At 61.0% G+C, this 55,738-nt stretch carries 59 protein-coding genes (1 of these 59 cut by a window edge); 31 read left to right on the plus strand and 28 right to left on the minus strand.

The features are described 5' to 3' along the window. The 4 genes from BM416_RS30660 to BM416_RS23810 all read left to right on the plus strand — a co-directional run. On the plus strand, positions 1-308 hold a 308-nt coding region (locus BM416_RS30660; RefSeq protein ID WP_218190230.1), incomplete at its 5' end, for a hypothetical protein. 274 nt (positions 309-582) lie between these two features. Next, positions 583-912 carry a hypothetical protein gene (locus BM416_RS23800; RefSeq protein WP_092489666.1) on the plus strand — a complete coding sequence of 110 codons (330 nt, stop codon included), beginning with the start codon at positions 583-585 and terminating at the stop codon, positions 910-912. A 24-nt stretch (positions 913-936) separates the two neighbouring features. Next, a complete protein-coding gene (locus tag BM416_RS23805; RefSeq protein WP_027607590.1) occupies positions 937-1,308 on the plus strand; it encodes a PH domain-containing protein in 372 nt (123 codons plus the stop codon). Positions 1,309-1,796: 488 nt separating this feature from the next. Then, on the plus strand, positions 1,797-2,042 hold the full coding sequence (locus BM416_RS23810; protein ID WP_371856066.1) for a colicin E3-like toxin immunity protein: 246 nt from the start codon (positions 1,797-1,799) through the stop codon (positions 2,040-2,042). A gap of 228 nt (positions 2,043-2,270) precedes the next feature. Here BM416_RS23810 and BM416_RS23815 read toward each other — a convergent pair whose 3' ends face one another. The 3 genes from BM416_RS23815 to BM416_RS23825 all read right to left on the minus strand — a co-directional run bounded on the left by BM416_RS23815 (position 2,271) and on the right by BM416_RS23825 (position 4,923). After that, complete coding sequence (locus BM416_RS23815; RefSeq protein WP_092489667.1) at positions 2,271-2,837, minus strand: hypothetical protein; 567 nt, start codon at positions 2,835-2,837, stop codon at positions 2,271-2,273. Between the two features lie 74 nt (positions 2,838-2,911). Next, positions 2,912-4,264 (minus strand): sensor histidine kinase, encoded by a 1,353-nt coding sequence (locus BM416_RS23820; protein WP_092489668.1) that lies wholly within the window; start codon positions 4,262-4,264, stop codon positions 2,912-2,914. Next, positions 4,261-4,923, minus strand: a complete 663-nt coding sequence (locus BM416_RS23825; protein WP_027607596.1) for a response regulator — start codon at positions 4,921-4,923, stop codon at positions 4,261-4,263. The genes BM416_RS23820 and BM416_RS23825 overlap by 4 nt, the downstream gene beginning before the upstream one ends. A gap of 147 nt (positions 4,924-5,070) precedes the next feature. On the opposite strand from BM416_RS23825, the gene BM416_RS23830 reads away from it, so the two are divergent. The 5 genes from BM416_RS23830 to BM416_RS23850 are packed head-to-tail and all read left to right on the plus strand — an operon-like array spanning position 5,071 to position 9,793. Next, positions 5,071-5,337: a PepSY domain-containing protein gene (locus BM416_RS23830; RefSeq protein ID WP_048722823.1), complete on the plus strand. Its 267-nt coding sequence runs from the start codon at positions 5,071-5,073 to the stop codon at positions 5,335-5,337. Continuing rightward, positions 5,337-5,882: a cytochrome b/b6 domain-containing protein gene (locus tag BM416_RS23835; RefSeq protein WP_092489669.1), complete on the plus strand. Its 546-nt coding sequence runs from the start codon at positions 5,337-5,339 to the stop codon at positions 5,880-5,882. The genes BM416_RS23830 and BM416_RS23835 overlap by 1 nt, the downstream gene beginning before the upstream one ends. 22 nt (positions 5,883-5,904) lie before the next feature. Next, positions 5,905-7,173: a sialidase family protein gene (locus BM416_RS23840; protein WP_092489670.1), complete on the plus strand. Its 1,269-nt coding sequence runs from the start codon at positions 5,905-5,907 to the stop codon at positions 7,171-7,173. Further along, positions 7,173-7,772, plus strand: a complete 600-nt coding sequence (locus tag BM416_RS23845; protein WP_092489671.1) for a hypothetical protein — start codon at positions 7,173-7,175, stop codon at positions 7,770-7,772. The genes BM416_RS23840 and BM416_RS23845 overlap by 1 nt, the downstream gene beginning before the upstream one ends. Further along, positions 7,772-9,793 (plus strand): LTA synthase family protein, encoded by a 2,022-nt coding sequence (locus tag BM416_RS23850; protein ID WP_092489730.1) that lies wholly within the window; start codon positions 7,772-7,774, stop codon positions 9,791-9,793. The genes BM416_RS23845 and BM416_RS23850 overlap by 1 nt, the downstream gene beginning before the upstream one ends. Here BM416_RS23850 and BM416_RS23855 read toward each other — a convergent pair whose 3' ends face one another. Beyond that, positions 9,794-10,168 (minus strand): c-type cytochrome, encoded by a 375-nt coding sequence (locus tag BM416_RS23855; protein ID WP_027607602.1) that lies wholly within the window; start codon positions 10,166-10,168, stop codon positions 9,794-9,796. A 42-nt stretch (positions 10,169-10,210) separates the two neighbouring features. Next, positions 10,211-10,753 (minus strand): 3-demethoxyubiquinol 3-hydroxylase, encoded by a 543-nt coding sequence (locus BM416_RS23860; protein ID WP_256577585.1) that lies wholly within the window; start codon positions 10,751-10,753, stop codon positions 10,211-10,213. Between the two features lie 198 nt (positions 10,754-10,951). On the opposite strand from BM416_RS23860, the gene BM416_RS23865 reads away from it, so the two are divergent. From BM416_RS23865 to BM416_RS23875, 3 genes are all read left to right on the plus strand, one after another. Continuing rightward, the gene (locus BM416_RS23865) at positions 10,952-11,332 is read left to right on the plus strand and encodes a response regulator (protein WP_027607604.1); all 381 of its coding nucleotides are present in this window, start codon (positions 10,952-10,954) and stop codon (positions 11,330-11,332) included. A gap of 195 nt (positions 11,333-11,527) precedes the next feature. After that, complete coding sequence (locus tag BM416_RS23870) at positions 11,528-12,142, plus strand: biliverdin-producing heme oxygenase (RefSeq protein WP_092489672.1); 615 nt, start codon at positions 11,528-11,530, stop codon at positions 12,140-12,142. Beyond that, positions 12,139-14,382, plus strand: a complete 2,244-nt coding sequence (locus tag BM416_RS23875; protein WP_092489673.1) for an ATP-binding protein — start codon at positions 12,139-12,141, stop codon at positions 14,380-14,382. Before BM416_RS23870 ends, BM416_RS23875 begins: the two co-directional genes overlap by 4 nt. Before the next feature lie 22 nt (positions 14,383-14,404). Here BM416_RS23875 and BM416_RS23880 read toward each other — a convergent pair whose 3' ends face one another. Together BM416_RS23880 and BM416_RS23885 are read right to left on the minus strand one after the other, a co-directional pair. Continuing rightward, entirely contained in the window at positions 14,405-15,724 is a 1,320-nt protein-coding gene (locus BM416_RS23880) for an ATP-binding protein (RefSeq protein ID WP_092489674.1), read from the minus strand. After that, on the minus strand, positions 15,721-16,431 hold the full coding sequence (locus tag BM416_RS23885; protein WP_092489675.1) for a response regulator: 711 nt from the start codon (positions 16,429-16,431) through the stop codon (positions 15,721-15,723). The genes BM416_RS23880 and BM416_RS23885 overlap by 4 nt, the downstream gene beginning before the upstream one ends. Positions 16,432-16,595: 164 nt before the next feature. Between BM416_RS23885 and BM416_RS23890 the strand changes: the two genes are divergently transcribed. The 6 genes from BM416_RS23890 to BM416_RS23915 all read left to right on the plus strand — a co-directional run bounded on the left by BM416_RS23890 (position 16,596) and on the right by BM416_RS23915 (position 23,093). Beyond that, entirely contained in the window at positions 16,596-17,384 is a 789-nt protein-coding gene (locus BM416_RS23890) for an MlaA family lipoprotein (protein WP_092489676.1), read from the plus strand. 133 nt (positions 17,385-17,517) lie between these two features. Then, positions 17,518-17,715, plus strand: coding sequence for a hypothetical protein (locus tag BM416_RS23895; RefSeq protein ID WP_092489677.1), 198 nt, complete (start codon positions 17,518-17,520; stop codon positions 17,713-17,715). Between the two features lie 123 nt (positions 17,716-17,838). After that, positions 17,839-19,737: an alkaline phosphatase D family protein gene (locus BM416_RS23900; RefSeq protein ID WP_092489678.1), complete on the plus strand. Its 1,899-nt coding sequence runs from the start codon at positions 17,839-17,841 to the stop codon at positions 19,735-19,737. A gap of 136 nt (positions 19,738-19,873) precedes the next feature. Further along, a complete protein-coding gene (locus BM416_RS23905) occupies positions 19,874-20,875 on the plus strand; it encodes a diguanylate cyclase domain-containing protein (protein WP_092489679.1) in 1,002 nt (333 codons plus the stop codon). Positions 20,876-21,024: 149 nt separating this feature from the next. Next, a complete protein-coding gene (locus tag BM416_RS23910) occupies positions 21,025-22,275 on the plus strand; it encodes a 2-aminoadipate transaminase (protein ID WP_092489680.1) in 1,251 nt (416 codons plus the stop codon). 101 nt (positions 22,276-22,376) lie between these two features. After that, entirely contained in the window at positions 22,377-23,093 is a 717-nt protein-coding gene (locus BM416_RS23915) for a hypothetical protein (RefSeq protein ID WP_092489681.1), read from the plus strand. A gap of 49 nt (positions 23,094-23,142) precedes the next feature. Here BM416_RS23915 and BM416_RS23920 read toward each other — a convergent pair whose 3' ends face one another. From BM416_RS23920 to hmpA, 9 genes are all read right to left on the minus strand, one after another. Continuing rightward, on the minus strand, positions 23,143-24,225 hold the full coding sequence (locus BM416_RS23920) for a pyoverdine biosynthesis transaminase PtaA (protein WP_092489682.1): 1,083 nt from the start codon (positions 24,223-24,225) through the stop codon (positions 23,143-23,145). 161 nt (positions 24,226-24,386) lie between these two features. Further along, positions 24,387-25,085 carry a 7-cyano-7-deazaguanine synthase QueC gene (queC, locus tag BM416_RS23925; protein ID WP_027607619.1) on the minus strand — a complete coding sequence of 233 codons (699 nt, stop codon included), beginning with the start codon at positions 25,083-25,085 and terminating at the stop codon, positions 24,387-24,389. Between the two features lie 105 nt (positions 25,086-25,190). Then, entirely contained in the window at positions 25,191-26,078 is an 888-nt protein-coding gene (cyoE, locus tag BM416_RS23930; RefSeq protein ID WP_027607620.1) for a heme o synthase, read from the minus strand. An 11-nt stretch (positions 26,079-26,089) separates the two neighbouring features. Then, a complete protein-coding gene (gene cyoD, locus BM416_RS23935) occupies positions 26,090-26,431 on the minus strand; it encodes a cytochrome o ubiquinol oxidase subunit IV (RefSeq protein ID WP_065925996.1) in 342 nt (113 codons plus the stop codon). Continuing rightward, entirely contained in the window at positions 26,431-27,057 is a 627-nt protein-coding gene (locus tag BM416_RS23940; RefSeq protein ID WP_010206435.1) for a cytochrome o ubiquinol oxidase subunit III, read from the minus strand. Before BM416_RS23940 ends, cyoD begins: the two co-directional genes overlap by 1 nt. Before the next feature lie 3 nt (positions 27,058-27,060). Further along, positions 27,061-29,079, minus strand: coding sequence for a cytochrome o ubiquinol oxidase subunit I (gene cyoB / locus BM416_RS23945; RefSeq protein ID WP_092489683.1), 2,019 nt, complete (start codon positions 29,077-29,079; stop codon positions 27,061-27,063). A gap of 3 nt (positions 29,080-29,082) precedes the next feature. Then, entirely contained in the window at positions 29,083-30,024 is a 942-nt protein-coding gene (gene cyoA, locus BM416_RS23950) for a ubiquinol oxidase subunit II (RefSeq protein WP_027607622.1), read from the minus strand. A 794-nt stretch (positions 30,025-30,818) separates the two neighbouring features. Then, on the minus strand, positions 30,819-31,325 hold the full coding sequence (locus tag BM416_RS23960; RefSeq protein ID WP_027607623.1) for a disulfide bond formation protein B: 507 nt from the start codon (positions 31,323-31,325) through the stop codon (positions 30,819-30,821). Between the two features lie 150 nt (positions 31,326-31,475). Next, positions 31,476-32,657: an NO-inducible flavohemoprotein gene (gene hmpA, locus BM416_RS23965; RefSeq protein WP_092489684.1), complete on the minus strand. Its 1,182-nt coding sequence runs from the start codon at positions 32,655-32,657 to the stop codon at positions 31,476-31,478. A 147-nt stretch (positions 32,658-32,804) separates the two neighbouring features. Here hmpA and norR point away from each other — a divergent pair, with 147 nt between their 5' ends. Next, entirely contained in the window at positions 32,805-34,349 is a 1,545-nt protein-coding gene (gene norR / locus BM416_RS23970; protein ID WP_092489685.1) for a nitric oxide reductase transcriptional regulator NorR, read from the plus strand. A 65-nt stretch (positions 34,350-34,414) separates the two neighbouring features. Here norR and BM416_RS23975 read toward each other — a convergent pair whose 3' ends face one another. Then, positions 34,415-35,326 carry a DMT family transporter gene (locus tag BM416_RS23975; RefSeq protein WP_092489686.1) on the minus strand — a complete coding sequence of 304 codons (912 nt, stop codon included), beginning with the start codon at positions 35,324-35,326 and terminating at the stop codon, positions 34,415-34,417. Between the two features lie 138 nt (positions 35,327-35,464). Between BM416_RS23975 and BM416_RS23980 the strand changes: the two genes are divergently transcribed. Beyond that, positions 35,465-36,337 (plus strand): helix-turn-helix domain-containing protein, encoded by an 873-nt coding sequence (locus tag BM416_RS23980; protein WP_092489687.1) that lies wholly within the window; start codon positions 35,465-35,467, stop codon positions 36,335-36,337. Here the strand turns inward: BM416_RS23980 and BM416_RS23985 are convergent. The 8 genes from BM416_RS23985 to BM416_RS24020 form a co-directional block, all read right to left on the minus strand. Beyond that, the gene (locus BM416_RS23985) at positions 36,334-38,835 is read right to left on the minus strand and encodes a LuxR C-terminal-related transcriptional regulator (protein ID WP_092489688.1); all 2,502 of its coding nucleotides are present in this window, start codon (positions 38,833-38,835) and stop codon (positions 36,334-36,336) included. The two genes, BM416_RS23980 and BM416_RS23985, sit on opposite strands and share 4 nt — an antisense overlap. A gap of 241 nt (positions 38,836-39,076) precedes the next feature. Next, positions 39,077-40,435: a DUF1329 domain-containing protein gene (locus tag BM416_RS23990; RefSeq protein ID WP_092489689.1), complete on the minus strand. Its 1,359-nt coding sequence runs from the start codon at positions 40,433-40,435 to the stop codon at positions 39,077-39,079. A gap of 29 nt (positions 40,436-40,464) precedes the next feature. Continuing rightward, entirely contained in the window at positions 40,465-42,246 is a 1,782-nt protein-coding gene (locus BM416_RS23995; protein ID WP_092489690.1) for a DUF1302 domain-containing protein, read from the minus strand. A gap of 482 nt (positions 42,247-42,728) precedes the next feature. Beyond that, a complete protein-coding gene (locus BM416_RS24000) occupies positions 42,729-43,640 on the minus strand; it encodes an SDR family oxidoreductase (protein ID WP_074847598.1) in 912 nt (303 codons plus the stop codon). A gap of 146 nt (positions 43,641-43,786) precedes the next feature. Beyond that, a complete protein-coding gene (locus BM416_RS24005; RefSeq protein ID WP_092489691.1) occupies positions 43,787-44,713 on the minus strand; it encodes an alpha/beta fold hydrolase in 927 nt (308 codons plus the stop codon). Further along, positions 44,713-45,495, minus strand: coding sequence for a class II aldolase/adducin family protein (locus BM416_RS24010; RefSeq protein ID WP_092489692.1), 783 nt, complete (start codon positions 45,493-45,495; stop codon positions 44,713-44,715). The genes BM416_RS24005 and BM416_RS24010 overlap by 1 nt, the downstream gene beginning before the upstream one ends. 150 nt (positions 45,496-45,645) lie before the next feature. Continuing rightward, positions 45,646-46,332 carry an LrgB family protein gene (locus BM416_RS24015; protein ID WP_092489693.1) on the minus strand — a complete coding sequence of 229 codons (687 nt, stop codon included), beginning with the start codon at positions 46,330-46,332 and terminating at the stop codon, positions 45,646-45,648. Continuing rightward, positions 46,322-46,708, minus strand: a complete 387-nt coding sequence (locus BM416_RS24020; protein ID WP_092489694.1) for a CidA/LrgA family protein — start codon at positions 46,706-46,708, stop codon at positions 46,322-46,324. The genes BM416_RS24015 and BM416_RS24020 overlap by 11 nt, the downstream gene beginning before the upstream one ends. Positions 46,709-46,806: 98 nt before the next feature. Here BM416_RS24020 and BM416_RS24025 point away from each other — a divergent pair, with 98 nt between their 5' ends. Next, the gene (locus tag BM416_RS24025; RefSeq protein ID WP_092489695.1) at positions 46,807-47,703 is read left to right on the plus strand and encodes a LysR family transcriptional regulator; all 897 of its coding nucleotides are present in this window, start codon (positions 46,807-46,809) and stop codon (positions 47,701-47,703) included. On the opposite strand, the gene BM416_RS24030 is transcribed toward BM416_RS24025, so the two are convergent. After that, entirely contained in the window at positions 47,684-48,139 is a 456-nt protein-coding gene (locus tag BM416_RS24030) for a flavodoxin (RefSeq protein WP_065939015.1), read from the minus strand. The two genes, BM416_RS24025 and BM416_RS24030, sit on opposite strands and share 20 nt — an antisense overlap. Before the next feature lie 129 nt (positions 48,140-48,268). Between BM416_RS24030 and BM416_RS24035 the strand changes: the two genes are divergently transcribed. Continuing rightward, the gene (locus BM416_RS24035; RefSeq protein ID WP_027607638.1) at positions 48,269-48,736 is read left to right on the plus strand and encodes a PAS domain-containing protein; all 468 of its coding nucleotides are present in this window, start codon (positions 48,269-48,271) and stop codon (positions 48,734-48,736) included. Positions 48,737-48,795: 59 nt separating this feature from the next. Next, positions 48,796-49,401, plus strand: coding sequence for a hypothetical protein (locus BM416_RS24040; protein WP_092489696.1), 606 nt, complete (start codon positions 48,796-48,798; stop codon positions 49,399-49,401). Positions 49,402-49,403: 2 nt separating this feature from the next. Here BM416_RS24040 and BM416_RS24045 read toward each other — a convergent pair whose 3' ends face one another. After that, the gene (locus BM416_RS24045; protein WP_092489697.1) at positions 49,404-50,363 is read right to left on the minus strand and encodes a MerR family transcriptional regulator; all 960 of its coding nucleotides are present in this window, start codon (positions 50,361-50,363) and stop codon (positions 49,404-49,406) included. A 214-nt stretch (positions 50,364-50,577) separates the two neighbouring features. Between BM416_RS24045 and BM416_RS24050 the strand changes: the two genes are divergently transcribed. Genes BM416_RS24050 through BM416_RS24075 form a run of 6 tightly spaced genes read left to right on the plus strand, consistent with a single transcriptional unit; the run spans position 50,578 to position 53,515 of the window. Further along, positions 50,578-51,138: an antibiotic biosynthesis monooxygenase gene (locus BM416_RS24050; protein WP_092489698.1), complete on the plus strand. Its 561-nt coding sequence runs from the start codon at positions 50,578-50,580 to the stop codon at positions 51,136-51,138. 57 nt (positions 51,139-51,195) lie between these two features. Further along, entirely contained in the window at positions 51,196-51,906 is a 711-nt protein-coding gene (gene folM, locus BM416_RS24055; protein ID WP_092489699.1) for a dihydromonapterin reductase, read from the plus strand. Between the two features lie 20 nt (positions 51,907-51,926). Continuing rightward, positions 51,927-52,487: a GTP cyclohydrolase I FolE gene (gene folE, locus BM416_RS24060; protein ID WP_027607643.1), complete on the plus strand. Its 561-nt coding sequence runs from the start codon at positions 51,927-51,929 to the stop codon at positions 52,485-52,487. 2 nt (positions 52,488-52,489) lie between these two features. Then, positions 52,490-52,861: a dihydroneopterin triphosphate 2'-epimerase gene (gene folX / locus BM416_RS24065; RefSeq protein WP_003194073.1), complete on the plus strand. Its 372-nt coding sequence runs from the start codon at positions 52,490-52,492 to the stop codon at positions 52,859-52,861. 23 nt (positions 52,862-52,884) lie between these two features. Next, complete coding sequence (locus tag BM416_RS24070; protein WP_139237772.1) at positions 52,885-53,181, plus strand: DUF1244 domain-containing protein; 297 nt, start codon at positions 52,885-52,887, stop codon at positions 53,179-53,181. Next, positions 53,174-53,515 carry a HopJ type III effector protein gene (locus BM416_RS24075; RefSeq protein WP_065925976.1) on the plus strand — a complete coding sequence of 114 codons (342 nt, stop codon included), beginning with the start codon at positions 53,174-53,176 and terminating at the stop codon, positions 53,513-53,515. The genes BM416_RS24070 and BM416_RS24075 overlap by 8 nt, the downstream gene beginning before the upstream one ends. A gap of 102 nt (positions 53,516-53,617) precedes the next feature. On the opposite strand, the gene trxB is transcribed toward BM416_RS24075, so the two are convergent. After that, the gene (gene trxB / locus BM416_RS24080) at positions 53,618-54,580 is read right to left on the minus strand and encodes a thioredoxin-disulfide reductase (RefSeq protein ID WP_025858049.1); all 963 of its coding nucleotides are present in this window, start codon (positions 54,578-54,580) and stop codon (positions 53,618-53,620) included. A gap of 294 nt (positions 54,581-54,874) precedes the next feature. Between trxB and cysZ the strand changes: the two genes are divergently transcribed. Both cysZ and BM416_RS24095 read left to right on the plus strand, forming a co-directional pair. Further along, on the plus strand, positions 54,875-55,639 hold the full coding sequence (cysZ, locus tag BM416_RS24090) for a sulfate transporter CysZ (RefSeq protein WP_027607646.1): 765 nt from the start codon (positions 54,875-54,877) through the stop codon (positions 55,637-55,639). A 54-nt stretch (positions 55,640-55,693) separates the two neighbouring features. Further along, on the plus strand, positions 55,694-55,738 hold the 5' portion of the coding sequence (locus BM416_RS24095; protein ID WP_092489702.1) for a glycosyltransferase family 4 protein. Its footprint extends 1,134 nt past the window's final position; 45 of the gene's 1,179 nt are visible here — the first part of the coding sequence; it begins with the start codon at positions 55,694-55,696; the stop codon falls past the right edge of the window.

Below are 55,738 nucleotides of genomic sequence, written 5' to 3' on the forward strand. Positions count from 1 at the left end.
ACATCTTTGGGTTTTTAAGAAACCCTAAACTTGGCTCAGCAATCGTTGGTTATTCTTTGATTTCTCGCGGAGTAACTTGTGATGCTGATAATCTTGTTGACTATCAGTCTGACTCCACAAGCACCCACACGAATTGCTTGATTCAGTTGTTAAAGAGCGGTTGGTTAAGAGCTTTCGTCTCAACCGAGGCGCGCATTCTACAGCAGCCTCATTTGCTGTCAAGTGATTATTTTCAGAAGCTTTCGAAGATTTCTTCAACAACTTCAACCACTTGCGCTTGCGATCTCTCGTCAGCGGGAGGCGAATAATACAGCATTGAATTACATGGTCAACCCCCGCCCTGAAAAATCTTTTCCTTAGCAAAGAGCCCACACCGCGACGCAACGACGCCTCCCTTAAAAGAAGCGCATCGTTGCGTCTATATAGATAGAAGGTGTACTTGGCCAATAGGGGATGCGACTGCCAACCGTGAAGTCAGGCGACTCTTTAATACCGCAGGAGAGCCCGGTACGCATGGGGTCTTTGTTTTCACGCCCAGAACAGGGATCATCGCCCTCCCCCAACCCCAGAGGAGCCGACACCATGGAATTGACGCTGGAAGCTGTTGCGCTCTTTGCACTCAAGCTCGTGCATGAGGAGGACGGCGGCAGCCCGGTGTTGAGGGACGACCTGGTGATGGATCGGTATGAGCGGGAGGTGTTCGGGTTGCTGGTGCGACAGGGGGATCTGCCGGGAGTTCTGCTGAAGATAGACGAATGTGTGGTGCAGGCACTGGTCGCTTTGGGGGGGGCCGATACGGTATTGGGACGTGAGCTGCAGCGGTTGTCTACCGACGTACAGCAAGCCTCCACGCTGGAGGAACTCAAGCCACTGCTCGCGACACTGAAGGACTACCTTAAAGCCATTCAATAACGGACTCACCACAAGGACCTTCACATGATCGACTTCAATAACAAAGGCTTCTTCAAACTCAAGCAAAACAACGAATACGCCGAGCGCGTCGCGGCCCTGCTGCTGGACGGAGAAGAAGTCATCGACGCCTACAAAGCCATGCGCGACGGCGTGGTCTTCACCACCAAACGTATCATCGCAGTGAACGTACAAGGCATAACAGGCAGCAAGAAAGACTTCACCTCGCTGCCGTACAAGAACATCGTCGCGTACTCGGTGGAAACGTCCGGCACGTTTGATCTGGATTCGGAACTGGAGATTTACTTTTCGTCGTTGGGGAAAGTGAAATTTGAATTCACCGGCAAGACCTCGATTGTTGAAATCTCGCGCTTGATCTCCAAGCACTTGCTGAGCTGATCAGCAGGCGTGCTTCAGAGCATCACCGATAACGCCTATTGATCGTCACCCACTCTGTTGAACCGAGCCCGATCACCTAAAAGTAAACCGACGCTGACTACACGCAACCTCATCAAATAAATGGAGCCCCCAGTCAACAGCTGACGCTTCACCGACCCTGAAGTGAACGTGACAGTAAACCGTGCCAGCGGCCTATGGTCGTTCGATTTCACGCCGATGCAACGTTGAACCATGCGGCGAGCAAATCGCCGCGTGCCTTACCTGGCCACACTCGCCACCACTACCTGCTGCCTGGCTTCTCGTCGACATGGATACGGTGAGTGTCATGCCAGTTGAAAACTCGGCCTTCACCGACAATTCCACATTTGAGTCACTGAACGAAACAAACGAAAATCGAAATAATCGAAGCAGCGCGACTGACTCAAACATCAGCCTACTTTTCCGACACTAGCCAACGAATTAAGCCGATTGGACACATGGGACTAAAAATGAGATTGGAATGGTTCGACAGAACCACAGAGTGGCTACGCGGAACGGAGGACTCAGCGGACCTAGGAAACGACTACTCCGTGATTTCTAAACTTGGACTGTCGATAGACGAGGACGTCAATAACGGTATGTTTGAACTGCGGCGGGAATGGCTATCACTGATACAGACACACTTCTCTCATGAAATTGCTCTTTCAGAAAGCGACTACTTCATCGCGTTTGATTACGAAGGTGCAAACGAATAACACAGACTTAGAGAATTCATCTTCATGCGCAGACTGTCGTTCAGGCAGGCCTCCACGAAGTTGGCTTTCACTTCATCCACGAGGACGAAAAAGGAAACGTTTTCGAATCAGAGCATTGGTACTTCGGCGAAGTCAGCACGACCGATGAAGACCCTGGCGGAGAGCGCTGGAAGTATCAAACCTTCAGGTCCCTCCAGGCGCAGCATCCGCATTTGTTCGACCGTCCACCTAACCCTCTTTCGCCTCACTCCCCTCCCCCCCAATCAGAACCCGTTTCCCCGGATCCGTAATATCAAACACCTGCTGCGCACACGCCGAGGGTTTGAACTGGAACTCCACCAGATACACCTTGCCCTTTTCAGGCTGGAAGCTACTTAACAGAGGCCCGCAAATGGCGTAGATGCCAGGGCGTGAGTCGGTGGACGAACTGGCAACGGTCAGCTTCTTGCCAGGATCTGCCTGGATCTCCAACTGCGGGAAGCGCTTGAACCCAGCGCTGGCCACCGTCTGGTTGAGCTTTGCAATCCAGTTGAAGACGCGGCCTTCACCTGTATCCATCACCGTGCCCAGGGTTTCCATGCGTTCATCGGGGTCGCCTTCGCGGCGTATCGAGAACTCGACGGGAGCGGTGCCGCCGTAGGCTTTCATGATGACTTTGGCGTGCTCAGCATCGACGGCCACGGCTTTCTGGCGCAGCTGGATGCCGTCCTTGAACAGGCTGGGCGATGAGTCGCGTTGGTTGGATTGGCAGGCACATAGCGCCAGGGCCAGGGAGAGCAGTGCGATTCGCTTCACGGGAGGATGTCCTTATCAGGGTGAACGATGATGACTGGACCTGTAATTAAACAGAATGTTCCGCCATGATCGCCTCAGGTCTCGTTAAACACCAACCGCGCGCACAACCCGCCCTGTTCACGGTTATGCAACGCCAACCGGCTGCCGATCTTGCCCACGATCATCTGCACAATCGCCAGCCCCAGCCCTGCGCCATTGGCATTGCCACGGCTGTAGAACCGCTCGAACAAACGCCCCATTTCCGCCTCATCAATGCCCGGACCCTGGTCCTCCACGCTCAGGCAATGGGCGCCAATCACCACTTTCACTTCGCTGCCCGGCGGGGAGAAGTTGAGGGCGTTGGTCACCAGGTTTTGCAGGGCGATGGCCAGCGCCACCGGTTCGGTTTCGATCCAGCAGTCTTCATCCCCTTCCAGCACCAACTCCACGCCTTTCTCCATCGCCAGCGGTGTCAGTTCGGCGAGTTCTTCACGCACCAGCTCGGTGAGTTGTACGCGGCTGCGCTTGGGGTTGTTCAACTGCGGTTCGATACGCGCCATGGTCAGCAGTTGGCTGCCAATACGGGTGGCGCGATCGACGCCGTTGACCAGGAAGTCCAAGGCTTCGCGCCGCTGGGCCTCGGTACCGGCGCTTTGGGCGTTCTGCGCGTGAATGCGCAGGATCGCCAGGGGGGTGCGCAGTTCGTGGGCGGCGTCGGCGATAAAACGGCGTTCGCGTTCCAATAGATCATCCACCTGGACCAGTAGCCGGTTGAGCGCGGTTTGCATCGGCTCCAGGTCGCTGGGCAGCGGCTTGAGGTGCAGCGGTTGCAGGGTCTCGGCGGTTCGCCCGCGAATCTTGCGGGCCATGGCGCGCAAGGGCTTGAGGCCCCAGCCGATCACCAGCCAGATCAACACCGTGAGCAGCGGCACGCCGATCAAGGTGGGCCAGAGGGTGTGGCGCATGATGCGCTGGATCACGTCCTGACGAATGTCGTCGCGCTCGCCCACCCAGATCAGCAGGCCCTGTTGCGGATCGGCGAGGAGAAAGGCGCACCAGTCGTTGCCGTTGTCCATGATGTCGTGGGAGCCGAGGGTAGCCGGCGGTGCGGGCAACACCGGCGCTTCGGCGGAGCGTACGAGCAATTGGCCGTCGCTGCGCCACACCTGGAAGGTCAACCGGGTTTCATAAGGGTGAGCGACGCCGCCTTCGCCGACACGGCTCATGGCCTGGTCGAAGGCCTGGTACAGCCGGTCCCAATCAGCCTCGCCGGGGTCGCGTTGGCGCAGCACGCCTTGCAACAGGCGCGCGCTTTGGGCGAGCTGGGCGTCGTAGACTTCTTCGATTTCGTGGTGGCTATCGCGCAGCACCAGCCAGCTGATCAGGGCGTCGCCCAACAGGATCAGCACCAGGACGGGGATGAGGATGCGAGCACGCACGGAGGTCATGGTTTGAGCGCCAATACATAGCCAACGCCGCGCACGGTGCGGATCAGCTCGGTGGATAACTTTTTACGCAGGTTGTGGATCAACACTTCCAAGGTGTTGCTCTCGACGCGGTCCTGCCAGCCATACAACGCGCGGGAGAGGCGCTCGCGGGTCACCACTTTGCCGGGGCGTACCATCAGTTGGTGCAGCAGTTGGTACTCCATCGGCGTCACGATGATGTCCGCGTCCAGGTACCGCACCTGCTGGGTGGCCGGGTCGAGGCTGACGCCGGCATGTTCCAGCATCGGTTGCGCGCGGCCCTGGCTGCGGCGCAGCAGGGCACGCACGCGGGCCTTGAGTTCTTCCACATCGAAGGGCTTGACCAGGTAATCATCGGCACCGGCATCCAGGCCGGCGATGCGCTCGGCGGTGCCGTCGCGGGCGGTGAGGATCAGCACCGGCAGGTCGTGCTGCTCGGCACGCAGTTGCTGCAGCAGGTCCAGACCATCAAGGCGCGGCAGGCCGAGGTCGAGCAGCAACAGATCGAAGCTTTCCGTGCGCAGGGCATGCAGGGCCGCGACGCCATCCTGCAACCAATCCAGGGTGTAGCCCTCAACGCCCAATGCCACGCGAATCCCTTGGCCAAGGGCACGATCATCTTCGACAAGGAGTAGGCGCATAGCAAAGTCTCTGTAGGAATCGGCGGCATCATGCCGGGTTCTGACCAGGGCTATTCCGGCAAAGATGTTACGGCGCGTTGCCAACTAAGGTTGCCCTAAGGTTGGTTTTGCACTGTTAAATCTCCCACATCTGCTGAGAGCTTTTCCATGCGCAAAATTCTCCTGCTGTCCCTGATTATCGCCAGCCCCCTGGCCGTTGCCGGGCCGCAATGCACCACCGCCGAACGCTCGCAATGGCAAGACGAAAAAGCCTTCCAGGACAAGCTCAAGGCCGAAGGCTACGAGATCAGCAAGTTCAAAGTCACCGACGGCAACTGCTACGAGATCTACGGTTTCGACAAGGACAAGCGCAAGGTCGAGATCTACCACGATCCGGTCACCGGCAAGGCCGTGAAGACTGAGATCAAAGGCTGATGCCAGGCGAATCCCTGCGCCTGTGGGACCCATTGGTAAGACTGTTTCATCTGTCGATCGCCGGGGTCTTTATCGCCAATTACTTCTTTAACGAAGCGGGCGATGACTGGCATGTCTGGCTGGGCTATTACGCCATGGCCTGGCTGCTGGTACGAACGGTGTGGGGGTTCATCGGACCGCGCAGTGCACGCTGGGCGGACTTCTGGCCGACCCCGAAACGCTTGAACACCCATCTGCGCTCGCTGCTCAACCGCCGCCCGCAGCATCGCCTGGGCCATTCGCCCCTCGGTGCGCTGGTGATGCTGTCGATGTTGCTGGCATTGCTGACCCTCGGCATCAGCGGCTTTTTGATGCAGGAAGTGGATGCCCTGTGGGGCGCCGATTGGCCCCTGCAAATCCATGAGACCGCCGCCAATGTGCTGTTGGGCCTGGTGTGCATCCATGTGCTGGCCGCGGTGTTTGAAAGTATCCAGGTGCGGGACAACCTGCCGTTATCCATGCTCACCGGTCGCAGGAAGCGCCTGCCGGATGAGCCTGCGCAGTAATCCTTTTCTCGACAGGTTCTCTATGCGCTCCGCCTTACTGATCTGCAGCCTGCTCGGCGTGTTCGTGGCCGCATGGCTAAGCCATCCGCCCCATGTGCTGGCACCCTTTGCCCAAGTGGCGCCGAACACCTCAAAGGTGGCGGCGGCCCCGCAATACACCAGCCGTTTTGTGTCCTCGCAGCTCACTGACTTTGTCCACGCGTCCTCGGTCACCGCCCTGCCCGGTGGCGACTTGATCGCCGTGTGGTTTGCCGGTTCCCGTGAAGGCGCCGCCGATGTACAGGTGCGCACCGCACGCTTCGATGCGCGCAGCGGCGAATGGGGTGCCGAGCAGGTGCTGGCCACGCGGGAAAGCACACGCGACGGCACCCAGCGTTATATCCGCAAGCTCGGCAATCCGGTGATCGCCCTGGGGCCGGATAAACGCCTGTGGATGTTTTATGTGTCGGTGTCGGTCGGTGGCTGGGCCACCAGTGCGATCAACCTGATGGTGTCCGACGACCTCGGCGCCAACTGGTCCGCGCCCCGACAGTTGGTGACCTCACCGTTTTTCAACATCAGTACCCTGGTACGCGCCGCGCCGGTGTTCCACGCCGACGGCTCCATCGGCCTGCCGGTGTACCACGAGTTCATGGGCAAGTTTGCCGAGTACCTGTACTTGAGTGCAGACGGCGCGGTAATCGACAAATTCCGCATCAGCCGCGGCAAGAACTCCCTGCAACCGACCATCGTGCCGCTGGATGGCAAGCGCGCGGTGGCGATGTTGCGCTACGCCGGCGACACCCACCACCGCGTGCTGGCCAGCCGCACCGAAGATGCGGGGCAAACCTGGAGCGAGCCGTACCCACTGGAACCGGCAAATCCCAATTCATCGTTGGCGGCGGTGGGTACCGAGGATGACGGGCTGCTCGTGGCCCTCAACGACCTGCAGGACGGCCGCTTCAAGCTCAGCCTCTACGGCACCGACGCCCAGCTCAGCCAATGGCGCACCGTGGTGCAACTGGATGAGTCACCCGACCCGCTCGGCCAACCGTTCTCCCCCGAGGCCTATAAAGCAATCATCGGCGAAGGCTTCCGCGCCTCCAGCGGCGCCAAACGCCTGCCGCTGGAACAGCGCTTTCTCAGCAACCTCGATTACCGCGTATGCAAACCCCAAGGCTGCGATTTCGAATACGAGTACCCGTACTTCAGCCGCAGCCCGGACGGCATGTACCACGTGGTGTACTCGTGGAATAACACCTTTATCAAACATGTCAGCTTCAACGAAGCCTGGCTGGCGGAGCGTCTGTGATGGTTTCTGTGTGGCAGGCCCATTTGAGTTTTGTGCTGCTGGGGTTTGTGCTGTTGAGCGCGCTCAGGTTTACCGCTCCCTGGCGGCCATGGCTGCTGCCGGTGCTCGTGGCGGTCAGTTTTATCCCAGTCAACGAGCTGCCGCTGGCGGCGTATGTGCGCAGTTTTACCGATGACCTGGCGATCAGCACATTGGTGCTGTTGGCGTGGGTCGTGCTCAGCCGCCTGGGCTTAGTGCAACCGCTCGCTCGTCGGCATCAGGTGCAGAGTTTGCTGCTGTTTGGCCTGCTGAGCCTGGTGCTGTACCCGGCCACGTTGGGCCTGACTTACTTCGACCCGTACCGCTGGGGCTTCAACCCGCGGCCTATGATCGTGCTGGCGGCGGCGGCCGCACTGTTGATGCTGTGGCTGCGTAATACGCTGGCGGTGTGGATGCTGGCGATAGGCACGTTGGCTTTTGCGTTACGGCTCAAGGCGTCGGAAAACTATTGGGACTATCTGGTCGACCCGTTGCTGACCGGTTACTGCCTGATCGCCGGCGCGGGGCTGCTGATCAGCACCGCCTGGCGCCCTCTTTTGAAATGGCACCGGGGTCAATGATGAGTGCGTTGCAATCACGCCGCCTGCGCTACGGCCTGGGCGCGATCGGGTTGGTATTTGTGTTGCTGGCTGCGTTGCGGCTGGTGTTTGTGCTGGGTTTTTCCGGCCTGGACTTGAACACCCCGGCGCTGCTGGAAACCCTGGGAATCGGCCTGCGTTTCGACCTGCGCCTGGCGGTATTACTCCTGCTGCCGCTGGCCGTGCTGGCGTGGTTGCCGCGCTGGAACCTCACCACCCTGCCGGCCCTGCGCTGGCTGGCGCGCGTTTATCTGGTCATCGCACTGGCCGTGGTGGGGCTGGTGTACATCATCGACTTCGGCCACTACGCCTACCTCGGCGTGCGTATCAATGCGACGGTGCTACGTTACCTGCAGGATGCGCAGATTTCCCAGCAGATGGTGTGGGAAACCTACCCGGTACTGTGGATAACCGCCTGCTGGCTCGCGGCGGTGGCGCTTTGGGTCTGGGCGTTGGTCTGCCTGGAGCGGTTGACCCTGGATCAAGCGCCCGCCGTTATCGGCAAACCGGCACTGGCAGTGGTGAGTGTGATGGGCGTCGTCGCGGTGCTGCTGGCCCTGCTCGGCCGTGTCGCCCATCTCAACCTGGAAAACCCGGTGCCCCTGCGCTGGAGCGATGCCTTCTTTGCCGGCAACAGCCAACTGGCCGCCGTGGGCCTGAACCCGGTGCTGTTTTTGTATGACACGCTCAAGGTCGGCCAATCGCAGTTCGATGAGGCCCAGGTCCGCCAGTATTACCCGCAAGTCGCCGAGTACCTGGGCGTGACCCAGCCCGATGCCCAGTCCCTGGACTTCATCCGCGAACAAGGCGTGCAGCCCTATCGACTGGCCGGCGAGCGCCCGCCCAACGTGATTTTCGTGATGCTCGAATCCCTCGGCACCAGCGCCGTGGGCGCCTATGGCAACCCGCTCAACCCCACGCCGAACCTGGACAAACTGGCGACGCAAAGCTGGTTCTTCAAACACTTCTATGTGCCTGTCACCGGCACCGCGAAAACCGTGTGGGCCAGCATCACCGGCGTGCCCGACGTCACCCGCCAGGAGACCGCCACGCGCAACCCGCTGATCACGCGGCAACACACATTGATCAATGCATTCGTGGGCTACCAGAAGTTCTACATGATCGGCGGCAACGCCGGCTGGGCGAATATCAATGCACTGATCCGCCAGAGCATCGACGATGTGCAACTGTTCGAGGAGAGCGACTGGCAGTCGCCACGGGTAGACGTGTGGGGGATTTCCGACTTGGACCTGTTCAAGGAAGCTGACGATCTGCTGAGCACGCTTCCCAAGGACCAACCGTTCTTTGCCTACCTGCAAACCTCCGGCAACCATCGCCCCTTCACCATCCCCAAGCACAACGATGGCTTCCAGCTCAGCCACGTGACGCTGGAACAGGCCCAGGCCGCGGGGTCCCGCAGCGTCGAGCAGTACAACGCCGTGCGTCTGCTGGACTACAACATCGGCCGGCTGATGGACATCGCCAAGGCCGGCGGCTACTACGACAACAGCATCTTTGTGTTCTTCGGCGACCACAACACCCGCATCAGCCAGATCCCGCACATGGCGCCGGCCTTCGAACAGCTGGGCCTGGAAAGTAACAACGTGCCGCTGCTGATCCACGCTCCCGGCCTTGCGCCGCGGGTGATCGAAGAAGCGGTGGGGCTGGCCGACCTGCTGCCCACCGTGGCCGGCATGGCAGGCGTGCCGTTCCGCAACGGTGCGATGGGCCGGGACATCCAGCAACCGGCGCCCGAGGGCGAGCGCGTGGTGCCGCTGGTATTGCGCGAAGGCACCTTCCCGATCATCGGCGGCGTGACCCGGCACTTTTTGCTGCAGATGCAGCACGACGGCAGCTCACCCACCTTGCATGACCTGGCATCACTCACCCCGCGTGACGATGTGGCCGCGCAGCACCCCGAGGAATTCCAGCGCCTGCAGGCACTGACCCGTGGGCTGCACGAGAGTGCGCGGTTGATGCTGTTCAGGAATGTGCGTGAGTGATTACTTGGGTTGGAATGTCTCGAGGTACGCCAGGATATTGTCGATTTTTTCCGGGTCGCTGATGCCCCAGAAAATCATGCGCGTACCACTCACCACCTTTTTGGGCGCTTCGATGTAGGCCGCGAGCTTGTCGCGGGTCCAGACCACACCGGAGTTTTTCATCGCGTCCGAATATTGATAGTCGGTGGTGGTACCGGCAGGTCGGCCGATGATGCCGTTGAGCTCCGGGCCAAAGCCACCGCGTGCGCCTTCGCCGACGCTGTGGCAGCCGCCGCAGGTCTTGGTGAAGAGCTTGCCGCCGGCCTCGGCATCGCCGGCGGCATTGGCGGCGCCGGTGTTAAGGATCAGCGCAAGGGTCAGCAGGACGTACTTCATGGGTGACTCCACATCGGTGTTGGCGGCGATTATGCCTGTTTGTCAGGAGCGCATACCCATCCAGATCACCGCTTCGGTCCACGCCGTAACCACCGGCGTCAGCGCACGAAACCAGGGATCCTGCACATCGATCTGCGCAGCCGAGTGGTCATGGTGGTGTTGCTCTTCTTCAACGATGGAAGCAATGGCCGTCACGGCCAGTGGGTCGATTTCGCGTAACACATGAAGCTGATGAGCCAGGTGCTTGAGCACCACGCTTTCCACCGCGACGGTGGTGGCAACAATAGCCTTGCGCCCGCACACCCCGGTGAGCAGGCCCAGCACCAGCCCGCCAAGGCCGCACAGCCAGTAGCTGCGGCAGCGTCGGTAACCCCGTCGTTGCAACTCGGCCTGGAACACCGCGCGATGGCGGCGCTCGTGGGACAGGAATGCCTCGAGCTCACCCACCATGCCGGGTACAAACAACCGCGCCATAAACAGCTGGCCGCTGTAGATACAGATCGCGCCATGCTCGCCGGCGTGGTCGACTTTGATCATGCGATTGCCCAGGTCCGGGTCGATCAAGGGGGCAGCGGAAGCGTTCACGGTTGACGACCTTGTGCGAGGGCCCACGGGATTCGGGCCGATCCTGATTGCAGAGCGCCGGTATCCTGCCGTACCTCCGCGCAAATGCGCAACCTAGACCCTCGAAACTGACCACCCATCGCCCCATACGCATCCAATCGAACCTATCCGACCCCGTTCCACTCCACCTTACTGAACCCTGATGGTGGAGTAAGGATCATGGCTCAGCCATCGATTTTGGTATTGGAAGACGACGAGATCATTCGGTCGTTGATGGTGGATGTACTGGAGGATTTCGGCGCGGTTGTGACGTCTTTTCCTTCAGCCGATGAAGGAATGATTTACCTGGAGCGCGGCGATGATCCGGTGGACTTGATTGTCAGCGATGTGCAGATGCCGGGGTTGCTCAACGGCTATGACTTGAGCCGGGTAGTGGCTCATCGCTGGCCGTCGGTGCCGGTACTGCTCACCTCCGGCAATGCCAAACTCGCACAGCAATTGGGCGGCTCCGTGCGGTTTCTGCCCAAGCCGTGGAGCACCGAACATTTACTTGAGTGTGTGCAAACGGCGCTGACCCAGCAGGGCTCATCCATGCATTGATAGCTTCGCGACATCACTTTTGCCGAACTTCACCGCCTGCCTTGTGGTCACCTGTATCAGTAGGGAGCGACTTTTCTGATCCGCTGGTCAGCCTTTTCGTCTGTGCGTTCAGCTGATGCTCACCTGTTGTGTAGAATTGTCGCCTTTTACAACGCGTCATTCATGGCCGAAAGGCCCACAGTTCGAGCTCATTGCATGCATTCACAGGCCCATGATGGTGGTGCGCCCTCATTGCTGGACGCGTTGCGCGCAGGCACCGGCCTATTGCACGTAGCCTTGGAAGAACGCCTGCCGTTTTTTTCCGAGGAGCTGGATGCCGACTGGTATCGGCGCCTGATCCAGGCGTATTACGGGTTTTACCGGCCGATTGAAGCAGCGCTGTACGGCTGTGAGTTTATCCCTGAAGGCTTCGACCCGGCGTTGCGTATGAAAACGCCGACGCTAATCGACGATCTTCACGCCCTTGGCCTGGACGCCTGCGCGATCAACGCCTTGCCGCACTGTGGGCAATTACCCGCTTTCGACACCCCCGCCGCCTGCCTCGGTGCCTTGTATGTGCTTGAAGGCGCAACCCTGGGCGGCCAGGTACTGCGTCGGGAAATGGCTCGACGCCTGGCGCTGGACGCCGACAACGGAGGGGCGTTCCTCGATGTGTACGGTGCCGAAACCGGTCGGCGCTGGAAAGATTTTCTCGACTACCTGGGCCGCCTGCCGCTGGACACGCCAGCCAAACAGCGCGCGGTGCACGCGGCCCGCTCGACATTCAGCTGCTTTGAGCAATGGCTCGACAGCCAGGAGGTACTGCTATGAAACCCGAAGACTTTGAAGAGCTGCTTGCCAACTGTGCCGACGAGCCCATCCGCTTTCCGGGGGCGATCCAACCCCACGGTGTGCTGCTGACGTTGTCGGAGCCCGACCTGAACATCATTCAAGTCAGCACTAACGTCGCCAGCCTGTTCAACCGCGCCCCCGAGTCGTTGCTGGGCCAGCCACTGCACACGCTGATCGGTGCCGAGCATGCCCAGGCCGTGCAGGCCATGGCCGAACACAACAGCTTCCTTGATGCGCCGCCTTTGCACGTCACCCTCAACGGCGCCGAGTTCGAAGGCCTGTTGCACCGCCATCAGGACGTGCTGGTGCTGGAATTCGAACCGCGGCTCAAGGACTTCCGGCCGCGGGCCCTGAAAGGCCGCAGCAGTGACTTGGGCAAGATGCTGCAACGTTTGCAATCAGCGAAAACCCTGCAAGCGCTGTACGAAATCAGCGTGACTGAAATCCAGGCCATGACCGGTTACGACCGGGTGTTGATCTACCGCTTCGAAGAAGAAGGCCATGGCCAGGTGATCGCGGAAGCGTCGGCACCGTCCATGGAGCTGTTCAACGGGCTATTCTTCCCCGCGTCCGATATCCCGGAGCAGGCCCGCGAGCTGTATCGCACCAACTGGCTGCGCATCATCCCGAATGCGGCCTACGAGCCGGTGCCATTGCTGCCCAAGCTGCGCCCGGATACCGGTGAGCCGCTGGATTTGAGCTTTGCCACCCTGCGCAGCGTGTCGCCGATTCACTGCCAGTACATGCAAAACATGGGCGTGCTGTCGTCCATGAGCATTTCGCTGATGAAGGGCGACAAGCTCTGGGGCCTGATCAGTTGCGGCAACCGTGAACCGCTGCTAGTACCCAATGATTTGCGCATCACCTGCCAGACCATCGGCCAGGTGCTGTCATTGCAGATCAGCGCCATGGAAGCCCTGGACCTGAACCGTCAGCGGGAAGAAAAAGTCGAGGCCCTGGCGTTGCTGGATAAAGCCATGAAGGCCTCCGAAGAAAACGTGTTCGACGGCCTGGCCCAGCGCGGCCAGGTGCTGATGGACCTGACCTTGTCCGGCGGCGTGGCGATCATCGAAGACAAGCAACTGCACCGCTACGGCAACTGCCCGGAACCGGCGCAGATCCGGGCCTTGCACAAGTGGCTGCAGGACAGCGGCGAGCCGGTGTTCTCCAGCCATAACCTGGTGTCGATCTACCCGCCAGGCGCCGAGTTCCAACAGGTGGCCAGCGGTGTCCTGGCCATGAGCCTGCCAAAGCCTGTGGATAACGGTGTGCTGTGGTTCCGCCCGGAAGTGAAAGAAAACATTAACTGGAGTGGTGACCCGAAAAAGCCGCTCGACCTGGAAAACTCCGACGCCGGCCTGCGCCTTCGCCCGCGTACCTCGTTTGAAATCTGGAAGGTGGAGATGGCCGGTATTTCCACCAAGTGGAGCCATGGCGACCTGTTCGCCGCCAACGACCTGCGCCGCTCGGCCCTGGAAAACGACCTGGCCCGCCAGGTGCTGCGCGAGCAACAGGCCGTGCGCGCCCGCGATGACCTGGTGGCGGTGGTGTCCCACGACCTGCGCAACCCGATGACGGTGATCTCCATGCTCTGCGGCATGATGCAAAAGGCCTTCAGCTCCGACGGCCCGCATACCTCGCGACGCATTTCCTCGGCCATCGACACCATGCAACAGGCTGCCGGACGCATGAACGTCTTGCTGGAAGACTTGCTCGACACCTCGAAAATCGAGGCCGGGCGCTACGTGGTCAAACCCGTGGCCCTGGACGTCAGCCAAATGTTCGAAGAGGCCTACTCCCTGCTCGCGCCGTTGGCGCTGGAAAAAGGCATCGACCTGTCGTTCAACGCAGAGCCTGGCCTGCAGATCAACGGCGACCCGGAGCGGCTGTTCCAGGTGCTGTCGAACCTGATCGGCAATGCCATCAAGTTCACTCCGCGCCAGGGCAATATCGGCATCAGTGCGATGACCAATGGTGAAGAGATCGTGTTTTCGGTGCGTGACTCAGGCGAAGGGATTGCGCCTGATCAACTGCCCCACGTGTTTGATCGCTACTGGACCCAGTCGGAAAACAATCCCACCGGCACCGGCCTGGGGCTGTATATCACCCAGGGGATTGTCCAGGCCCATGGCGGCAAGATCATGGCTGAAAGTGAAGTGGGCCGTGGCAGTGAGTTCCGGTTTACGGTGCCGAAGGTGATTGAGGACTCCCATACCTGACCGCCCCTGTGGCGAGCGCCGGTTACACCGGCAACACCACCACCGCCTCCAACCCACCACCCTGGCGCTCCGACAGGGTGAGTGTGCCGCCGTGTTCCAGCACAATCGCGCGGGCGGTAGACAGCCCAAGTCCGACGCCGCCGGTGCTTTTGTTGCGTGAATTTTCGAGGCGGTAGAACGGCAGGAACACCTGTTCGCGATACTGCGCCGCAATCCCCGGGCCGCGATCCAGCACGCGGATCACCACTTCGGCCGGCCCTTGTTGCAGTTCGATTTCCGCCGCCCGACCGTAGTGGATGGCATTGTCCATCAGGTTGGTCATCACCCGCTTGAGGCCCAAGGGCCGGCCAAAGTACACCAGGCGCGGCGGTCCGCTGAAAGCAAGTTCTATCGCCTGGTCGCGGTAGTCGTCGATCAGGGTTTGCAGCAGTTCCGCCAGGTCCAGTTGGGTGGCCTGTTCCAGGCGCGCGTCGTCGCGGAAGAACGCCAGGGCGGTGTTGATCATGGCCTGCATTTCATCGACATCATTGAACAGCCGGCGTTGCTGGTCGGCATCTTCGATGAATTCACCGCGCAGGCGCAGGCGGGTCAGGGGCGCACGCAGGTCGTGGGAGATGGCCGCGAGCATTTGCGTGCGGTCCTGGATAAAGTGCCGCAACTGCGCCTGCATGCCGTTGAACGCGAGGATCGCCTGGCGGATTTCGTGGGGCCCGACCGGCTCGATGGGCGGCGCGCGGAAGTCGGCGCCAAAGCGCCGCGCGCCTTGGGCGAAGTGTTGCAGGGGGCGAGCCAGGCGACGGGTCGCGACCAGGGTAACCAGCGCAGTCGAGATCAGCACCAGCAGCACCACAATCACGCTGCGCACGCCCTCGTCCAGCCCCCAACTGCGGGCACGGGCGCTGAACATCAGCCAGGACTGATCGGCCAGTTGCATCAGGAGCACATACTGCCCGTTGCCACCTGGCCAGTCGGACGGTTCGTAGGCTTCCATGGGCCGGGTCGGTCCCTGAAGCAGGTGCTTGAACGCTTGCTCCCCCGAATCAAAGTCCGGGTCGTTCAGCACGGGCAAATCAAAGGCCGCGCGCTGCGCTACCCACGTCACGCTGAAGGACTCATCGCCCATCACCTGAGCCAGGTGTGCTCGCTGGGCAGGCTGCGACGCCTCGACCGCGCGCACCACCACGGCGATCTTTTCCAGCAAGCCGATTTCGGTCAACGGTGGTCGTGCCCACACGCCCGCCAATTGTACGAACAGGGCGTTAAGCGCCAGCGCGGTAAACATCGCAACCAGGATGGTCAGGGCAATCCAGCGCGCTACGGTGTCACGTGGACGGCGGCTCATGAACGGCTCACACTGGCGGTGAACTGGTAACCGCCGTTGCGCACGGTGCGAATCATCGCCGGGCGCTTGGTATCGAACTCCAGCTTGCGGCGCAGGCGGCTGACCTGCACATCGATGCTGCGGTCGAATGCGTCATGGCTGTGGCCCCGCGCCAGGTTCAGCAGTTGTTCGCGGGGCAACACGCGCTGGGGGTGTTCGACGAAGACCAGCAGCAGGTCGAATTCGCCGGATGACAGCGGGATCATCACCTCGTCGGGGGAGCGCAGTTCACGGCGCGTAACGTCCAGTTGCCAGCCCGCAAAGCGAATCAAGGGACGGGCAGACTCGCCCAACACTGGCCGCCCCTCGCCTGCCCGACGCAATACCGCACGCACCCGCGCCAGCAGTTCACGAGCGTCGAAGGGCTTGCTCAAGTAGTCATCGGCGCCCATTTCCAGGCCCACCACGCGGTCGCTGAGTTCGCCCATGGCGGTGAGCATGATCACCGGTGTTGCGTACTGCTGGCGCAGGCGCTGGCACAGCAACAAGCCGTTCTCCCCCGGCAGCATCAGGTCAAGAATGATCAGATCGGCGGGATGACGCTCCATGGCGGCCCACAGCTCGGTGCCACCGGCGACGGTCTCGACCGCATAGCCATGTTGCATAAAGAATTTCTTCAGCAGCGCGAGGACTTCAAGGTCATCGTCCACGATCAAAAGGTTGCTCACAGGCGGGCATCACTGGGTGTTGTCGATGCGCCATCTAAAACCATTCGGCGCAGCCCGTCATATATTTCAATCGTGCAATAAAGCGTCAGCGCCGCAATAAACCAGACATCTTTGCGCAAGGGACGGCTGCCAGCATCGGCCTCCCTTTTGCGGAGACCGTGCTTATGCGCTCGCTGACCTATCCCCGGCACCTGGCTCGTCAGGTCGTGCTGTTGTTGACCGTGTCTTACCTCACGGGCTGCGCCAGCCCGGCCCCCTCGGGCACCACCACCCGCTGCGCCCAGGTGAATTACCCGGTGTATGACCCGGCCGAACCGCTCAATCGCGGGGTGTTTGCCTTCAACCGGACGGTGGATAACTACGCCCTGGCGCCGGTAGCACGTGGCTACCGCTACCTGCCGGATTTTTTCCAGCAGGGTGTGCATAACTTTGCGAGCAACTTCAGCGAGCCGAAGGTGTTTATCAATGACCTGTTGCAAGGCAACCCAAGGCGCTCGGTCAATACCCTTGGCCGTTTTGCGCTGAATACCACCGTGGGCGTGGTGGGGCTGATCGATGTATCAGACCGCGTGGGCATCCCCCGCCATAGCGCCGACTTCGGCCAGACATTCGGCGTGTGGGGCATCGGCAACGGGCCGATTGTCGAACTGCCACTGCTGGGCACCGGCAACAGCCGCGATGCGGCAGGCAAAGTCTTGAGTTTCCTGGTCTCGCCGTTGGGAGACAGTGACACCGTGCAGACCCTGGGCACCCTCAGCCTGGTAGGTGGCACCGTGGATACCCGGGCATCACTGTTGCCGCTCACCGACAGCCTGCAAAAATTGCCGGACTATTACAGCGCAATACGTAATGTCGTGGCACAAAACCGTGCGGCCTTTGTGCTGGATGGCAAGGACGGCGCGACCACTCCCGCGACCGGGGGTTGCGCGAACGGCGCCGCTGATGACTTCTGAGCCGAGTAGCCAAAGGTCGTCATATCTTGCAGCAGGACGTTTATAGCTCGCCAGCGCCCTGCTCTATAAGTTTGGCTGCACTTCGCTCCAAGGGGTGAAGTAACACTCGACTAATAGATAAAAGGACACTGCCATGCTCAGCTCTATCAACGCCACACCGCTCCCCCCTCCTCCTCCCACTACGCCGCAGGACGACACAGCCCTGCAACGCAAGAAACGCAGCATTGAAGACCCTCAGTCGCAACTGGAGCCTCAGGAGGCTGACGGTTCATCGCGCAACCGCCCCAGAAGTGGCGGCCTGGATAGCCTGGGCAAGGGGAACTTGCTCTGAACCGCAGGAAGAAGGGCAGCGTATTGCCCTTCTTCTTTTTTACAGACCGCCCCGCCTTAACAAAACACTGACATCCGTTGCGCTAACCTTGCCGGTTCAACCCTGGCCGGAGCCTGTTACCGCATGCCACATCCCGACACCTTGCCCGCCGTACTCGCCGGCCCTCTGCTGCGGCGCCTGGAACCCCGGCGCCTGGTGCTGTGGCTGGTGGGGAGCCGGGCATTGCCCCTGAGCCTGAAACTGCACTGTGCCGAACAGTGCCTGGACATACCGCTGGGCCAGGACCGGTGCCAGGTCGTACCGGTGGGGCGCCAGGCGTACATCCATCTGATTGATGTACGGTTGGACGAGGCGCTGCCCCAGGACGTAGTCATCCACTATGACCTGCTGGTCGACGACGCCGGCATTGCCGAGTGGGCACCGCACCTGCTGTACACCGACACACACTGCCCAAGTTTCGTACTGCACAGCCACATCCATCAGTTGGTACACGGCTCGTGCCGCAAACCTCACCACAGCGCCGACGAAGGCCTGCTCTGCGTCGATCGGCTGCTGGCGGATGCGCCTACCCCAGCCGACCGCCCAGCCTTGCTGATGATGAGCGGCGACCAGGTGTACGCCGACGATGTGGCCGGGCCGATGTTGCGGGCGATCCATGGGCTGATTGCGCGCCTGGGCCTGTTCGACGAGTACCTGGAAGGCGCCGTGGTAGACGACAGCGCCAGCCTCTACGGGCATCACGCCAGCTACTACCACCGCGCGGACCTGCTACCCGCGCTGGACAGCAATGAGACCCTGCGCGAACGTTTTTTTGGCGGCGTGAAAAAGCCGATTTTCACCAGCAGCACCGCCGACAATCACCTGGTGACGTTCGCCGAAGTCATGGCAATGTACCTGCTGGTGTGGTCGCCCACCCCCTGGTCCCTGATCACCGTACAGCCACCGCAACTGAACGCCGATGAAGCTGCGCGCTATGCCCGCGAACAGGTGCAGGTGGATAAATTTCGCGACGGCCTGCCGGGCGTGGCGCGGGTATTCGCCCATCTGCCCACCCTGATGATCTTTGACGATCACGACATCACCGACGACTGGAACCTCAGCGCGCAATGGGAAGAAACCGCCTACGGCCATCCGTTCTCCAGACGCATCATCGGTAACGCCCTGCTGGCATACCTGCTGTGCCAGGGCTGGGGCAATAACCCGGACGCCTTTGATGAGCTGGTGGGCCACAGCCAGCGACTGGCCAGCCAGGCGCAGAACAATCATTTGGACGCCCAGGCACAGGATGCTTTGCTCGCGGCGTTGCTGAAGTTCCAGCAGTGGCACTACGTGCTGCCCACCACGCCGGCCCTGGTGGTGCTCGACACCCGCACCCGGCGCTGGCGCAGCGAATTCACCCTCAAGCAACCGTCCGGCCTGCTGGACTGGGAAGCCTTGAGCGAACTGCAACAGGAACTGCTCGACCATCCCTCGGCCATCATCGTCTCCCCCGCGCCGATCTTCGGCGTCAAGCTGATCGAGACCGTGCAGAAAATCTTCAGTTGGTGCGGCCACCCGTTGCTGGTGGACGCAGAAAACTGGATGGCCCATCGCGGTGCAGCCCAAGTGATCCTCAACATCTTTCGCCACTCGCGCACACCGGGTAACTACGTGATCCTCTCGGGCGATGTGCACTACTCGTTCGTCTATGAAGTGCTGATCCGCCATCGCAACGCCGGCCCCAGGATCTGGCAGATCACCAGCAGCGGCATCAAGAACGAATTCCCGCCGCGCTTGCTGGAATGGTTCGACCGCCTCAACCGCTGGCTGTACTCGCCGCGCTCGCCCCTCAACTGGTTCACTCGCCGCCGCACCATGCAGGTGGTGCCGCATATCCCGGAGCATGCCGAGGCCGGTGAACGGTTATGGAATTCGGCAGGCATCGGCCAAGTGTTCTTCAACGAGCGGGGGCAGCCTGACACGATCTACCAGCACAACGCCGATGGGAAGGCGCGTACCAGGATGATCGCGCCGAAGCAATAGCCCATGGCCACCCTCCTGCAGCCGTCCATCCGCCCTATTCAAAGCGCACAAGCTCCGTTGTACAGTAGCTCCAGCCACGGAGTATCGGCATCAATATGACTGGCCTTGGATGCCAGCCCATGCAAGGAGCGCACAGATGGACGATACCTCCGACAACGGCAATTTCTCGCACCTCAATGCCGACATGCTGCATACCGTGCTGGAGCTGGTCAGCGACGGCATCTGGGACTGGAACGCCAATACCGGGTTCGTCTACCGCAACCCGGGCTGGTACGAAATGCTGGGCTACCCCCGCCATTCCCTGGAAAACAGCGTGTTCACCTGGGAGACCGTCATCCACCCGGAAGACTACCCCCACGTGATGACGCTGTTCGATGACTACATCCACCGTCGCGCCCCCCATTATCAAATCGAATACCGTTGCCGCAAAAAAGATGGCAGCTACCTGTGGATCGAAGACCGGGGCTACGTGATTGCCCGTAACCCCGATGGCTCGGTGGCGCGGATGGTCGGCGCCCATCGCGATATTCATACACGCAAGTGCTCCGTCGAACAGCTGGAGCGGCGCAACCAATCCCTTGAGGCGCTGGTGGCCGAGCGCACGCGCGAATTGTCACGGGTCAACCAGCAGTTGCAATTGCAGCTGGACGAAAACCGCTCCCTGGCCGAACGGGATGCCCTGACCCTTGTTGCCAACCGCTATCGCCTGGAAAAAGTCCTGCTGGAAGAATGCGACCGCGCCCAGCGTTTTCGCCTGCCGCTGGCATTGATCGCGATGGATATCGATGATTTCAAACCGATCAATGACCAGCATGGTCACGGCGTGGGCGACCAAACGCTTTTGCAGGTAGTGGAATGCCTGGAAAGCTGCCTGCGCCCAGGCGACCTGCTCGCCCGCTGGGGTGGCGATGAGTTCATCGCGGTCCTGCCCAAAAGCGCACTGGAAACCGCCAGGGCGCTGGCCGAGAAAATCTGCCAAAAGATGCGCAAGATCCCGATGCGTGGCGGCCTCCCCGTCACCCTGAGCGTGGGCGTAGCCGAGCGCCGTATGGATGAATCCCCCAGCGCGCTTATGGCGCGTGCCGATCAGGCGTTGTATCGCGCCAAGGCAGCGGGCAAGGATGGGGTGTCGGCGTAGCATCGACGGGGCTACGGCGTTGCCAAAAACGACCTTTTGGCAACAGCTCCTTCCGATTTGGAATGACCCGGCGACTTTATTTCGTTTGCGGCAGGGCCTGGCCCACGGCTTAGATAAAAGCACGCCCGCCACTGCCGAGTCCGAGATTCATGAGCCGCGAAACCATCAGCCAGTCGATTTCCATCGTTCATCCCATCAGCCTCAGCCATGGCAGCAACGCCGAGGTCTGGGACACCACGGGCAAACGCTATATCGATTTTGTCGGCGGGATCGGCGTGCTCAACCTTGGCCATTGCCACCCGGGCGTGGTGGCGGCGATTCGTGAACAGGCGACGAAATTGACCCACTATGCGTTCAACGCTGCACCACACACGCCCTACATCGAACTGATGGATCGCCTGACCGGGTTTATCCCGGTGGACTACCCCGTCAGCGGCATGCTCACCAACAGCGGCGCGGAAGCGGCAGAAAACGCCTTGAAGATCGTGCGCGGCGCCACCGGCCGCACGGCGGTGATCGCCTTTGACGGTGCCTTCCACGGCCGCACCCTGGCCACCCTCAACCTCAATGGCAAGGTGGCGCCCTACAAACAGAAGGTCGGCGTCCTGCCCGGCCCGGTGTATCACCTGCCCTACCCCAGCGCCGATAACGGCGTGAGCTGCGCTGAAGCGCTGAAAGCCATGGACCGCTTGTTCAGCGTGGAAATCGACGTCGGTGACGTCGCCTGTTTCATCATCGAGCCGGTGCAGGGCGAAGGCGGTTTCCTGGCGCTGGATATCGAGTTTGCCCACGCCCTGCGGCGTTTTTGCGATGAACACAACATCCTGTTGATTGCCGATGAGATCCAGTCGGGCTTCGGTCGCACCGGCCAGCGTTTCGCCTTCTCACGCCTGGGCATCGAACCGGATCTGATCCTGCTGGGCAAAAGCATCGCCGGCGGCGTGCCGCTGGGCGCGGTGGTCGGGCGCAAAGCCTTGATGGATAACCTGCCCAAAGGCGGCCTCGGTGGTACTTACTCGGGTAACCCCATCGCTTGCGCGGCGGCATTGGCCACCCTCGATGCGATGACGGACGAACACTTGCAGGCCTGGGGCTCGCAGCAGGAAGAAGCGATCGTCGGTCGCTATGCCGCCTGGCGTTCGCAGCTCCTGTCGCCGTACCTGGGCCGCCTGACCGGCGTCGGTGCCATGCGTGGCATCGAACTGGCCAACGCCGACGGCACGCCCGCGCCCCGGCAACTGACCCAATTGCTGAGCCTGGCGCGAGACGCCGGGCTGTTGTTGATGCCCAGCGGCAAGTCGCGGCACATCGTGCGCTTGCTGGCACCGCTGACCATCGAGCCTGCGGTGCTGGAAGAAGGACTGGATATTCTCCAGGCGTGCCTGAAGCAGTTGGTTTGACGCCCTGCATTCGCCGGTCGGCAGCCTTGACCTGATCCCCCTCCCCGCTGAAAATGCGCGACGCTTTTTTGTCTTCCGTTTACTGAAGTAGTGAAATTTCAATGTCCGATTCTTACACCGAACAATCCGCCGAAGAATCCGTAGCCGCCTTGCACGCCAAGGCTGAATACGAAAACGCCATCAATCTTTCACAGCATGTGCCAGCCGCCAAGATCATCAGCGAGATGGTGCTGGACGCCTTTCACACCTCCAAGGAAAGCGACCAGATCCGCGAACTGCGCGTGGCCATCCGTCAGGCTCACGACGCCTTCGACGACGACAAGGCCTACGACCTGATGGGCCAGCTCAAGCAGCTCAAGGACGCCGAAGCCGCTGACAACCTCGCCCTTGAAGACCTGAGCGGCAAGTTCTCCATCAGCCGCATCCTGTCGAGCTTCAAGGATGATCCTGAGTTTCAGGAGCTGGTCTACGGGCTGGCCCTCAAAGTGCTGAACCAGTCTCACCAGGCCATCAGCAACCCAAGCGCCGGCAAAGGCAAGGCCGCTCGCCCCAAGAAAGAAGCCGAAGTGTTTGTGATCAGCAAGGACGGCACCAGCGTCACCCTGCCGCTGCGCACGCCACGCTCGCGGTTGAACGTCGACCGTGAGGCGTTTGAGTTCCTGGGCTTCAGCTTTGTAGGCGAAGGCGACGAAGCCGAGCTGGAGGTTGAAAGCTTTGTGGATAACGCCGGCGTCGAGCAGCCGCTGAGCCGCAAGAGCGTGATTACTGCGCTGCAACAGCAGACGGCGTTTGAGGGCTACAGCATCGCGCAGCAGTGACATCCCTGAACTGAATGTGGGAGGAAGAAATCCTCCTCCCACATCGGCGCTAGACCGTCGCCGCAAACACCTCGCGAAACCGCTCCATCTCCCGCTTGTTCCCCACCGTCACGCGCACCCACTGCGGCCAGTTTTTCCACACCCGCCCGATGAACACGCCCTGTGCGGCAAGCTTGTCGATGACCTGCTCGGCCGGTTGCTTCACATCGATCATGAAGCAGTTGGCCTGGGACGCCGTGCAGGTGAAGCCACGGCCCTTGAGCCAGGTGATTGTTTCATCGCGCAGCTGGGCATTGAGCGCCTTGCGTTGCGGCAGCAGCTTTACGTCTTCCAGGCTGGCGAGGCCGCCGAGCAGGGAAGAACCCGCCGGGACATTGTCACCGCCGAACACCGCCAGCCGTTCCAGCAGCGCCGGGTGGCCGATCGCCAGGCCCAGACGGGCGCCGGCCATACCGTAGATTTTCGAGAAGGTGCGCAACACCAACAGGTCGTCATGGTCCTTGACCCAGCTCACCACGCTTGGGGTGTCGGCGAAGTCGATGTAGGCCTCGTCCACCACCAATACGCTGCCTTTGGGCTTGTTCGCCAGCGCCTGGCGAATAGCCTCGGTGGAGGTGATGGTGCCCGTCGGATTGTTGGGATTGCAGACATAGAGCATCCCCGCCTGGGGATCGGCGGCGAGCATGGCGGGAACGTCGTGGGCGTGGTTGGCGTCAAGGTCCACTTCGCGCACCGGCGCCTTACGGGACTCGGCGGCCTGGCGCGGTACTTCGTAGGACGGCGTGGCCATCACCAGGCCGCGGGTTTCGCTGGTGAACGCCAGCACCGCGTAGCGCAGCGCGGCCATGGAGCCGGCGAACACCGCCACCTGCTCTTCGGCAATCCCGTGCTGCTGGGCAAAAAGGCCGGCCAAGGCGTACATGTGTTTGTACGGATACCGCCCGGCTGTCGCGATGCCGCCCTGCATCGCTTCGCGGGCCGCCGTCGAAGGGCCGTAGGGGCTTTCGTTGTAGTTGAGCAGTACCTTGTCAGCCTTGGTCGGCGCGGGTGCGGCGAGCGCCCAATCCAGGCGCCCGAGCAAAGGCAGGGCGGCGCCAAGAGCGAGAAGGGATCGACGACTAACGCTGACCATGGTGACTACTCCTTGTAGACGGGTGAGGAATTCGCACAGCTCTTTATAGAAGGGTATGACGAGACAACGGACGAAGGATTTAACCGAGCCGCCATGAAAAAGCCCCGTACGGCTTGCGAAGACGGGGCTTTTTTCTGGCCAGGGTCTGCTACGTATTGGGGTCAGTTCAGCTGCAATTTCTGCTTCAGGCTCTGCATGACCGCTGCCTTGTTCTGCAGGTAGTCATTCAAGCCACGTGCACGCAGGTTGCACGCATCGCATTCGCCACAGCCGGTGCCGATAATGCCGTTGTAGCAGGTCAGTGTCTGCTCGCGAACCAGGTCCAGTTGCTGGTGGTAATCCGCCAGTGCCCAGGTCTCAGCCTTGTTCAGCCACATCAACGGGGTTTCCAGGCGTACGTCGTACTCCATCCCCAGCTTGAGCGCCTGGTTCAAGGCTTTGACGAACTCATCGCGGCAATCGGGGTAGCCGGAGAAGTCGGTTTCACACACGCCGGTGATCACCGTCTCGGCCTTGACCTGATACGCGTAGATAGCCGCCAGGGTTAAAAACAGAATATTGCGGCCCGGCACAAAGGTGCTCGGCAGGCTTTCTCCGGAGCTGTTCACGGTAGGCACCGGGATGTTGTCGCGGGTCAGGCTGCTGATCGCCAGTTCGTTGAGCAGCGACACGTCCATCACTTTGTGAACGGTGGCCCCCAGTTGCTTGGCCAACTGCCGGGCGACTTCGATTTCCGCCACATGGCGCTGACCGTAATCGAAGGTGATGCAGTGCACTTCGTCATACAGCGGCAGCGCCTGGATCAGGCAGGTGGTCGAATCCTGACCGCCACTGAACACCATAACGGCTTTTTTACTCATCACTTTGCTTCCTGCAGGGGGGAGGGTTGGGTCGTAGTTTAAAGGTCACTCAATAAAAAACCCCGCGCTTCTTTCGAAGGCGGGGCCTTTTTATTACTCAGACACTCAGTGGGCGTAGGTCAGCAACAGCTCTTTCGGCACTTGGAAATCCAGGGACATCATCACGCTCAGCGCGGTGATGGTGAAGATCGAGAACACGAACAGCTTGCGCGCCCAGACGGTGTCGTCCACCGCCTTGTAGCCGGTCCAGGCCATGTACAACCAGTACATGCCCATGGCGGCGGCGACGGCAAGGTAGCTCATGCCGGCGTAGCCACTGAAGGTCAACATCAAGGTCGCCACGAGGAAGGCCAGGATGTAGAGCAGGATGTGTTTCTTGGCGACCTGGATGCCACGCTTGACCGGCAAAACCGGAATCGACGCAGCCAGGTAGTCGTTGAAACGGAAGATCGCAATGGCGTAGGAATGCGGCATCTGCCACAGGCTGAACATCACCAGCAGCACCAGCGCAGCCATGTCGAAGCTATTGGTCACAGCCACATAACCAATCACCGGCGGCATCGCCCCCGACAGACTGCCCACCAGCGTGCCGTGCACCGACTTGCGCTTGAGGTACAGGCTGTAGAGGCCGACGTAGATGACAAAACCGATCACGGCAAACAACGCCGCCAACGGGTTGGCCACCTGGTACAACAGGGCCACACCGGCAACACCCAGGACGGTCGCGAAGATCAGTGCCAGCTTCAGGGAGATCAGGCCCTGGACCAGAACGCGATTCTTGGTGCGCTCCATCTTGATGTCGATGTCACGGTCGATGCAGTTGTTGAACACACAACCGGAAGCTACCACCAGGGACGTACCGATCATCGCAGCCAGGAAGATGGCCAGATCGACATGTCCCTTGGAGGCCAGGAAGAAACCGCCCGCCACAGAAAGCACGTTACCGAAAATGATCCCCGGTTTGGTGATTTGGATAAAGTGCTTAAGCGACATCGGGTCTTACCTCACTTCGCCATCATGAACGTATGGATGCTGAACATGATCCATATCGACAGGCCAACCAGCAGCAGGATTACTATGCCCGCGAACACGAACGCAACCACGTTATCGCGCTGCTCTTTAGAGCGATCCAGGTGCAGGAAGTACACCAGGTGAACCAGAACCTGAATCACCGCGAACGCCAGCACGATCATCAAAGTGATCGATTTCGGCAGGGTCGGGTACATCACCAGACCGAACGGGATAAGCGTCAGGATTACCGACAGGATGAAGCCGATGGCGTACGACTTAACGCTGCCGTGGCTCGCATCATGGCTGTCATGGTCATGGGAGTGTGCATTAGCCATTACAGAGTCCCCATCAGGTAAACAACGGTGAAGACGCAGATCCAGACCACGTCCAGGAAGTGCCAGAACAGGCTCAGGCAGCTCAGGCGGGTCTTGTTGGTGTTGGTCAGGCCGTGTTTATTGACCTGATACATCATCACCGCCATCCACAGCAGGCCGGCCGTTACGTGCAGACCGTGGGTACCTACCAGCGTGAAGAACGCCGACAGGAAGCCGGAACGGTGCGGGCCGTAGCCTTCGGAGATCAGCAGGTGGAACTCGTTGATCTCCATGCCGATGAAGCCCAGGCCGAACAGGAAGGTCAGTGCCAACCAGCTCAGGACGCCTTTCTTGTTGCCCTTGTAGAAGGCCAACATGGCGAAGCCGTAGGTGATCGAACTGAACAACAGCAAGGCGGTTTCGCCGAGCACGTAAGGCAGTTCGAAGATGTCGTGGCCCGACGGGCCACCCGCAACGTTGTTTACCAGTACCGCGTACACCGCGAAGATCGACGCAAACAAGATGCAGTCGGTCATCAGGTAGAGCCAGAAACCGAAAACGGTCATCGGCCCCGAGTCGTGGTGATGGTCATCGTGCCCATGGTCATCGACATGGGCGTGTCCAGCATTGGTCACTAAGTTCGACATGGTTTAAGCCTGTTCCAACGAGGTTTCTACACGGTTGGCCGGGATTTTCTTCTCGGCGACCAGGCGAGCGTGCTGCTCGGCTTCGATGCGCTCGATCGTTTCGACCGGCACCATGTAGCCTTGATCATCACGTGCTGCGTGGACAATGAAGTAGCCGATGGTGCCCACCAGGCTCACGATTGCCAGCCACCAGATGTGCCAGATCATCGCGAAACCGAACACGGTCAACAGCGCACCCATCACCACGCCAGTGGCGGTATTGCTTGGCATGTGGATCGGTTCGTAGTGCTTGGGCTTCTGGTACGCAGTACCGTCTTCCTTGGCTTCGGTGAACGCATCGATGGTGTTCGCAGTCGGGATCACGGCGAAGTTGTAGAACGGAGGTGGCGACGAGGTCGACCATTCCAGGGTGTGGCCATTCCATGGGTCGCCGGACTCGCACATGTTCTGCTTGCGGTCACGCACGCTGACATACAGCTGGATCAGCTGGCAGGCGATACCCACGGCGATCATCACCGCACCGAACATGGCGACGTACAGGTACGGCACCCACTCAGGGTTGGTGGTGGCGTTCAGACGACGGGTCATGCCCATGAAGCCCAGTGCATAGAGCGGCATGAACGCAACGAAGAAGCCCGAGATCCAGAACCAGAACGCAGCCTTGCCCCAGCCTTCGTGCAGCTTGAAGCCGAACGCTTTCGGGAAGTAGAAGCTGAAACCAGCGATGTAGCCGAATACAGCACCACCGATGATCACGTTGTGGAAGTGAGCGATCACGAACAGGCTGTTGTGCAGTACGAAGTCAGCACCCGGAATGGCCAGCAGTACGCCGGTCATGCCGCCGATGGCGAAGGTCACCATGAAGCCCAGGGTCCACAGGACCTGGCTGGTCATGCGCAGACGGCCGTGGTAGATGGTGAACAGCCAGTTGAATAGCTTCACCCCCGTCGGGATGGAAATCAGCATCGTCGCCAGGCCGAAGAAGGCGTTGACGCTGGCCCCCGAACCCATGGTGAAGAAGTGGTGCAGCCACACCATGAAGCCCAGTACGGAGATTGCGCCCGATGCGTAGACCATCGAGTGGTGACCGAACAGGCGCTTGCCGGTAAAGGTCGAGATCACTTCGGAGAAGATACCGAACGCTGGCAGGATCAGGATGTACACCTCAGGGTGACCCCATGCCCAGAACAGGTTCACGTACATCATTGGATTGCCACCAAGTTCATTGGTGAAAATGTGGAAATCCAGGTAACGGTCAAGCGACAGCAGCGCCATGGTAGCGGCCAGGATCGGGAACGAAGCCACGATCAGGACGTTGGCCCAGGTGCAGGTCCAGGTGAAGATCGGCATGTCCATCAGTTTCATGCCAGGGGCGCGCATTTTCAGGACGGTGGCCAGGAAGTTGACCCCCGTCAGCGTCGTCCCGAGTCCTGATAACTGTAGCGCCCAGATGTAGTAGTCCACACCCACGCCAGGGCTGTACTGGATACCCGACAATGGCGGATACGCAACCCAACCGGTCTTGGCGAATTCGCCGACACCCAGGGAAACGTTGATCAGCACCACGCCGGAAACCAGCAGCCAGAAGCTCAGGGAGTTCAGGAACGGGTAGGCAACGTCACGCGCACCGATCTGCAACGGCACTGCAAGGTTCATCAGGCCGGTGAAGAAAGGCATCGCCATGAAGATGATCATGATCACACCGTGGGCGGTGAAGATCTGGTCATAGTGTTCAGGCGGCAGGTAGCCAGGCGAACCTTCGGTGGCCATGGCCAACTGGGTACGCATCATGATGGCGTCGGCAAAACCACGCAGCAGCATGACCATGGCAACGATGATGTACATCACGCCGATTTTCTTGTGGTCGACCGACGTCAGCCACTCGGTCCACAGGTAGGTCCACTTCTTGAAATAAGTGATTGCTGCAAACAGTGCCAGACCACCCAGCGCGATCATGGCGATGGTAATCATCACAATCGGCTCGTGGAACGGGACCGCATCCCAACTTAATTTACCAAACATCGTTTACTCCTCTGCCCCAGCAGTTGAATGCGAGCCCGTGTCAGAACCTTCAACCGCGGCCACTTCTTTCTTCTCGTGCTTGACCGGCTTGCCTGGCTTCATACCTTCGTACTTGTCGACGATTTTCTGAAACAGGTTCGGCTCATACGCGGAGTACAGGGCGACAGGGTTGTTCTGGCTTGGTTTGGTCAGGGCGTCGTATTCAGCTTGATCAAGCTGTTTAGGTGCGGCCTTGACTTCGGCTACCCAGGCGTTGAAATCTTCCTGGCTCGTCGAGATCGCTTTGAATTTCATGCCGGTGAAGCCAGCGCCGCTGTAGTTCGCGGAGATGCCTTCCATTTCAGCTTTTTCGTTGGCGATCAGGTGCAGTCGGGTCTGCATGCCTGCCATCGCGTAGATCTGACCGCCCAGGGCAGGGATGAAGAACGAGTTCATCACGGCGTCGGAGGTGATCCGGAAGTTAAGCGGGGTGTTCTCAGGGAAGCGAATCTGGTTAACCGTGGCGATACCCAGGTCCGGGTAGATGAACAGCCACTTCCAGTCCAGCGCGACCACTTCGATGTTGATCGGCTTGACGTCGGACTCCAGCGGACGGTACGGGTCCAGCTCGTGGGTCGACTTATAGGTGATGTAACCCAGGGCGATGATGATGAGGATCGGGACCAGCCACACCGCGATTTCGATCTTGGTGGAGTGCGACCACTTGGGCGCGTAGGTCGCGCTGGTGTTCGACGCGCGGTATTTCCAGGCGAAGGCAAAGGTCATGATGATCACAGGCACCACGACCAACAGCATCAGCAGGGTGGCAGTGATGATCAGGTTTCGTTGATCCAGACCGATCTGTCCTTTTGGGTCCATCAAGGTCCACTTGCAGCCTCCCAGCATTAACATCATGCCAAGCAGCGGCAAAAAGCCTAGTAATCGGGGGTACCTGTTTTTACTCATCTCACGACCTCTAAAGCAGCTTGCGCAATGCAGTTGGGTTTTGATCGCCAACACTTCACCCTGCCAAGGGTTGGCATTTCTCTTCGATTGAATAAGAGCCTGCCCGGCACGCCATATAACGGAGCGTTTCACGGACCTGCGGTGAGTTCTTATTCGATTTCGTGGTTAAAGGCCTTGTTACAGACCAATTCCCTTTGGTGCGGATAGTTGAAAGGCTGCCGGAACCTTGGGGTCGCACAGAGCCGTCCATCTGCCCCTCGACCGCTCCAGTGCTCAAAGATTGAGCAGCACCGGACATTCAGTGCGGGCGATTGTAGTTAGCTAGCGATGTATAAACCATGTCTTATAAAGAAATAATTTTTATCGATTACAGCAATAATCCTTCACCAATATTGCAATGGTTCGCGATCTTATCGCGTTCGATTCTCAACAAAAACCACAAAAATTGCCGTGTTATAGGGCAAACGGTCACAGCCCTTACACCCCGTAAGGGTCTACGAAACTTATGCAACCCCCCATAAAACAAGGCATTCGGACATCACTCAAAGCCTTGTACGACGTGAGGTACGTGGCGGCGTCCAAACCACGAACTGACAGCACATCCTGAAGCCTTTTTGCAAATTTAAGCGCTGGTTTGGCGGGTCAGAAACGTCCTGCTGCGGCTTCCGTGTGACAACATGTCGCACACTGCGCGCACCCAAAATTGTCCGGCGTCACGCTCTGTTCACAAAAGCCTACATGCAAAAACGCCCCGGCCTTCCTTGAAGAAAGACCGGGGCGTTTCACTGATGGGTTCAGCCTTTGTGGCGGCGATTGCGATAGATGCCCAGGGGCACCAGGATGACCGTCAGCACGAACGCCACCAGTGCCCATTGCGCCAGGGACAGGCCGAGCACCGGCGGGTAAGGGGTGCTGCAGAAACCGTCGACCTGGAAGCCCAGTGGGAAGACCTTGGCCAGGGGCAGGTCGTCGACGATCGGTTGCAGTACATCGACGCCGCAGCTCACCTGCGGGAAGAACTGGGTGTACACATGGTGACCGGCCGCAGCCACCCCGCCGAGAGCGCTGAGTACCACCAGGCCTTCGAACAGCGTGAGGGCGCCCTTGGTGCGCATGGCGGCACCGATGAACGCGAAGATCGCAATCAACAGCAAGGCATAGCGTTGCAGGATGCACAACGGGCACGGCGCCTCGCCCAACACCACCTGCATGTACAACGCTCCACCGATCAGCGCCAGGCAGATGATGCCCAGCAACACCAGAAAGCGCCGCTCCCTGCCTAAACGCAATTCGTCACTCATCCCCGTATCCCTTTGTTTGGTTGTGCCAATGGCCGCAAGTTTACACACAGAGAGTGGTTTAAACAGAGAGGGGTTAACAGGGGATTAATCGAGAGGAACAGAGATCCAAATGTGGGAGGGGGCAAACCCCCTCCCACATTTTCGACCGTGTTACTCCAACGCGGCAGCCGGGCCGAAGAACTCGTAGCGGCTTTGTTTCTCGGGTACGCCCAATGCCTTGAGGTGGCGCTTGATCGCCGCCATGAAACCTTTGGGGCCGAGGAAGTACGCGTCCAGGTCACGCTGCTCCGGCAACCACGCCGCCAATTGCTCCTGGCTCAGCAGGCCGACTTTATCCGCCGCAGGGCTCACGCCGTCGTCCTCGGCATAGCAATAGAAGCGCTTGAGCTGCGGGTGCTTGGCTGCCAGGCCGTCGACCCAGTCGCGGAACGCATGCACCCCGCCATTGCGCGCGCAGTGGATAAAGTGCACCGGACGCTCGGTGGCCAGTGCCGCTTCCAGCATCGGCAAGGTCGGGGTGATCCCTACCCCGCCGCTGATCAGCACCAGCGGCTTATCGCTGGCCGCCAGGGTGAACTCGCCCGACGGCGGAAACAGGTCAATCGTCGCCCCGACCTGCAACTGGTCATGCAGGTAGTTGGAGACCTGCCCACCAGCTTCGCGCTTGACGCTGATGCGGTACTCACCCGCATCACTCAACGCCGACAGTGAATAGTTGCGGCGCACTTCCTCACCGTCGAGTACCAGCCTCATGCCGATGTATTGGCCCGGCGCGGCCGCGAGGATCGCCCCGTTGTCCGCCGGCGCGAAATAGAAGGAAGCGATCTCGGCGCTCTCCTCTACGCGCTTGACCACAGTGAACGCCCGCGCACCGCGCCAGCCGCCGGGGGCCTGGGCTTTCTCTGCGTAGATGGCCGCCTCGGCCCCAATCAGGATATCCGCCAGCTGGCCGTACGCGGCACCCCAGGCATTCATCACCTCAGGGGTGGCGATCTCACTGCCCAGCACCTCGGAAATCGCCCGCAGCAGGCAAGCGCCCACGATCGGGTAATGCTCCGGCAGGATCTGCAACGCCACATGCTTGTTGATGATCTTCGCCACCAGGTCGCCCAGTTGGTCGAGCTGGTCGATATGCCGCGCGTACATCAATACGCCGTTGGCCAGGGCCCGGGGCTGGTCACCGCTGGCCTGGTGGGCCTGGTTGAACAGCGGGCGGACCTCAGGGTACTCGGAGAGCATCATGCGGTAGAAATGGGTGATCAGCGCTTCACCGCCGCTTTCCAGCAGGGGCACGGTGGATTTGACGATGGCACGGTCTTGGGCACTAAGCATGGGAGCCTCCTGGGCTTCTTTACTGATTACCCTTAGCTATTCAGTATCCATGCCAACTTATAAATCATTTAATTTCAATAACTTGAACATTATGTAGTCAGTATGACCCCCTACACCTTATAGTCATATGGACTACAAGGAGTCATTATGACTGCACACTCGCTGCTCACCACCCTGCTGCCGCTGGTCGCCGACCTGTCGCGGGAACTGCCCGAAGGCGAACGCTATCGACGCCTGCTGCAAGCCATGCGCGCCCTGTTGCCGTGTGATGCGGCCGCCCTGCTGCGCCTGGACGGCGAGTCGCTGGTGCCGCTGGCGGTGGATGGCTTGAGCGCGGACACCCTGGGCCGCCGCTTCAAGGTCAGCGAACATCCGCGCTTCGCCGTGTTGCTCAGCAGCCCTGGGCCCACACGCTTTGACAGTGACAGCGAATTGCCCGATCCCTACGACGGCCTGGTCGATGGCGTGCACGGCCACCTGGAAGTCCACGACTGCATGGGCTGCCCGCTGTTTGTCGACGATCTGCCCTGGGGCCTGTTGACCCTGGACGCGCTGGACACCGAACGCTTCGAACGGGTGGAACTGGACGCCCTGCAAGCCTTCGCCAGCCTCGCCGCCGCCACCGTCAACGTGGCCGAACGTATCGAACGCCTGGCGTTGCGCGCCGAAGACGAACACCAGCGCGCCGAGATCTACCGCCAGGCCAGCGGCCAGCAGCACAAGGAAATGATCGGCCAGAGTAAAACCCACAAGCGCCTGGTGGAGGAAATCAAGCTGGTGGGTGGCAGCGACCTCACGGTGCTGATCACCGGCGAAACCGGGGTGGGCAAGGAACTGGTGGCCCAGGCCATTCACGCGGCGTCGTCCCGGGCGGACAAACCGCTGATCAGCCTCAACTGCGCGGCCCTGCCGGAAACCCTGGTGGAAAGCGAGTTGTTCGGCCATGTGCGTGGCGCCTTCACCGGCGCGCTGAATGAACGGCGCGGCAAATTCGAGCTGGCCAATGGCGGCACGTTGTTCCTGGACGAAGTGGGTGAGTTGTCCCTGAGCGTGCAGGCCACGTTGCTGCGGGTGCTGCAAAGCGGGCAGTTGCAGCGCCTGGGCTCGGACAAGGAGCACCAGGTGGATGTGCGCCTGATCGCCGCCACCAACCGCGACCTCGCCGATGAAGTGCGCAACGGCCGCTACCGTGCCGACTTCTACCACCGCCTGAGCGTGTACCCGTTGCAAGTGCCGGCCCTGCGCGAGCGCGGGCGTGATGTGCTGCTGCTGGCCGGCTTCTTCCTCGAGCAGAACCGCTCACGCATGGGCCTGGGCAGCCTGCGCCTGACCAGCGACGCCCAGGCGGCGCTGCTGGCCTATAACTGGCCGGGCAATGTGCGGGAGCTGGAACATTTGATCGGCCGCAGCGCGCTGAAAGCCCTGGGTAACTGTCGCGAACGCCCGAAGATTCTGAGCCTGAGTGCCCAGGACCTGGATTTGCCCGACGTCAGCACGCCGGTGATCGAAGCACCGGCAGAAGCGGCCCTGGCCGCCACCGGTGACCTGCGCCAGGCCACCGAGCACTACCAGCGCCAAGTCATCAACGCCTGCCTGGAACGCCACCAGCACAACTGGGCCGGCGCCGCCCGCGAACTGGGCCTGGACCGCGCCAACCTCGGCCGGATGGCCAAGCGTCTAGGGCTCAAATAAACCAGACAACTCGGTCAAATGTGAGAAATGCAGGAAATGTGGGAGAGGGCTTGTCCCCTCCCACACTAGACCTGCTTTGCCTGGAGGATCGGACTCACCGGCTGAGCCACCTTGGGCTTACGAAACACCAACACATTCCCCAGCATCACCAGTACCAACCCCGCCAACGCCGGCGCGGTCCACTGGTAGCCTTCGGCAAACGCCGACACATTCAGCGCCACCACCGGGAACAGCACCGTGCAATACGCTGCACGCTCCGGCCCCATGCGCCCGACCAAGGTCAGGTACGCGGTAAACCCGATCACCGAACCCGGAATCACCAGGTACCACAGCGCACCTATGTAGCGCGCACTCCAGTCCATCTCAAACGGAATACCGCGCACCACGCAGTAGGTCGCCAGCATCAACGAACCATACAACATGCCCCAGGCATTCGTGGTCAGCGGCCTCAGACCGGCCTTCTGCTGCAGGCTCGAGAGCATATTGCCCGCCGAGAAACACATCGTCCCCAGCAACGCCAACCCCAAACCCAGCAAGGTCTGCGGGCTGGCGGTATGCCCCACCAGTTCCGGCCAGAACAGCAGGCCCAAGCCCGCCAGCCCGAGGCCGCCGCCCATCAACACGGTGCGTGCCACCCGCTGGCCGAAAAACACCCGGGCGTTCAGCGCATTCCACAGCGTGGCCGTGGAAAACACCACCGCCACCAGGCCGCTGGGGATCCATTGGCTGGCGGTGAGAAAGCACATGAAGTTGACACAAAACAGGCACAGCCCCTGGGCCAGGCAGATGAGGTGCCCGCGCCGGTTCATCACCTGCAACTTGCGACTGACCAGCAGCAACGCAAACAACACCAGGGCCGCCAGGCCGAAGCGGTAGACGATGGACACGGGAATCGCCACCACGCCCAATTGCCATTTGAGCGCGATCCAGGTGGTGCCCCAGATCAGCACAGTGAGTAAGTACAGGGAAAGGTTCATAGCGGGCTCCATCGATTGAGCCACAGTGTCGCCTTCAACCCGGACAAGGCTCTTGCACAATCTTGCGCTTTTGTCGGGCGATGGGATCACAGCGCCAGCCTCGCGGAGTAGGATGCAAGGCGTCGGAGAACACACACCATGCCAGACCTGGAATCCCTGCAAGTCTTCCAAGCCCTTAACCGCTCGCCCAACGCACGCCTGGAAGCCTGCGCCGAGCTCGGTGACGGCTTGTCCGCGGCCTTGTGGAGCAACCATCACGATTCCCAGGACTACCAGGCGCCCAGCCATCACACCTTGTCCTGCTATGTCGATGGCGGCACCGGTACGTTTCGGCGCGACCGGCCGGGCACCAAGGGCGGCCCCGACAAGCTGTGCATCCTGCCTGCCGAGCACCAATCGGCCTGGGTGATCAACGGTGAGATCCGCCTGGCCCACGTGTATTTCAGCCCGGAACAATTTGCCCTCGGCTGCGTCACCCTGCTTGACCGCGAACCGCGCACGCTGGAACTGCGGGAAAGTACCTTCCTGGAAGACCAGCGCCTGGCCCGACGCTTCCACCAGTTGATCGCCCTCAACTGGGACGAACCCGCCGAACGCCTGCTCACCAGCAGCCTCGCCCATGAAATGCTCAGCCATACCCTGCTCAGCCAGGTGGGCGCCCGCGAAGGCCTGCGCTTGAAAGGTGGGCTGGCCGCCTACCAACGACGGTTGCTGGTGGACTACATCGACCAGCACCTGGAGGAGCCCATCAGCCTTGGGCAACTGGCTGGGTTGTGTGCGCTGTCGGAGTACCATTTCGCCCGGATGTTTCGCCAGAGTTTCGGCCTGCCGCCCCATCAGTATCTGCTGGCGCGCCGGCTGACCCGCGCGCAAAACCTGCTGCGTGGCGGCGCCCTGCCGTTGGGCGAGATTGCCCTGCTGTGTGGTTTCTCCAGCGCCAGCCACTTTACCCATCGCTTCCGCCAGGCCATGGGCGCCACGCCCGGCGAATACCGTCAGGCGTTCATCTAAACCATCAGGCCCAAGGTCTTGGCCTTGGCCACCGCCTGGGTACGCCGCTCCACGCCGAGCTTGCTGTGAATGCGCCGCGCGTGGGTCTTGACGGTGTGCAGGGAGATAAACAGGCGGTCGGCGATCTCCAGATTGGAACTGCCGAGGGCGATCAGTTGCAGCACTTCCAGTTCGCGCTGGCTCAAGGGGTTTTCCACCGTGCCGGGGGTTGATGCCTGAGGTTCCAGGCCCAGCTCACTCAGCAGTCCCGGCGCGCGCAGACGCAGTTCGCGAATCGCTTGCTGCACCTGGCAACGCCCGGCCAGTTCCAGGCCGGCTTGCAGCGAGCGGCGCGCCAAGGCCGGATCACCCAACTGCCAGGCGACTTCGCCCAGCACCAGGTGCAGTTCGATTTCCAGGCACAACATGCCGCGCCGATGGGTGGCTTGCAGCAAAGCGTCGAGCCGTTCCAGCGGTTGATCGGCGCAGCCCAGCTTCACCTCCGCCAGCACCAACAGGTATTCAAGACGCGGGATCAGTTCCAGGGTGGCCGGCGGTGCTTGTTTGGCCTGGGGCCCACGGAAGTGACGCAGCACGCGGCGCACCGCTTCCACGGTCAATTCGGCGCGCCCCTGCTGCAACCAGAAGTGCCCGCTGACCAACAGCAGCACCGCGCGGTACACCGTGTCCGGCACCTGGCGTTGCTGCATCAGCCGCTCGGCCTCACGCAACTGGACAAAGGCCTGGGCGTAATCGCCACGGTTGGCAGCCAACAGTGCCAGGCCGAGAAAGCCGTAGAGCACGCGCTTGTCCTGGCTGTGCAGGCACATCTTCAAGCCCGTATCGAAACACTCGGCGGCCAGGCTGTCCTGGCCCTGGCGCAAGGCCAGGTGCCCGCGTCGCAAGGCGATACGCCCCACCAAGGGGCCGGCCTTGAGCCGTTGTTCAAGCAACATGGCCTGCACATTTTCCAGCAGGCTCTGGGCCCGGTACGGTGCCCCGCGCTGTTCCAGCAGTTGAGCGTGATCCAGTTCAAGCAGCGCCTCCAGCAGCAACGAACCCTGGGCGCGCGCCAGGCACAGCGCTTCGCGGTTCAGGCTTTGGGCCACGTCCAGTTCGCCGCGCAACAAGGCCTGCTGGGTCAGGCCCGACAGGCACATCAGCCGCGAGGTCCACGCGCTGTCGGGCAAGGCTTGCAGCGCCTCCAGAAAATGCAGGCGCGAGCCCTCGGCATCGCCGCCCAGGTGCAGCAGCCAGCCCCATTGCGCCTGCCAGCGCGCCAATAAATACCGCTGTTGCGCCGCGGTCGGTTGCGGGGCAAACCGGGCCAGTTGATCGATGCACACCGCTGCCTGTTCGAAGCGCCCGGCAAACAGCAACGCCGCCGTCACCAGCCCCACCAGTTGTGCCGAGCCGAGCATCAATTCATCGCCATGCTGCTCATGCAGGTGCAACAGCAAGACGGCGTTCTGCTGGCGGAACAGGTCCTCGAAACTGAAATGCTGCAACAGGCTCACCGCCATTTCATATTCTTCGGCCAACAGCGCCTGTTCGAAGGCGGCCTGCCAGTCCTGTTCGGCGCAGAACCATTGGCAGGCGCGGCGATGCCAGGAGCGTTTGGCCGGCCAGGGCTCGTTTTGCATCAGCTGCGCCAGGGGCGGAAAAACCTGCAGCCAGTCGGTGTCTTCCCACGGCTGGATAAAGGCGCCGAGCACCTGCAGATCCCTCAGGTACTGGTCACCGTCCCCCGCGCCGAACAAGTGCTCGCACAGGCCGGCGTTGAAGCGCGGCAGATGAGCCAGTACGCGCCAGGCCTCCGCCAGCTCCGGCGGCAGTGTGCTGAACAGTTCGTGTTGCAGGTAGTCGAGCAAGGTCCTGTCGGGGTGCCCATCCCCCAGCAGGGCGATGCGCACGCCCGCGCACCAACCGGCGCTGAACTGCTGCACGCTGTCGACCGAATGCCCGGGGGCATGGCTGAGCAGTTGCTGGATCTCCCCAGGGCTGAAGGCCAGTTCGGCGCCACATTCGAGCAACTCATCGTCGAGCAGCAGGCGCGGCCAGTTGCACGCCGGTCGCCGCCGTGCGCCCAGCCACCAGGTCAGGGCCGGGCTGCTGGCGGTGAGCAGCCGGTCAAGCAAGGCGTCGGTGTCGGGCGTGGGCAAGCGGCAAAAATCATCGAGGAACAGCCACGCCGAGACCTGCCAGCGGCTGAGGTCGAGCAGCAAGGTGGCTTCATCGGTAAACGTCAGGCCCAGGTTTTGCGCCAGCCGCAGGCACAGATCGAGGGGGCTGAGCACCGCGCCATTGAGGGGCAACCAGTACACCTGGCAACCCGCAGGCGCCTGCAACGCACATTCGGCGAGCAGCGCGCTCTTGCCACTGCCGCCGGGGGCGCAGAGTAATTTGACCCTGGCCTGGTCCGTCAGCAACGGCTCGGCCAGGCGTGGGCGCAGCAGATGGTGAGCGGACAGCCGGGGCATGAATCCAGGACGGTCCAGGCAGCGTGTCATGGCAGTCATTGCTGCATCCTGCTTTTTTATTGTTATGCAACCTGGTGCTTACCCTAGTCCTGTGGCGGGTGGTTGTTGAAGAAGTATTCAGCGGGGTGATTAAAGGCCATGCACAGAACCCCATGTGTACAAAACCCACTGTGGGAGGGGGCTTGCCCCCGATGAGGGACTGTCAGTCACTGGATTGGTTGACTGATACACCGCCATCGGGCAAGCCCCCTCCCACATTTGATTGCATTTCATATTGGGATCAGCGTACGCCTTCAGCCCTCAACGCCGCCGGGGTGTAGTCCGCTGCCTTGGCCGCAAAGCCGAACACGAAGCTGCTCTTCTCCTCGTTCTTCATGCCCAGTGCGATGTAGCGCCCGGCAATGATGTCGTACAGGGTCTCGACGGTGTAGGCCGGCACCTGGTGGTCGTAGTAGAACTGCGCATGACCTTCGGCGACGCGCCACAGTTGGCCACGACCGTCGTAGTGATCCACCAGCGCGACTTGCCAGCTGTCTTCGTCGATGTACATGTGGCGCTTGGCGTAGATGTGCCGCTCGCTCGGCTTGACCGTGCCGACCACTTCCCACACGCGGTGCAGTTCGTAACGGGTCAGGTCCTGGTTGATATGACCGGCCTTGATGATGTCGTCGTACTTGAGCGACGGCGAATCGAGCTTGTAGCTGTTGTAGGGGATGTACATCTCTTTCTTGCCCACCAGCTTCCAGTCATAGCGGTCGGGGGCGCCGGAGAACATGTCGAAGTTGTCGGTGGTGCGCAGGCCGTCGGACGCGGTGCCCGGGCCGTCATAGGACACTTGCGGCGCGCGGCGCACGCGGCGCTGGCCGGCGTTGTAGATCCAGGCCAGGCGTGGCTCCTTCACCTGGTCGAGGGTCTCGTGCACCAGCAGCACGTTACCCGCCAGGCGTGCCGGGGCGGTCACCGATTGCTTGAAATAGCTCAGCACGTTGGCCGCCTTGGCCGGGTCGATATCGGGAATCGCCTGGGGCACCGCCACTTCCTCCTCGAAGCGGATCGGCGTGTAGCTGCCATTGGTCTGCGGGGTGGCCTGGGTGATGATGCGGCGCAGGTTGCCACCGTGGTAGCGGGTGATGTGGTTCCACAGCACTTCCACGCCATTCTTGGGAATCGGGAACGCGTAGTAACGGTTACCGGTGAAGTTTTCCAGGCCGTTGCCGTCGTTGATCGTCTTGACGTTCAGCGCGCTGCGCTTGATCGACTCGTAGATGTCCGGTGGCAGGTTGACCGTACGGTGGCTCGGGTACACCGGGATCTTGTAGGTCTCGGGGTAGCGCTTGAACATCGCCACCTGGCCGTCGGAGAGTTTGTCCTTGTACTTGTCCACCGTGGCGGCGGTGATCACGAACAGCGGTTTTTCATTGGCGAACGGGTCGGCGAGGAAGCCTTTGCTGTCCACCGCGCCGGCGTTTTTCGGGATACCGCCGGTCCACGCCGGGATCGAGCCATCGGCGTTGCCGGCTTTTTCGGCGCCGACCGGTGTCAGGGTGGTGCCCAGCTTGGCCGCCTCTTCCGGCGACACCGCCGCCATCACGTGGGAAGCCAACAGGCTGAGGGCCAATACTGCAATTGTCTTACGCATGGATTCTTGTCCTTCTTTTTTAAGCCAAATCAGAAGTTCACGCCGAAGCTGAGGGCGAGGAAGTCGCGGTCGGTCAGGGTGTTGTAGTCGCCGCCAAAGAAGTCGGTGTAGCTGAGGCTGGCGGTGTAGGTGCTGCGATAGTCCGCATCCACGCCGACGCTGATGGCCTTGGCGCCTTTATTGAAGATCCCGTTGGGCCCGTAGCCGGCCACGTCATGGGACCAGGACAGGTTGGGCTTGAGGTTCACCCCGGCAATCGCATTGTTGTAGTCGAGGATCGCGCGCGCGCGGTAGCCCCAGGAGGTGGAGGTGACGAAACCGTCGGTGTCGCCCTGGAAACCATAGGCGCCGTACACCGAGTCGCGGCCGTAACGCAGCTTGGATTTATCCTCCAGGCCGGCCACATGCACCACGGCCGCTTCGCCCACCAGGGTCAGGCGTTCAGCGCCCAGTACCTGGTCGAAGAACTGGGTCATGGTGCTTTGGATCTGGGTGATTTCCTTGCGGCGGTAGCCCTTGTTGTCGGCGCCGAAGGAGGAACGGATCGGCGATGCCGCATTGCCGGCAATCGGGTTGATCAGGGCCAGGGTCAAGTCAGTGGTGTTGAGCTGCACCGGTGCATTCGGGCGATAGCTGATCTCACCGGTCCACGCCGTGCCGGTGGGCAAGGTGGTGGAGAAGCTGGCGCCGAACAGGCGGATGTCTTCCGGATAGTCGAGGTAGTACTGGCCACGGCCAAGCATGGTGCTCTGGGCCAGGGCCGAACCGAAGCCCGCCGGAGCAGCCGCCGCGATACCACCGATGGTCGCCAGATTGGTGTTGGCGGTAATCGTGCCCACAGTCGGCGTACGGCTGTGGTAGTTCATGAAGTACAGGCCGTACTCCGTGTCATCGCCCATCCAGCGCAAGGCTGCACCGAATTGGCCGGAGTCCCGTGCATCGCGATCACCAGCACGCTGCACCACCACACCTTCGCGGGTCACCACAAAGCCTTGGCCGCGAGCCGCTGCGATCGGTTGGAGCGGTGCAATCGCCGGACTACCCACCGTGTAGTTACCGGTGCAGCCATCCGCCGCCACGTCATTGCCAAAGAAGGTGCCGCAGTTATCCAGCACCGTCTGGTCCCACTCCAGTTGGTAGAAGCCTTCCACGGTCAGTTGGTTGGTCAGGCTCTGGGACGCGAACAGCATGTTGACCGGAATCAGCCCTTCCTTGATCTCGGCACCGGGCCGACGGAACGCCGACACGTCAATCGGGTTGATGCTGTTGATGGAGTTGCCGATGAAGGTACTTTCGCCCCAACTGACCACCTGCTTGCCGGCACGCACGGTGCCCGGCAGGTCGCCCAGGGAGTAGTTGTGGTAGACGAACGCATCGAGGATCTGCGCGCCGCTGGACTTGGCGCCTTCCTTGCGGTTGTGGTCGCTGATCTGCTTGAACTCGCGGTCTTCATCCTTGAGTTCGAAGTCGTACCAGTATTTGCCGCGCACGAACACACCGGTGTCGCCGTACTTCAGCTCCAGGTCATGCAGGCCTTTGAATATCTTGGAGAAGGTCTCGCCCTTCTTGAAGTTGAGACGCCCGTCATCCCCCGTGGAAGCCTGGCCCGTGCCGCCATTGACGGTGCCCACGAGCTTTTTATCGGCATCGCGCATGCCCCAGCTCGAGCCGACCGACAGCGAGGAGTCGAATTGCCCTTCGATCTCGCCAATATTGAAGGAAACAGCCTGTGCCTGGGCACAGCAACCCAACGCAACCGCAGCGGCCAGCGCCTGTGGCGTGAAGATGGCGCGCATTGTTGTTTTTGTCATGCGTCTTCCCCGGTGAGTGACAGAAGGCCTCACCCTACTGCCGCGCATCAGGAGCGATAAGCGCACCAAGGAGGGATTCGCTCTATCGCTCGAAAGGATGACAAGCCGCTCTGGCCGGGGGGCGGGCGGCCCCATGGATTGGGTGGATGGCGGGTTATCAGGGGAATGGATGGCTCGCCCTCAAACTGTTGCGCTTTCAGTAACAGTCCTTGTCATGAATCGGGATTACTCATTTTGTAACAACCGACTATTCTTGCCTGGCTTTCAGGGCAAACAGCCCGCTTCCCCATCGGGAAGAACAGCCAGACTTGAATGGATTGATGCCTGTTTTCAATCTGTTACCCGTGTTCACTGACGTTGATTTGTCGCTCCTTGATCCAACGTCTTACTTCAGCCGCTGCGTTTGCAGCGGCTTTTTTTTGCCTGAAATAAAACGGGGCGCCATCAGCGCCCCGTGGGATTCAAGCTTTTTCAAGCAACGATCACAGGCTGTACTTCTGCAAGTTCGCCATCATCTCCTTCAACGCTTCGATGTTGTCGTTGGGGTGGGCTGCGCCTTCAAAGTCGCAGATCTGCGCCCAATGCGCCGCCACATCATCGGGGGAGAACCCGGCTTCAGGGTCGAAGCCCACGCCCAGGCTGCGTTCCCAGCGGGTCTTGCCGATCCAGCCGCCACCCACCTCGAACAGCCCGGACGTTTCCTGGCACGCTTCGCTGCCCAGGTACACCACCAGCGGGCTGACCAGTTCCGGCTTGAGGCGCTCGAACACTTGCGGCGGGATCAGGCCTTCGGTCATGCGCGTACCGCCGGTGGGGGCAATCGCATTGACCAGGATGTTGTTCTTGCGCCCTTCCAGGGCCAGGGTGCGGGTCAGGCCGTACAGCCCGAGCTTGGCCATGCCGTAGTTGGACTGGCCGAAATTGCCGTAGATGCCCGAGGTGGACGCGGTGAAGATCACCCGGCCGTAGCCTTGCTCACGCAGGTGGGGCCAGGCGGCGCGGGTGACTTTGTAGGCACCTTCGACATGCACGCGGTAAACCAGGTCCCAGTCGGCGTCGTCCATTTTGTGGAAGGTTTTGTCACGCAGGATGCCGGCGTTGTTAACCACGACGTCGATGCGGCCGAAAACGTCGAGGGCGTTCTGGACGATCTTGTCACCGTCGGTGACAGAGTCATGGTTGGCCTCGGCGACACCGCCCGCCGCACGAATCTCGGCGACCACCCGGTCGGCGGCGGAGGCATTGGCGCCCTCGCCCTGGGTAGAACCGCCGAGGTCGTTGACCAGGACCTTGGCCCCGTGCCTGGCGAACAGCAGCGCATGGGCCCGGCCCAATCCGCCGCCGGCACCGGTGACGATCACGACCTTATCCTGGAACTGCACTGACTCACTCATACCAAACTCCGCTGGCGACAATGGGAATGGTTCGAGTGTCCGGCAACGCGCCTGCGGTCACAATAAATACGGCGGAGGCTGAATGGTGCTCGATAAGGCTGGGGGATGATGAAGATGACCCGATGGCAGAGTGACAGTCAGCGCATTCAGTGACTGACACTCTGCCATCGGGGGCAAGCCCCCTCCCACACCACGGGCTGCCCGAGCCGATCACGAAAGGCCTGGTAGTGCCTGAGCACCTGCACCGGCGCCTCGATCTGCGGGTAGTGGCCGATATTGGCCAGCAACACCGTGTCGGCGTCGGGCACCAGTTGCTGGTAACGCTCGACCATATGCGCGCCGGAGATCGGGTCCACTTCGCCGTCGATCACCCGCAACGGCACTTCGCCGCGCTGCATCGCGCCGACCCAGCGGTCACGCAGGCGACGGCGCTGGGGGACGTAGGCGATCAGTTTGTGCAGGATGCGCGTGCCGCCGTTGCCGTTGATCAGGCTCCAGAAATCATCCAGGGCACTTTCACTGGGGTGGGTGTCGGGGCCGAATATCTGGCTGAAGCTGTCCGCCAGGGCATTGCGCCCGAACGCGCGGCCGATCATCCAGCCCAGGGGGCTGAGCAAGAGTTTTTGCACCAGCGCCAGGCGATGGGTTTCGGGGAACAACCCGCCATTGAGGAACACACAGCTGGCCATCTCAAACCGGCCTTCGTAGTGCCGGGCCAGGAGTTCCTGGGCGACGCTATCACCGTAGTCATGGGCCAACACATGCACCGGCTGTTCCACCCGCAAGTGTTCGAGCAGGGCCTGTTGCAAGTCCGCCTGTTCCAGCAGGCAGTAATCGTGGTCCAGCGGCTTGGCCGAGTCACCGAAGCCGAGCATGTCGCAGGCGATCACCAGGTGCCGCTGGGCCAGGGGTTGCCAGAGGTAATGCCAGTCCCAACTGGCCGTGGGGAAGCCATGGATTAGCAGCAGCGGTTCGCCCTGCCCGGCCACCCAATAGCGAAGGGTACGGCCGCGAAAGACGAAATCCTGGCCACGCTTGCGCCAGGCTCTGAGCGGGATCTCGGCGAGTGGCATCAGCTGTTATACCCAGGGGCTTGCAGGTCCAATTTGCGCAGCAAGGCCGGCCAGGCCAGCGCGCCGCCCATGCCTTGGGCGCTCTTTGTGACCGCCGCCGCCATCGCCTTGGCGCCGGCCAGAATCTGCGGCCCGATGGCGATCAATTCGGCGCCGCCGCTCTGCGCCAGCACCTGAATATCGCAGGCGCGCTGGAAGGTGAACATCATCAGAAAGGTGTCGGCAATGGTACTGCCGCAGGTCAGCAGGCCATGGTTGTGCAGCATCAGGAAATTGCTATCCCCGAGGTCGGCCTGCAAGCGGGCTTTTTCTTCGTGGTTCAAGGCCACGCCTTCGTAGGCGTGATAGGCCAGGCTCGACAGCACGAAGAGCGATTGCTGGCTGATGGGCAACACGCCCTGCTGCTGTGCAGCGACGGCCACACCCGCAGCCGTGTGGGTGTGCAGCACGCACGTCACATCATGGCGAACTTCATGGATGGCACTGTGGATGGTGTAGCCCGCCGGATTGATGTCGTAGGGGCTGTCCATCAGTTTGTTGCCGGCCAGGTCGACCTTGACCAGGCTCGACGCGGTGATCTCGTGGAACATCAGCCCGTAGGGGTTGATCAGGAAGTCATCGGTGTCCGGCACCTTGGCCGAGATATGGGTGAAGATCAGGTCATCCCAGCCATGCAGCGCCACCAGGCGATAGCAGGCCGCCAGGTCGACGCGGGTCTGCCATTCGGCAGCGCTGACCTGATCTTTGACATTCTGCGGCGATAGAACGGGGGCTAGGCTCACGGCGATGACCTCCTTGGCGCAATCTCTTATTGTTTTTTTGTGTGATGGGCCAGTCTAGTCAGACCTCATGCCTGCCGTAGTTGCCTTGGCAGCCAGCTTGATGACCGAGCGGGTCAGTTCAGAGAATAGTTGAAGTTTGTTTAAAGCGCGTCATAGAAGCGCCGTCAGAAAAGGCACGGCAAACAGGTTGAGCAACCCCGTCAACACCATCACCAGGCCGGCGACCGAGCCCTCTTCGCCGCCCACTTCATGGGCGCGGCTGACACCCGCACCGTGGGCGCCCACGCCAAACAATGCGCCACGTGCCAGGGGTGTCCGCAGCGGCAGCCATTTGAGCAATACACCACCGAGCATGGCGCCGAATACACCGGTGAACATCACGAACACCGCCGTCAGCTCCGGCACGCCACCCAGGTCGGAAGACACTGGCATGGCGAACGGTGTGGTGATCGAGCGCGGCACCAGCGACATCGTCACCGCGCTGTCCAGCGCCAGTGCCTTCGCCAGGCCGAACGAAGTCGCGATCGACGCCACACTGCCCGCCACCATGCCCAGCAGCAACGCCGGCCAGTGCCGCGCCAGCAAGCGGCGCTGCTGCCAGATCGGCACGGCAAACGCCACGGTCACCGGGCCCAGCACCAGCATCAGCCAGTGGGTGTCGGTGGCGTATTCGGCATAGGCGGTGTGCATCGGCACAGCCACCGCCAACAACAGTGCCGGCACCAGGATCAGCGGCGACAGCAGGTAGCGCCCGGTACGCCGGTAGAGCCAACGGCTGAATACGTAGGCGCCCAAGGTCAAGGCGAGCCAGAACACCGGCATCAGCTCAAGCTTCATGGCGCAACCTCCAGCGGCACACCGCTTCTACCGTAAACGCCGTGACCAGCATCACCGCTAGCGTGCTGAAGCCGATCACCAACAGGATGCGCCAGCCATCGTTGCGCAGCAGGCCGCCGTAATCGAGCAAGCTCATCAGGGCCGGGATGAAGAACAGCAGCATCTCGGCCATCAACACCCCGGCGCCCAATTGCAGTGCCGCCGGTTTGACCAGGCCGCTGGCGAACGTTGCCAGCAACAGGCCCAGGCCCACCACGCCACCGGGAATGGGCCAGGCCAGCCAAGCCGCCAACTGGGTGCCCAGCAGATAAATCGCGAGCAGCACGACCAGTTCAGTCAGCAAACGGCCAAGGTGTTTGAAGGGAAAACGTTTCATGGGCTTTGGGTCCTCGCAGGCCCCCATTTTAGAGCGCGGCCTTCCATCTCCACAGCGAATTGTTAGACTGCCAACCATTCCAAACTGGAATCGGGCCGATGGAATTCAAACAGCTGCGCAGCTTTGTCGAAGTGATCCACCGAGGGGGCTTTACCCAGGCAGGGAAAACCCTGCATATCAGCCAGTCCGCCGTCAGCAAACAGGTGGCGCAACTGGAGCAAAGCCTTGGCACACCGCTGCTCGACCGCATCGGCTCGCAGATCCGCCTGACCGCCGCCGGCCAGGTCGTACTGCAACGCGCCGAAGCCATGTTGCGCCTGCAAGCCGAACTGCTGAGCGAGCTGGACGATATGCAGCAGCTCACCCGCGGCGAGTTGCGCCTGGGCCTGCCGCTGCTGGCGGGTGACACGTTGTTCGCCGGGCTGTTTGCCGAGTACCGCCGGCGCTACCCGAACGTCACCATCCAACTGCTGGAAGGCGGTAGCCGCAATATCGAACAGGCCATCCTGAGCGGTGAGCTGGAAGTGGGCGGCAGCTTGAAACCCAATGACCCGGCGTTTGCCTGGCAAGCCTTTTGCGATGAACCCCTGGACGCACTGCTGCCGATTGACCATCCCCTGGCGGACAACGCCCAGGTGCGCCTTGAGGAATTGGCGGACACGCCGTTCCTGATGTACCAGCGCAGCTTTGTGCTTAACGACCGCCTGATGCAGGCGTGTCAGCAGTTGGGTTTTACCCCGAAGGAAATCGGCCGAAGCGGCCAGGCGGATTTCCTCGCAGCCTTGGTGGCCGCCGGCCAAGGCGTGGTGCTGCTGCCCAGCGTGGTCGCCCGTGGGCTGGTGCGACCTGGGGTGGTGCGCCTGACGTTGAAGGCGCCAGACTACCTGCGCTGGGACATTGCCTTTATCTGGCGTGAGGGCGCCTACCTGTCGAGAGCCGCCCAGGCCTGGCTGGCGTTGTTACGCGAGTTTCCGGTCAAGCACGCAGTGCAGTGACCAGCTCGGCCAGCCATGGCTCGGCGTCGGCTTCCGGGGTGACGCTTTCGCTGGCGTCCAGGCGCAGCATCGGCAGCACTTCGCGCACACCCAACTCGCCGAACAGCTCGCGCATTTGCTCGCCACCGCCACAGAAGGTATCGCCGTAGCTGGCATCGCCCAGGCCGATCACTGCGCCGGGCAACCCGCGCCAGGCGCCGGGCAGTTGGTCGCGAATGGAGGAATACAGGGGTTGCAGGTTGTCGGGCAATTCCCCCATGCCGGTGGTGGAGGTCACCGCCAGAAAGGCTTGCGGACTGAAGGCTAGTACATCCGCCAAGGTCGCACGGGGATTGTGCCAGGCCTCAAAGCCGGCCTTGTTGAGGAGGTCGGCGGCGTGGCGCGCGACTTCTTCAGCCGTGCCGTACACCGAGCCGGAAAGGATGGCGACTTTCATCAATCTGATCCTGTAGTTGAGCGAAAGCCTGGGATATTAGCAGCTGGCGCAAATATTTCGGCGCCCGCCGTGCAAGATTCAAGGCATGTCTTAAACTGCCCACTCCAACCACAAGCCATGGACCGCTCAATGATTAACGCCAAGCTGATGCAAATGGTGATCAACGCTTCCAACGACGGCATCGTCGTCGCTGAAAGAGAAGGCAAGGACAAGCCGCTGATCTACGTGAACCCTGCATTCGAACGGCTGACCGGCTACACCCTCGACGAAATCCTCTATCAGGATTGCCGCTTCCTGCAATCCGGCGACCGCGACCAGCCGGCCCTGATGGCCATTCGTGAAGCGCTGGAGAACGGCGGTGCCTGCCGGGAAACCCTGCGCAATTACCGCAAGGACGGCAGCCACTTCTGGAACGAACTGTCCCTTTCAACGGTTTACAACGCAGCGGACAAGCAGACGTATTTCGTCGGCGTACAAAAGGACGTCACGCTCCAGGTCAAGGCCCAGCAGCGTGTCGCGCAGCTGGAAAGTGAACTGGCCGAGGTCAAGGCCGAGCTGGCAGCGCTCAAAGCGACAAGCGGATTAAACAAAATTTAGAAACTGCGGCCATAACAGCGGATAATGGCACTTTAATACCCCTCCATTGAGCAAGCACGATGCAACGCAATGCGCTTCTGACCCAGGATGAGCTGGATTTCATTCAGAACATGCAGCACAACCCGCAACTCAACCTGCGGGATGCTTCGTCGAGCCTGACCGTCAACGGCGGTGCACAGATTCGCGACTTGCTCACCCGCCTGGCCGCCCATGACCACCTCACCATCCAGGCGCAGTTCGACAACCAGCAACTGACCTTCCCCCTGCATCTGGTGGAGGATGAGTTCAATGCAGTGCATCTGCGTTTGGGCGTGCCGAGTATTTTCGAAGACGGGCCGATGATACGCCCGTGGCGACTGGCGCTTGAAACGCCGGTGGCCCTGGAAAACATCCGTGGCGCTGCTGCCGCCCTGCGGGTGCATGAAGTGTCATTCAAGGGTGTGCTGGTGGAGATTCGCGGCCGGATCAAGCCGCCAAAAACCTTTTCCCTGTGGTTCAGCCCGTCGGGCTACGAACGCATCGCGCTGCGCGGCGTATTCCAGCGGGAAACGGCGCGGGGCTTGTTTGCCTACCGCTTGAGCCAAAGCGACGTGGATGAAACCGAGCGTCTGCGTCAGTTCATCCTGCACCAGCACCGCCTGGTCCACCCGCACATGCATGCCTGAAATCAGGTATCCAGCGCGCCGCTGAGAAACTGTTGCAAGCGCCGCCGCATCAAGCGACCTTCATTGCCCAGGCAGCCGATGGACGTGCCGGCCAGGTCGTCCTCGGCAAGATCCGACGCCGCACCTGCAAGCAGCAGCGGGCAATCCAGGGTCAACGCCAAGCGGTTCAAGCGCCCGGCAAGATCATGGTTATGCGAGTAATTGGAGAAGAGGATCAGCGCCTGTGGGTGAGTCTTCTCGCAGACCAGCGTCAACTCGTCAAACGGCTGCCCCATGCCCAGCACCTTCACGGCCAGGTCGTCCCGGCTCATCAAGAGCGCCGCCACCAGCAACTCCAACTTGCGGCACTCACCCGCCATGGCCGCCAGCAATACCCGCGGCACGAGTGAAGCACACGCCAGTTGCAGGCGCTCCAGGGCACGTACTCGCAGGAAGTTGTCGAAGAACAGCCACTCGCTGGCCTGGCCGAAACGCCCCTGATGACGCAACAGCTCATTCCACAGGGGCATCAGAATGTCCTGAAACACCACGTCGAGTGGGTAGGTCGCCAGGACCTGCCCATACACACGTTCCAGTTGACGGTCGTCGAAGTCGCTGACGGCCTGCATCAACCGCGCCTGCCACTGCGGCCATTCGCTTTCCTCGACGGTATCGCGCTGCGCACGAACGGCTTCGGCCTGCTGATCGTCGCGAGCGAGGATCTTGCCCACTTTGCTCACGGCGACGCCGCGCTCGATCCAATCGAGAATACGATGGACTGTCTGTATATCGGCCTTGGAATAGAGGCGATGCCCACTTTCGGTGCGCGTGGGCTGTATCAGCCCATAACGGCGCTCCCAGGCACGCAGGGTGACCGGGTTGACGCCTGTCAATCTCGAGACTTCACGGATCGGAAACAGCTCATCAGAATCAGTGGAATCCAGATGCGAAACACTTTCAAGCGGAGCAGTAATCACGGGCATTTTTGACCAAAAAACCAACGTTAACTGGGCGCTCATTTAACGCCTTTACACCTGTCTTTTTCAAGTTTCCCGCTTTTCGGACCAATGTCGCTGGTGTATTCGGGTAAAACAGGAATAATCCTTGCCTGCTTTTTACACGTCGCTGCAACACCCCGCAGCTTCGTCTGTGCGCCACCTACACGGTCCAGTGCACCCGTACATTTGGAGATACACAATGTCTACCTCTCCCGTCACCTTGATGGTTGCGCGCCGCGTGGCCAAAGGGCGCTACGAAGAACTGATGGCCTGGCTGCGCGAAGGCGAGCAATTGGCCACCGACTTCCCCGGTTACCTGGGCTCCGGCGTGCTGGCCCCACCGCCCAATGACGATGAATTCCAGATCATTTTCCGCTTCGCCGATGAGAAAACCCTGCACGCCTGGGAGTTTTCCGCCTCACGCAGTGCGTGGTTGAGCCGTGGCAGCGATTTGTTCGCCGACCCGTCCGAGCACCGTGTACGGGGCATCGATGGCTGGTTTGGCGCAGCGGGTGCCCGTCCGCCACGCTGGAAGCAGGCGGTGGCGATCTGGCTGGCGTTTTTCCCGGTGTCGCTGCTGTTCAACTTCGTCCTGGGGCCGCTGCTCAGTGAATTCGAGCTGGGGCCACGTGTGCTGGTCAGCACAATGGCACTCACGCCCTTGATGGTGTACTGGTTCATTCCGCTGTCGACCCACCTGCTGGCGAACTGGCTGCACCCAGCGCCAGCCCCGCGCAAGGCCTCCGAAGCGGCGGCGTGAGTACAGGGGCGGCCGGTCGCTGGTATGATTTGCGCCTGCCAGCGACGCGAGCCTCCCATGACTGCAACGAACGCCCCGATCCTGATCACCGGCGCCGGCCAGCGCGTCGGCCTGCATTGCGCCGAGCGCCTGCTGGACGAAGGCCAGCCGGTGATTTTCAGCTACCGCAGCGAACGCCCCGGCGTGCAGGCCCTGCGTGAGCGTGGCGCAGTCGGCGTGTTTGCCGACTTTTCCACCGAAGCCGGGATTCTCGCGTTTATCGCTGAACTGAACACCCACACCCAAAGCCTGCGTGCGATCATCCACAACGCTTCGGCTTGGATCGCAGAGGCGCCGGGCGACGAAAGCCGCGCCTTTCGCGACATGTTCAGCGTGCACATGCTTGCGCCGTACCTGATCAACCTGCATTGTTCACCCTTGCTGCAACGCTCTACACCTGCCGACATCGTGCATATCAGCGATGACGTGGTGCGCAAGGGCAGCCGCCAGCACATCGCCTACTGCGCCACCAAGGCCGGGCTCGACAGCCTCACGCTGTCGTTCGCCGCGCAGTTTGCGCCGCTGATCAAGGTCAACGGCATCGCCCCGGCGATGGTGATGTTCAACGAAGGGGACGACTCGGCCTATCGCACCAAGGTGCTGGCCAAGTCGGCCCTGGGCATCGAGCCTGGTCCCGAGGTGATCTACCAGAGTGTGCGTTACCTGCTGGACAACCCCTATGTCACCGGTACCACCCTGACCGTCAACGGCGGGCGGCATATCAAGTAAGCCGTTTGTGAGGATGTTGCATGACCTTATCCCTGCCCCACCATTACCGCGAGATCCTCAAGGGCCTGGGCGAAGACCCGGAACGCGAAGGCTTGCTCGACACCCCCAAGCGTGCCGCCAAGGCCATGCAGTACCTGTGTCATGGCTATGAACAGAACCTCGAGGAAATCGTCAACGGCGCACTGTTCGCCTCCGACAACGACGAAATGGTGATCCTCAAGGACATCGAGCTGTATTCGCTGTGCGAGCATCACCTGCTGCCCTTTATCGGCAAGGCCCACGTGGCCTATATTCCGACCGGCAGGGTGCTGGGCCTGTCGAAGCTGGCACGCATCGTCGACATGTTCGCCCGGCGCCTGCAGATCCAGGAAAACCTCACCCGGCAAATCGCCGACGCCATCCAGGACGTGACCCAGGCCGCTGGAGTGGCGGTGGTGATCGAAGCCAAGCACATGTGCATGATGATGCGCGGCGTGGAAAAACAGAATTCAACCATGAACACCTCGGTGATGCTCGGCGCGTTCCGCGAGTCGAACACCACGCGCATGGAGTTCCTGCAACTGATTGGACGGAGCAAGTAGCAATGCCACAACTTCAACCAGGCATGGCGCGCATCCGGGTCAAGGACCTGTGCCTGCGCACCTTCATCGGTATCAATGAGGACGAAATCCTCAACAAGCAGGATGTGCTGATCAACCTGACCATCCTGTATGCCGCCCAGGAAGCCGTGCGCGACAACGACATCGACCACGCGCTGAACTACCGCACCATCACCAAGGCCATCATCGCCCACGTGGAAGGCAACCGCTTTGCCTTGCTGGAGCGCCTGACCCAGGAACTGCTGGACCTGGTGATGAGCAACGAATCGGTGCTATACGCCGAAGTCGAAGTGGACAAGCCCCATGCGCTGCGCTTTGCCGAGTCGGTGTCGATTACCCTGGCGGCCAGCCGCTAACCCCTGAATTGTCAGTGAGCCCTATGAACGATCAACAACGCCTCGAACTCGAAGCCGCCGCCTTCCGCCGCCTGGTGGCGCACCTGGACAGCCGCAAGGATGTGCAGAATATCGACCTGATGAACCTCGCCGGTTTCTGCCGTAACTGCCTGTCCAAGTGGTACAAGGCCGAGGCCGACGAGCGCCAGATCGAGCTGAGCCTCGATGACGCCCGTGAAGTGGTGTACGGCATGCCGTACGCCGAGTGGAAAGCCCAATACCAGCAAGAAGCCAGCGCCGAACAACAGGCGGCGTTCGCCAAAGGAAAGCCCCATGACTGATTTGAACACCCTGCGCGCCAGCCTCGACAGCGGCGCCCACGTTTTTGCCGACACCCTGGCGTTTGTCGCTGCCGGTTACGATTACCAGCCGCAGGCCTTCACCAATGGCGATGTGGAAAACGCTGCCGGGCAGAACGAAGGTTCGTGCAAGACCTTGGGCCTGGCGCTGCTGGAAGGCTTGAGCGACCAGGAAGCGCTGCTGGCGTTTGGCGAGCATTACCGCTCGGTGGTGGCCACGCCTGAGGGCAGTGACCATGGCAATATCCGCGCCTTGATTGCCCATGGATTGGCAGGTGTGAAATTCGCCGCCCAGCCACTGACCCGCAAATCCTGAGTCAGATGCAGATCAAAATGTGGGAGGAGGTTTGCCCCTCCCAGATTTAAATTGCACCCATAAAAAAACCGGCCTCGCAGCCGGTTTTTTTATTTCAACAATTTAGAACGCAGCGTCCTTCAAACCGTCGAGGTAACGCTCGGCGTCCAGGGCCGCCATGCAACCGGCGCCGGCCGAGGTGATGGCCTGGCGGTAGACGTGGTCGGCCACGTCGCCGGCAGCGAAGATGCCTTCGATGTTGGTCGCGGTGGCGTTGCCTTCACGACCGCCTTGCACCACCAGGTAACCGTCTTTGGCTTCCAGCACGCCTTCGAACAACGATGTGTTCGGGGTGTGGCCGATGGCGATGAACACGCCGTCGACTTTCAGCTCGTCGAAGCTGCCGTCGTTGTTTTTCAGGCGAGCACCGGTCACACCCATGTTGTCGCCCAGGACTTCATCCAGGGTGGCGTTGAGCTTGAGGATGATCTTGCCTTCGGCGACACGGGCGTGCAGCTTGTCGATCAGGATCTTCTCGGCGCGGAACGTCTCGCGGCGGTGAACCAGGGTCACGGTGCTGGCGATGTTGGCCAGGTACAGCGCCTCTTCCACGGCCGTGTTGCCGCCACCGACCACGGCGACCGGCTTGTTGCGGTAGAAGAAACCGTCACAGGTGGCGCAAGCGGAAACGCCTTTGCCCATGAACGCTTCTTCCGATGGCAGGCCCAGGTAGCGAGCGCTGGCGCCGGTGGCGATGATCAGTGCGTCGCAGGTGTAGACGCCGCTGTCGCCGGTGAGGCTGTAAGGCTTCTTGGAGAAGTCGACCTTGTTGATGTGATCAAACACGATCTCGGTTTCAAAGCGCTCGGCGTGCTCTTTCATACGCTCCATCAACACCGGGCCGGTCAGGCCGTGGACATCGCCCGGCCAGTTGTCGACTTCAGTGGTGGTGGTCAACTGACCGCCCGCCTGCATGCCGGTGATCAGCAGCGGCTTGAGGTTGGCCCGGGCAGCGTAGACGGCAGCGCTGTAACCGGCAGGGCCGGAACCGAGAATAATCACTCGCGAATGACGGGTATCAGACATGACTCACTCCTATCGACCGCCCGGACTACAAGACGGCTGGAATAAAAAAGGGTCCACGAAGCACTTGGGGAAGGCTTTAACTCGCAGGCCCTGAAAAATAATGGGTGCAGCGTATCGAGGGGGGCAAGATTAAGGAAATACGGAATAACAATCCAGCTCATAGGCGGTCTCTATGCAGTCAGGCCGATTAATCGACGCCTTTGTTACCGTTGATGTCGTCACACCGACCACACTTTCGCCTTGAAGGCAAAGCCGGTAAGGTCGGCGCGTTCGTCATCCTGCTCGGAGTTCTCCATGCCCGCCCCTGTTCTTTCCGGCCCGCAATACCTGCGTGAAGGCCTCAAACTGGTGCTGAGCCCCGGCCTACGCCTGTTTGTGCTGCTGCCGCTGGCGATCAACCTGGTGCTGTTCGTCGGCTTGATCTACTTTGCCGGCCATCAGTTCAGCCTGTGGGTCGACCACTTGATGCCGACCCTGCCCGGCTGGCTGAGCTTTCTGAATTACCTGCTATGGCCGCTGTTTGTGGTGCTGGTGGTGCTGATGGTGTTTTTCACCTTCACCATGCTCGCCAATATCATCGCGGCACCGTTCAATGGCTTTCTCTCCGAGAAAGTCGAAGTGGTGGTACGGGGTACCGATGACTTCCCGGCCTTCAGCTGGGGCGAACTGATTGAAATGGTTCCGCGTACCCTGGCCCGGGAAATGCGCAAGCTGGGCTATTTCCTGCCACGGGCCATCGGTTTGTTTATCCTGTCGTTCATTCCGGTGGTCAACCTGATCGCCGCGCCTTTGTGGCTGCTGTTCGGCGTGTGGATGATGGCGATCCAATACATCGACTACCCCGCGGATAACCACAAGCTGGGCTGGAACGAAATGCTCGCCTGGCTGCGCCAGAAACGCTGGCAGAGCATGAGCTTCGGCGGCATCGTCTACCTGGTGCTGCTGGTGCCGGTGGTCAACCTGCTGATGATGCCGGCGGCAGTGGCCGGGGCGACGTTGTTCTGGGTGCGTGAACAGGGCGCCGAGGCCATGGCGACGCCGAAAGTGGCCAAGTCATAAATCCATCATCTGCATGACACAATGGCGACATGGCCCACGGCGACACTGTGGGTCATGACGACAGCTTCGCTCCACATCACTCTCATCACCGAAACCTTC

Origin of the sequence: Pseudomonas sp. NFACC42-2, assembly GCF_900116055.1 — a bacterium.
In the GTDB taxonomy this organism is placed as follows: domain Bacteria; phylum Pseudomonadota; class Gammaproteobacteria; order Pseudomonadales; family Pseudomonadaceae; genus Aquipseudomonas; species Aquipseudomonas marginalis.

Coding starts and splice junctions, on each gene's coding strand:
- BM416_RS23800 (WP_092489666.1), top strand. CDS start 583: ATGGAATTGACGCTGGAAGCTGTTGCGCTCTTTGCACTCAAGCTCGTG.
- BM416_RS23805 (WP_027607590.1), top strand. CDS start 937: ATGATCGACTTCAATAACAAAGGCTTCTTCAAACTCAAGCAAAACAAC.
- BM416_RS23810 (WP_371856066.1), top strand. CDS start 1,797: ATGAGATTGGAATGGTTCGACAGAACCACAGAGTGGCTACGCGGAACG.
- BM416_RS23820 (WP_092489668.1), bottom strand. CDS start 4,264: ATGACCTCCGTGCGTGCTCGCATCCTCATCCCCGTCCTGGTGCTGATC.
- BM416_RS23825 (WP_027607596.1), bottom strand. CDS start 4,923: ATGCGCCTACTCCTTGTCGAAGATGATCGTGCCCTTGGCCAAGGGATT.
- BM416_RS23830 (WP_048722823.1), top strand. CDS start 5,071: ATGCGCAAAATTCTCCTGCTGTCCCTGATTATCGCCAGCCCCCTGGCC.
- BM416_RS23835 (WP_092489669.1), top strand. CDS start 5,337: ATGCCAGGCGAATCCCTGCGCCTGTGGGACCCATTGGTAAGACTGTTT.
- BM416_RS23840 (WP_092489670.1), top strand. CDS start 5,905: ATGCGCTCCGCCTTACTGATCTGCAGCCTGCTCGGCGTGTTCGTGGCC.
- BM416_RS23845 (WP_092489671.1), top strand. CDS start 7,173: ATGGTTTCTGTGTGGCAGGCCCATTTGAGTTTTGTGCTGCTGGGGTTT.
- BM416_RS23850 (WP_092489730.1), top strand. CDS start 7,772: ATGAGTGCGTTGCAATCACGCCGCCTGCGCTACGGCCTGGGCGCGATC.
- BM416_RS23855 (WP_027607602.1), bottom strand. CDS start 10,168: ATGAAGTACGTCCTGCTGACCCTTGCGCTGATCCTTAACACCGGCGCC.
- BM416_RS23865 (WP_027607604.1), top strand. CDS start 10,952: ATGGCTCAGCCATCGATTTTGGTATTGGAAGACGACGAGATCATTCGG.
- BM416_RS23870 (WP_092489672.1), top strand. CDS start 11,528: ATGCATTCACAGGCCCATGATGGTGGTGCGCCCTCATTGCTGGACGCG.
- BM416_RS23875 (WP_092489673.1), top strand. CDS start 12,139: ATGAAACCCGAAGACTTTGAAGAGCTGCTTGCCAACTGTGCCGACGAG.
- BM416_RS23880 (WP_092489674.1), bottom strand. CDS start 15,724: ATGAGCCGCCGTCCACGTGACACCGTAGCGCGCTGGATTGCCCTGACC.
- BM416_RS23890 (WP_092489676.1), top strand. CDS start 16,596: ATGCGCTCGCTGACCTATCCCCGGCACCTGGCTCGTCAGGTCGTGCTG.
- BM416_RS23895 (WP_092489677.1), top strand. CDS start 17,518: ATGCTCAGCTCTATCAACGCCACACCGCTCCCCCCTCCTCCTCCCACT.
- BM416_RS23900 (WP_092489678.1), top strand. CDS start 17,839: ATGCCACATCCCGACACCTTGCCCGCCGTACTCGCCGGCCCTCTGCTG.
- BM416_RS23905 (WP_092489679.1), top strand. CDS start 19,874: ATGGACGATACCTCCGACAACGGCAATTTCTCGCACCTCAATGCCGAC.
- BM416_RS23910 (WP_092489680.1), top strand. CDS start 21,025: ATGAGCCGCGAAACCATCAGCCAGTCGATTTCCATCGTTCATCCCATC.
- BM416_RS23915 (WP_092489681.1), top strand. CDS start 22,377: ATGTCCGATTCTTACACCGAACAATCCGCCGAAGAATCCGTAGCCGCC.
- BM416_RS23920 (WP_092489682.1), bottom strand. CDS start 24,225: ATGGTCAGCGTTAGTCGTCGATCCCTTCTCGCTCTTGGCGCCGCCCTG.
- queC (WP_027607619.1), bottom strand. CDS start 25,085: ATGAGTAAAAAAGCCGTTATGGTGTTCAGTGGCGGTCAGGATTCGACC.
- cyoE (WP_027607620.1), bottom strand. CDS start 26,078: ATGTCGCTTAAGCACTTTATCCAAATCACCAAACCGGGGATCATTTTC.
- cyoD (WP_065925996.1), bottom strand. CDS start 26,431: ATGGCTAATGCACACTCCCATGACCATGACAGCCATGATGCGAGCCAC.
- BM416_RS23940 (WP_010206435.1), bottom strand. CDS start 27,057: ATGTCGAACTTAGTGACCAATGCTGGACACGCCCATGTCGATGACCAT.
- cyoB (WP_092489683.1), bottom strand. CDS start 29,079: ATGTTTGGTAAATTAAGTTGGGATGCGGTCCCGTTCCACGAGCCGATT.
- cyoA (WP_027607622.1), bottom strand. CDS start 30,024: ATGAGTAAAAACAGGTACCCCCGATTACTAGGCTTTTTGCCGCTGCTT.
- BM416_RS23960 (WP_027607623.1), bottom strand. CDS start 31,325: ATGAGTGACGAATTGCGTTTAGGCAGGGAGCGGCGCTTTCTGGTGTTG.
- hmpA (WP_092489684.1), bottom strand. CDS start 32,657: ATGCTTAGTGCCCAAGACCGTGCCATCGTCAAATCCACCGTGCCCCTG.
- norR (WP_092489685.1), top strand. CDS start 32,805: ATGACTGCACACTCGCTGCTCACCACCCTGCTGCCGCTGGTCGCCGAC.
- BM416_RS23975 (WP_092489686.1), bottom strand. CDS start 35,326: ATGAACCTTTCCCTGTACTTACTCACTGTGCTGATCTGGGGCACCACC.
- BM416_RS23980 (WP_092489687.1), top strand. CDS start 35,465: ATGCCAGACCTGGAATCCCTGCAAGTCTTCCAAGCCCTTAACCGCTCG.
- BM416_RS23985 (WP_092489688.1), bottom strand. CDS start 38,835: ATGACTGCCATGACACGCTGCCTGGACCGTCCTGGATTCATGCCCCGG.
- BM416_RS23990 (WP_092489689.1), bottom strand. CDS start 40,435: ATGCGTAAGACAATTGCAGTATTGGCCCTCAGCCTGTTGGCTTCCCAC.
- BM416_RS23995 (WP_092489690.1), bottom strand. CDS start 42,246: ATGACAAAAACAACAATGCGCGCCATCTTCACGCCACAGGCGCTGGCC.
- BM416_RS24000 (WP_074847598.1), bottom strand. CDS start 43,640: ATGAGTGAGTCAGTGCAGTTCCAGGATAAGGTCGTGATCGTCACCGGT.
- BM416_RS24005 (WP_092489691.1), bottom strand. CDS start 44,713: ATGCCACTCGCCGAGATCCCGCTCAGAGCCTGGCGCAAGCGTGGCCAG.
- BM416_RS24015 (WP_092489693.1), bottom strand. CDS start 46,332: ATGAAGCTTGAGCTGATGCCGGTGTTCTGGCTCGCCTTGACCTTGGGC.
- BM416_RS24020 (WP_092489694.1), bottom strand. CDS start 46,708: ATGAAACGTTTTCCCTTCAAACACCTTGGCCGTTTGCTGACTGAACTG.
- BM416_RS24025 (WP_092489695.1), top strand. CDS start 46,807: ATGGAATTCAAACAGCTGCGCAGCTTTGTCGAAGTGATCCACCGAGGG.
- BM416_RS24030 (WP_065939015.1), bottom strand. CDS start 48,139: ATGAAAGTCGCCATCCTTTCCGGCTCGGTGTACGGCACGGCTGAAGAA.
- BM416_RS24035 (WP_027607638.1), top strand. CDS start 48,269: ATGATTAACGCCAAGCTGATGCAAATGGTGATCAACGCTTCCAACGAC.
- BM416_RS24040 (WP_092489696.1), top strand. CDS start 48,796: ATGCAACGCAATGCGCTTCTGACCCAGGATGAGCTGGATTTCATTCAG.
- BM416_RS24045 (WP_092489697.1), bottom strand. CDS start 50,363: ATGCCCGTGATTACTGCTCCGCTTGAAAGTGTTTCGCATCTGGATTCC.
- BM416_RS24050 (WP_092489698.1), top strand. CDS start 50,578: ATGTCTACCTCTCCCGTCACCTTGATGGTTGCGCGCCGCGTGGCCAAA.
- folM (WP_092489699.1), top strand. CDS start 51,196: ATGACTGCAACGAACGCCCCGATCCTGATCACCGGCGCCGGCCAGCGC.
- folE (WP_027607643.1), top strand. CDS start 51,927: ATGACCTTATCCCTGCCCCACCATTACCGCGAGATCCTCAAGGGCCTG.
- folX (WP_003194073.1), top strand. CDS start 52,490: ATGCCACAACTTCAACCAGGCATGGCGCGCATCCGGGTCAAGGACCTG.
- BM416_RS24070 (WP_139237772.1), top strand. CDS start 52,885: ATGAACGATCAACAACGCCTCGAACTCGAAGCCGCCGCCTTCCGCCGC.
- BM416_RS24075 (WP_065925976.1), top strand. CDS start 53,174: ATGACTGATTTGAACACCCTGCGCGCCAGCCTCGACAGCGGCGCCCAC.
- trxB (WP_025858049.1), bottom strand. CDS start 54,580: ATGTCTGATACCCGTCATTCGCGAGTGATTATTCTCGGTTCCGGCCCT.
- cysZ (WP_027607646.1), top strand. CDS start 54,875: ATGCCCGCCCCTGTTCTTTCCGGCCCGCAATACCTGCGTGAAGGCCTC.